The 56549-nt window shown below is 65.4% G+C and carries 52 protein-coding genes and 1 pseudogene (1 of these 53 running past the window's edge); 33 read left to right on the plus strand and 20 right to left on the minus strand.

Annotation, left to right across the window (positions count from 1 at the left end; all coding sequences use genetic code 11):
- The 4 genes from glmS to panE all read left to right on the plus strand — a co-directional run.
- Positions 1-1658 (plus strand): glutamine--fructose-6-phosphate transaminase (isomerizing) (glmS, locus tag PMI42_RS00605; protein WP_008129558.1); only part of this gene is annotated, 1658 nt, incomplete at its 5' end.
- Between the two features lie 89 nt (positions 1659-1747).
- Positions 1748-2518 (plus strand): DUF502 domain-containing protein, encoded by a 771-nt coding sequence (locus tag PMI42_RS00610; protein ID WP_008129560.1) that lies wholly within the window; start codon positions 1748-1750, stop codon positions 2516-2518.
- Positions 2519-2623: 105 nt separating this feature from the next.
- Positions 2624-3481: an NAD(P)-dependent oxidoreductase gene (locus PMI42_RS00615; RefSeq protein WP_008129561.1), complete on the plus strand. Its 858-nt coding sequence runs from the start codon at positions 2624-2626 to the stop codon at positions 3479-3481.
- 224 nt (positions 3482-3705) lie between these two features.
- On the plus strand, positions 3706-4635 hold the full coding sequence (panE, locus tag PMI42_RS00620) for a 2-dehydropantoate 2-reductase (RefSeq protein ID WP_008129562.1): 930 nt from the start codon (positions 3706-3708) through the stop codon (positions 4633-4635).
- Here the strand turns inward: panE and recG are convergent.
- From recG to PMI42_RS00635, 3 genes are all read right to left on the minus strand, one after another.
- Positions 4632-6740, minus strand: a complete 2109-nt coding sequence (gene recG, locus PMI42_RS00625) for an ATP-dependent DNA helicase RecG (RefSeq protein WP_008129563.1) — start codon at positions 6738-6740, stop codon at positions 4632-4634. The genes panE and recG overlap by 4 nt on opposite strands.
- Positions 6741-6857: 117 nt before the next feature.
- The gene (prfH, locus tag PMI42_RS00630) at positions 6858-7481 is read right to left on the minus strand and encodes a peptide chain release factor H (protein ID WP_008129564.1); all 624 of its coding nucleotides are present in this window, start codon (positions 7479-7481) and stop codon (positions 6858-6860) included.
- The gene (locus PMI42_RS00635) at positions 7478-8671 is read right to left on the minus strand and encodes an RNA ligase RtcB family protein (RefSeq protein WP_008129565.1); all 1194 of its coding nucleotides are present in this window, start codon (positions 8669-8671) and stop codon (positions 7478-7480) included. The genes prfH and PMI42_RS00635 overlap by 4 nt, the downstream gene beginning before the upstream one ends.
- 400 nt (positions 8672-9071) lie before the next feature.
- On the opposite strand from PMI42_RS00635, the gene PMI42_RS00640 reads away from it, so the two are divergent.
- The 4 genes from PMI42_RS00640 to PMI42_RS00655 all read left to right on the plus strand — a co-directional run bounded on the left by PMI42_RS00640 (position 9072) and on the right by PMI42_RS00655 (position 14332).
- Positions 9072-9362 (plus strand): FAD assembly factor SdhE, encoded by a 291-nt coding sequence (locus PMI42_RS00640; RefSeq protein ID WP_008129567.1) that lies wholly within the window; start codon positions 9072-9074, stop codon positions 9360-9362.
- Positions 9359-12877, plus strand: coding sequence for a transcription-repair coupling factor (mfd, locus tag PMI42_RS00645; RefSeq protein ID WP_008129569.1), 3519 nt, complete (start codon positions 9359-9361; stop codon positions 12875-12877). Before PMI42_RS00640 ends, mfd begins: the two co-directional genes overlap by 4 nt.
- Before the next feature lie 239 nt (positions 12878-13116).
- Entirely contained in the window at positions 13117-13905 is a 789-nt protein-coding gene (locus PMI42_RS00650; protein ID WP_008129571.1) for a carboxymuconolactone decarboxylase family protein, read from the plus strand.
- 34 nt (positions 13906-13939) lie between these two features.
- Positions 13940-14332, plus strand: coding sequence for a putative quinol monooxygenase (locus PMI42_RS00655; RefSeq protein ID WP_008129573.1), 393 nt, complete (start codon positions 13940-13942; stop codon positions 14330-14332).
- 4 nt (positions 14333-14336) lie between these two features.
- Here PMI42_RS00655 and PMI42_RS00660 read toward each other — a convergent pair whose 3' ends face one another.
- Entirely contained in the window at positions 14337-15230 is an 894-nt protein-coding gene (locus tag PMI42_RS00660) for a LysR family transcriptional regulator (RefSeq protein ID WP_008129575.1), read from the minus strand.
- A 283-nt stretch (positions 15231-15513) separates the two neighbouring features.
- Between PMI42_RS00660 and PMI42_RS00665 the strand changes: the two genes are divergently transcribed.
- Genes PMI42_RS00665 through PMI42_RS00675 form a run of 3 tightly spaced genes read left to right on the plus strand, consistent with a single transcriptional unit; the run spans position 15514 to position 17742 of the window.
- Positions 15514-15909 carry a (R)-mandelonitrile lyase gene (locus PMI42_RS00665; RefSeq protein ID WP_008129576.1) on the plus strand — a complete coding sequence of 132 codons (396 nt, stop codon included), beginning with the start codon at positions 15514-15516 and terminating at the stop codon, positions 15907-15909.
- A gap of 40 nt (positions 15910-15949) precedes the next feature.
- Positions 15950-16945, plus strand: a complete 996-nt coding sequence (locus PMI42_RS00670; RefSeq protein ID WP_008129578.1) for an aldo/keto reductase — start codon at positions 15950-15952, stop codon at positions 16943-16945.
- Positions 16946-16977: 32 nt separating this feature from the next.
- The gene (locus tag PMI42_RS00675) at positions 16978-17742 is read left to right on the plus strand and encodes an SDR family NAD(P)-dependent oxidoreductase (protein WP_008129580.1); all 765 of its coding nucleotides are present in this window, start codon (positions 16978-16980) and stop codon (positions 17740-17742) included.
- A gap of 42 nt (positions 17743-17784) precedes the next feature.
- Here the strand turns inward: PMI42_RS00675 and PMI42_RS00680 are convergent, their stop codons facing one another.
- The 4 genes from PMI42_RS00680 to PMI42_RS00695 all read right to left on the minus strand — a co-directional run bounded on the left by PMI42_RS00680 (position 17785) and on the right by PMI42_RS00695 (position 22895).
- On the minus strand, positions 17785-18186 hold the full coding sequence (locus PMI42_RS00680) for a Rossmann-fold NAD(P)-binding domain-containing protein (RefSeq protein WP_008129582.1): 402 nt from the start codon (positions 18184-18186) through the stop codon (positions 17785-17787).
- Positions 18187-18228: 42 nt separating this feature from the next.
- Positions 18229-19452, minus strand: a complete 1224-nt coding sequence (locus PMI42_RS00685) for a hypothetical protein (RefSeq protein ID WP_008129585.1) — start codon at positions 19450-19452, stop codon at positions 18229-18231.
- An 85-nt stretch (positions 19453-19537) separates the two neighbouring features.
- Positions 19538-21040 carry a class I adenylate-forming enzyme family protein gene (locus tag PMI42_RS00690; protein WP_035964149.1) on the minus strand — a complete coding sequence of 501 codons (1503 nt, stop codon included), beginning with the start codon at positions 21038-21040 and terminating at the stop codon, positions 19538-19540.
- Between the two features lie 4 nt (positions 21041-21044).
- Positions 21045-22895: an extracellular solute-binding protein gene (locus PMI42_RS00695; RefSeq protein WP_008129588.1), complete on the minus strand. Its 1851-nt coding sequence runs from the start codon at positions 22893-22895 to the stop codon at positions 21045-21047.
- Positions 22896-23155: 260 nt separating this feature from the next.
- Here PMI42_RS00695 and PMI42_RS00700 point away from each other — a divergent pair, with 260 nt between their 5' ends.
- Positions 23156-23983, plus strand: a complete 828-nt coding sequence (locus PMI42_RS00700) for an invasion associated locus B family protein (RefSeq protein WP_008129590.1) — start codon at positions 23156-23158, stop codon at positions 23981-23983.
- A 127-nt stretch (positions 23984-24110) separates the two neighbouring features.
- Here the strand turns inward: PMI42_RS00700 and hspQ are convergent, their stop codons facing one another.
- On the minus strand, positions 24111-24443 hold the full coding sequence (hspQ, locus tag PMI42_RS00705) for a heat shock protein HspQ (RefSeq protein ID WP_008129592.1): 333 nt from the start codon (positions 24441-24443) through the stop codon (positions 24111-24113).
- A gap of 106 nt (positions 24444-24549) precedes the next feature.
- Between hspQ and PMI42_RS00710 the strand changes: the two genes are divergently transcribed.
- Positions 24550-25503, plus strand: coding sequence for an AEC family transporter (locus PMI42_RS00710; protein WP_008129594.1), 954 nt, complete (start codon positions 24550-24552; stop codon positions 25501-25503).
- Positions 25504-25521: 18 nt separating this feature from the next.
- On the opposite strand, the gene PMI42_RS00715 is transcribed toward PMI42_RS00710, so the two are convergent.
- The gene (locus tag PMI42_RS00715) at positions 25522-26454 is read right to left on the minus strand and encodes a GntR family transcriptional regulator (protein WP_008129596.1); all 933 of its coding nucleotides are present in this window, start codon (positions 26452-26454) and stop codon (positions 25522-25524) included.
- 248 nt (positions 26455-26702) lie between these two features.
- Between PMI42_RS00715 and PMI42_RS00720 the strand changes: the two are divergent.
- From PMI42_RS00720 to PMI42_RS00745, 6 genes and pseudogenes are all read left to right on the plus strand, one after another.
- Positions 26703-27454 (plus strand): annotated as a pseudogene (locus PMI42_RS00720) (ABC transporter substrate-binding protein).
- Between the two features lie 12 nt (positions 27455-27466).
- A complete protein-coding gene (locus tag PMI42_RS00725) occupies positions 27467-28192 on the plus strand; it encodes an amino acid ABC transporter permease (RefSeq protein ID WP_008129600.1) in 726 nt (241 codons plus the stop codon).
- A gap of 4 nt (positions 28193-28196) precedes the next feature.
- Positions 28197-28931 (plus strand): amino acid ABC transporter ATP-binding protein, encoded by a 735-nt coding sequence (locus PMI42_RS00730; RefSeq protein ID WP_008129603.1) that lies wholly within the window; start codon positions 28197-28199, stop codon positions 28929-28931.
- Positions 28932-28954: 23 nt separating this feature from the next.
- Positions 28955-30112, plus strand: a complete 1158-nt coding sequence (locus PMI42_RS00735) for a M20 family metallopeptidase (protein ID WP_008129606.1) — start codon at positions 28955-28957, stop codon at positions 30110-30112.
- A gap of 12 nt (positions 30113-30124) precedes the next feature.
- Positions 30125-31225, plus strand: coding sequence for a mandelate racemase/muconate lactonizing enzyme family protein (locus PMI42_RS00740; RefSeq protein WP_008129609.1), 1101 nt, complete (start codon positions 30125-30127; stop codon positions 31223-31225).
- A complete protein-coding gene (locus tag PMI42_RS00745; RefSeq protein WP_008129610.1) occupies positions 31218-32390 on the plus strand; it encodes a M24 family metallopeptidase in 1173 nt (390 codons plus the stop codon). Before PMI42_RS00740 ends, PMI42_RS00745 begins: the two co-directional genes overlap by 8 nt.
- A gap of 88 nt (positions 32391-32478) precedes the next feature.
- On the opposite strand, the gene PMI42_RS00750 is transcribed toward PMI42_RS00745, so the two are convergent.
- Entirely contained in the window at positions 32479-33663 is a 1185-nt protein-coding gene (locus tag PMI42_RS00750) for a UbiH/UbiF family hydroxylase (protein ID WP_008129611.1), read from the minus strand.
- Between the two features lie 88 nt (positions 33664-33751).
- Here PMI42_RS00750 and pcsA point away from each other — a divergent pair, with 88 nt between their 5' ends.
- The 3 genes from pcsA to PMI42_RS00765 all read left to right on the plus strand — a co-directional run bounded on the left by pcsA (position 33752) and on the right by PMI42_RS00765 (position 36308).
- Positions 33752-34519, plus strand: a complete 768-nt coding sequence (gene pcsA, locus PMI42_RS00755; protein WP_035964154.1) for a phosphatidylcholine synthase — start codon at positions 33752-33754, stop codon at positions 34517-34519.
- Positions 34516-35241 carry a TerC family protein gene (locus tag PMI42_RS00760; RefSeq protein ID WP_008129613.1) on the plus strand — a complete coding sequence of 242 codons (726 nt, stop codon included), beginning with the start codon at positions 34516-34518 and terminating at the stop codon, positions 35239-35241. The genes pcsA and PMI42_RS00760 overlap by 4 nt, the downstream gene beginning before the upstream one ends.
- A 92-nt stretch (positions 35242-35333) precedes the next feature.
- Positions 35334-36308, plus strand: coding sequence for a quinone oxidoreductase family protein (locus tag PMI42_RS00765; RefSeq protein WP_008129615.1), 975 nt, complete (start codon positions 35334-35336; stop codon positions 36306-36308).
- Positions 36309-36428: 120 nt separating this feature from the next.
- Here PMI42_RS00765 and PMI42_RS00770 read toward each other — a convergent pair whose 3' ends face one another.
- Both PMI42_RS00770 and PMI42_RS00775 read right to left on the minus strand, forming a co-directional pair.
- Entirely contained in the window at positions 36429-37619 is a 1191-nt protein-coding gene (locus PMI42_RS00770; protein ID WP_008129616.1) for an acetylornithine transaminase, read from the minus strand.
- 286 nt (positions 37620-37905) lie between these two features.
- The gene (locus PMI42_RS00775; RefSeq protein ID WP_162137394.1) at positions 37906-39063 is read right to left on the minus strand and encodes a tetratricopeptide repeat protein; all 1158 of its coding nucleotides are present in this window, start codon (positions 39061-39063) and stop codon (positions 37906-37908) included.
- Positions 39064-39187: 124 nt separating this feature from the next.
- Between PMI42_RS00775 and PMI42_RS00780 the strand changes: the two genes are divergently transcribed.
- The 3 genes from PMI42_RS00780 to PMI42_RS00790 all read left to right on the plus strand — a co-directional run bounded on the left by PMI42_RS00780 (position 39188) and on the right by PMI42_RS00790 (position 41053).
- Positions 39188-40135 carry a hypothetical protein gene (locus PMI42_RS00780; RefSeq protein WP_008129621.1) on the plus strand — a complete coding sequence of 316 codons (948 nt, stop codon included), beginning with the start codon at positions 39188-39190 and terminating at the stop codon, positions 40133-40135.
- A 158-nt stretch (positions 40136-40293) separates the two neighbouring features.
- A complete protein-coding gene (locus tag PMI42_RS00785) occupies positions 40294-40725 on the plus strand; it encodes a MerR family transcriptional regulator (RefSeq protein WP_035964156.1) in 432 nt (143 codons plus the stop codon).
- A complete protein-coding gene (locus PMI42_RS00790) occupies positions 40658-41053 on the plus strand; it encodes a carboxymuconolactone decarboxylase family protein (protein ID WP_008129622.1) in 396 nt (131 codons plus the stop codon). Before PMI42_RS00785 ends, PMI42_RS00790 begins: the two co-directional genes overlap by 68 nt.
- Positions 41054-41152: 99 nt before the next feature.
- On the opposite strand, the gene rimO is transcribed toward PMI42_RS00790, so the two are convergent.
- On the minus strand, positions 41153-42472 hold the full coding sequence (rimO, locus tag PMI42_RS00795) for a 30S ribosomal protein S12 methylthiotransferase RimO (RefSeq protein WP_008129624.1): 1320 nt from the start codon (positions 42470-42472) through the stop codon (positions 41153-41155).
- Positions 42473-42744: 272 nt separating this feature from the next.
- Between rimO and PMI42_RS00800 the strand changes: the two genes are divergently transcribed.
- From PMI42_RS00800 to PMI42_RS39870, 6 genes are all read left to right on the plus strand, one after another.
- Positions 42745-43308, plus strand: coding sequence for a hypothetical protein (locus tag PMI42_RS00800; RefSeq protein WP_008129627.1), 564 nt, complete (start codon positions 42745-42747; stop codon positions 43306-43308).
- A 122-nt stretch (positions 43309-43430) separates the two neighbouring features.
- Positions 43431-44021, plus strand: a complete 591-nt coding sequence (locus PMI42_RS00805; protein WP_008129628.1) for an ANTAR domain-containing response regulator — start codon at positions 43431-43433, stop codon at positions 44019-44021.
- A complete protein-coding gene (locus tag PMI42_RS00810; protein ID WP_008129630.1) occupies positions 44018-45181 on the plus strand; it encodes a CmpA/NrtA family ABC transporter substrate-binding protein in 1164 nt (387 codons plus the stop codon). Before PMI42_RS00805 ends, PMI42_RS00810 begins: the two co-directional genes overlap by 4 nt.
- A 335-nt stretch (positions 45182-45516) precedes the next feature.
- Positions 45517-47298 (plus strand): NirA family protein, encoded by a 1782-nt coding sequence (locus PMI42_RS00815; protein ID WP_008129631.1) that lies wholly within the window; start codon positions 45517-45519, stop codon positions 47296-47298.
- Entirely contained in the window at positions 47295-48902 is a 1608-nt protein-coding gene (locus tag PMI42_RS00820) for a sulfite reductase subunit alpha (RefSeq protein ID WP_008129633.1), read from the plus strand. The genes PMI42_RS00815 and PMI42_RS00820 overlap by 4 nt, the downstream gene beginning before the upstream one ends.
- Before the next feature lie 213 nt (positions 48903-49115).
- On the plus strand, positions 49116-49268 hold the full coding sequence (locus PMI42_RS39870; protein WP_008129634.1) for a hypothetical protein: 153 nt from the start codon (positions 49116-49118) through the stop codon (positions 49266-49268).
- Positions 49269-49388: 120 nt separating this feature from the next.
- On the opposite strand, the gene PMI42_RS00825 is transcribed toward PMI42_RS39870, so the two are convergent.
- The 3 genes from PMI42_RS00825 to pxpB are packed head-to-tail and all read right to left on the minus strand — an operon-like array spanning position 49389 to position 51954.
- Positions 49389-50159, minus strand: coding sequence for a LamB/YcsF family protein (locus PMI42_RS00825; RefSeq protein WP_008129635.1), 771 nt, complete (start codon positions 50157-50159; stop codon positions 49389-49391).
- Positions 50160-50188: 29 nt separating this feature from the next.
- Positions 50189-51226 (minus strand): 5-oxoprolinase subunit C family protein, encoded by a 1038-nt coding sequence (locus PMI42_RS00830; RefSeq protein ID WP_008129636.1) that lies wholly within the window; start codon positions 51224-51226, stop codon positions 50189-50191.
- The gene (pxpB, locus tag PMI42_RS00835) at positions 51223-51954 is read right to left on the minus strand and encodes a 5-oxoprolinase subunit PxpB (protein WP_008129638.1); all 732 of its coding nucleotides are present in this window, start codon (positions 51952-51954) and stop codon (positions 51223-51225) included. Before pxpB ends, PMI42_RS00830 begins: the two co-directional genes overlap by 4 nt.
- A 255-nt stretch (positions 51955-52209) precedes the next feature.
- Here pxpB and PMI42_RS00840 point away from each other — a divergent pair, with 255 nt between their 5' ends.
- Together PMI42_RS00840 and PMI42_RS00845 are read left to right on the plus strand one after the other, a co-directional pair.
- On the plus strand, positions 52210-52908 hold the full coding sequence (locus PMI42_RS00840; protein ID WP_008129640.1) for a ribonuclease activity regulator RraA: 699 nt from the start codon (positions 52210-52212) through the stop codon (positions 52906-52908).
- Positions 52909-52932: 24 nt separating this feature from the next.
- Entirely contained in the window at positions 52933-53337 is a 405-nt protein-coding gene (locus PMI42_RS00845) for a (R)-mandelonitrile lyase (protein ID WP_008129642.1), read from the plus strand.
- A 138-nt stretch (positions 53338-53475) separates the two neighbouring features.
- Here PMI42_RS00845 and PMI42_RS00850 read toward each other — a convergent pair whose 3' ends face one another.
- The 3 genes from PMI42_RS00850 to PMI42_RS00860 all read right to left on the minus strand — a co-directional run.
- On the minus strand, positions 53476-53826 hold the full coding sequence (locus PMI42_RS00850; protein ID WP_008129644.1) for a hypothetical protein: 351 nt from the start codon (positions 53824-53826) through the stop codon (positions 53476-53478).
- Positions 53827-53965: 139 nt separating this feature from the next.
- Complete coding sequence (locus PMI42_RS00855) at positions 53966-55753, minus strand: glycosyltransferase family protein (RefSeq protein WP_008129645.1); 1788 nt, start codon at positions 55751-55753, stop codon at positions 53966-53968.
- Positions 55754-55900: 147 nt separating this feature from the next.
- Positions 55901-56549, minus strand: partial view of a DUF2147 domain-containing protein gene (locus PMI42_RS00860; protein WP_008129648.1) — the 3' portion only. It continues 230 nt past the right edge of the window; only the last 649 of its 879 coding nucleotides appear in the window; its start codon lies off the right edge, out of view; it ends in the stop codon at positions 55901-55903.

Raw genomic sequence — 56549 nt, forward strand, 5'->3', positions numbered from 1 at the left:
GGCTCGAGGGGGAGCCGCTGAAGGGCACGACCGGAATCGGTCACACCCGCTGGGCCACCCACGGCAAGCCGACCGTCAACAACGCCCATCCGCACGCGACCGAGCGCGTCGCCGTGGTCCACAACGGCATCATCGAGAATTTCCGCGAGCTGCGCGAGGAGCTCGAGAAGAAGGGCACGGTGTTCCACACCGAGACCGACACCGAGATCGTGCTGCATCTCGTCGACGATCTGCTGACGCGCGGCAACAAGCCCGTGGAAGCGGTGAAGCTGGCGCTGGGACGGCTGCGCGGCGCTTTCGCGCTCGGTTTCATCTTCGCCGGCGACGACGACCTCATGATCGGCGCCCGCAACGGCCCGCCGCTTGCGATCGGCTATGGCGACGGTGAGATGTATCTCGGCTCCGACGCCATCGCGCTCGGCCCGTTCACCGACACGATCAGCTATCTCGAAGACGGCGACTGGGTCGTCTTGACCCACAAGAGCGCTTCGATCTTCGACAAGGACGGCCACGCCGTCCAGCGCGAGAAGATCAAGCACGCCGCCTCGACCTCGCTGGTCGACAAGGCCAATTATCGCCACTTCATGGCGAAGGAAATCCACGAGCAGCCGGAGGTGGTCGGCCACACGCTGGCGCGCTATGTCGACATGGCGACCGAGCGCGTCTCGCTGCCGGTCAAGCTGCCGTTCGACTTCAAGAACATCCAGCGCATCAACATCACGGCCTGCGGCACCGCAAGCTATGCCGGCTTCGTCGCAAAATACTGGTTCGAGCGTTTTGCGCGCGTGCCGGTCGAGGTCGATGTCGCCTCCGAATTCCGCTACCGCGAGGCGCCCTTGCGCAAGGGCGATCTGGCCATCTTCATCTCGCAGTCCGGCGAGACCGCCGACACGCTGGCGGCGCTGCGTTACGCCAAGGCCGAAGGCGTCCACACGGTGGCCGTCGTCAACGTGCCGACCTCGACCATCGCGCGCGAGAGCGAGACCGTGCTGCAAACACTGGCTGGCCCTGAGATCGGCGTCGCCTCGACCAAGGCCTTCACCTGCCAACTCATGGTGCTCGCGAACCTCGCGATCGCGGCCGGCAAGGCCCGCGGCGAACTCTCCGACGAGGACGAGACCAAGCTGGTCCACGGCCTTGTCGAGATCCCGCGCCTGATGTCGGATGCGCTCACCACCGAGCTCCAGATCGAGAAGCTGGCGCGCGAGATCGCCAAATCGCGCGACGTGCTCTATCTCGGCCGCGGCACCAGCTTCCCGCTGGCGCTCGAAGGCGCCCTGAAGCTGAAGGAAATCTCCTACATCCACGCCGAAGGCTATGCCGCCGGCGAACTCAAGCACGGCCCGATTGCGCTGATCGACGAGACCATGCCGGTCGTCGTCATCGCGCCGTACGACCGCGTGTTCGAGAAGACCGTGTCGAACATGCAGGAGGTCGCGGCCCGCGGCGGCAAGATCATCCTGATGACCGACGCCAAAGGCGCGGAGGAGGCGACGGTGGAGTCCCTCGTCACCATCGTCATGCCGGACATGGCGGCGGCGTTCACGCCGATGGTCTATGCAGTGCCGGTGCAGCTGCTCGCCTATCACACGGCTGTCATCATGGGCACCGATGTCGACCAGCCGCGCAACCTCGCGAAATCGGTGACCGTGGAATAGGCAGAAGGGATCAGGCCGGAACGCTAGGTACTCTTCCAAAACCTGCTAGAAGACCCTAGCTTGAGTGCTGCGACCGACCTGGAACCCGAATGACCACCCGCGACGACGCGCCTGCGCCGCTTGATCCTATCCCGGAACCGCATACCGGCCTGATGGGCCGCTTCCGCAACTATTTCCTGACCGGCCTCGTGGTCACGGGGCCGGTGGCGATCACCTTCTATCTGGTCTGGTGGTTCGTCACCTGGGTCGATGGTGTGGTGCGGCCGTTCATCCCGCAGGCCTATCGGCCGGAAACCTATCTGCCGTACGTCATTCCCGGCTGGGGACTGGTTGTCGCATTTTTCACACTGACGCTGGTCGGCTTTCTCGCCGCCAATCTGATCGGCCGAACGTTGGTCGATGTCGGCGAGACCTTTCTCGGCCGGATCCCGGCGGTGCGCGCCATCTATCGCGGCCTGAAACAGGTGTTCGAGACGCTGTTCTCGGGCAAGGGCTCGAGCTTCCGCAAAGTCGGCCTGGTCGAGTTTCCCTCGCCGGGCATGTGGTCGATCGTGCTGATCTCGCAATCGCCGAACGAGGAGGTCGCGCGCAGCCTGCCGGGGCAGGAGGAGCATGTCTCCGTGTTCCTGCCGTGCTCGCCGAACCCGACCACGGGCTTCTTCTTCTATGTACCCAAGAGCAAGATCGTCGAGGTCGACATGAGCACCGAAGACGCCGCGACGCTGATCATGTCGGCCGGCGTGGTGCAGCCGGGCGCCGCGCCCGACCCGAAGAAGGCCGCCGCGCTCGCGGGCATGGCCAATGCCGCGCGCATCGCCAACGCCTCCGCGCTCCAGCCCCAGCCTGCGAAGGTGGAGTAGGGCCATTCCCGTTTCGGATGGCCGCGTTCACGCAAGCCCTTTCGTCCTCTGCTAGTCTCCCGGTTGAATTGAGCGCCTCGCTCGGAATTCGATCTGGAGTGCACGATGTCCAAAACCATTGCGATCCTCGCCCCCGGCGCCATGGGCAGCGCCGTGGCTCGCCGCCTCAGCGAAAACGGCGCGCGCGTGCTGACGTCGTTGAAGGGCCGAAGCGAGGCGACGCAAAAACGCGCGGCGGATGCCGGCATGGTCGGCGCCGAGGACGATGCGATCGCGGACGCCGACATCATCCTCTCGATCGTGCCGCCCGGCGATGCAGTTGCACTCGCCGAACGCCTGGCCGCGCTGATCGTGAGGCGCGCCAAGAAGCCGCTCGTGGTGGATTGCAACGCCGTCAACGTCGATACCGTGCAGCGGATCGAGGAGATCATCGGCTCGGCGCAGTCGCCGTTCGTCGACGGCGGCATCATCGGCTTCCCGCCGCAGCCCGGCGGCAAGAGCCCGGCCTTCTACATGTCCGGCGAGCACGCCGGTGAGGTCGCGGTGCTCAAAGATTTCGGCCTCGACGTGCGCATCGTCGAAGGCCCGGTCGGCGCGGCCTCCGCGCTCAAGATGTCCTATGCCGGCATCGTCAAGGGTCTTGCCGGCATCGGCTCGGCCATGGTGGTCGCGGCGACGAAAGCGGGCGCGGCGGATGCGCTGCGCGACGAGCTGGCGCTGAGCCAGCCCGCGATTCTGGCGCGGCTCGAAGTCGCGCTGCCGGACATGCTTCCAAAAGCCTATCGCTGGGTCGCGGAGATGCGGGAGATTTCCGGCTTCCTCGGCCCCGATCATCCCGCCAGCCAGATCTACGAGGGTTTTGCGCGCTGGTTCGAGCACCTCGCCGAGGACGTGAAAGGCGAGGCGGTGGATGCCGAGCTGATGAAGGCGTTCGCCGCGCGCATCGCGCAGAAGAAGAACTGATGGTCAGGCGACCACTCACCGCGCGCTGAAATCGAGTCTGGCCGCGGGGAAGGGGTAAGCTTCCAAGCAGGGTCCATCCACTCGTCATTCGGGCGCAGCGAAGCAATCCAGAGTCTTGCCACAGAGGGAGTCTGGATTGCTTCGCTGCGCGCGCAATGACGGGGAGGAAGACGTCGCGGGTGCCATCTGTTATTGTTTTCTGCTGAAGCGGAATGGGAGTTCGAATGAGATTTCTCGTGATCGGCGCGGGAGCGCTTGGAGGCTATTACGGCGCTCGTGTGGTCCGGGCCGGTGGCGACGTGACCTTCCTTGTTCGCGCGAAGCGCGCCGAGCAACTGCGCCGGGATGGACTGCAGGTCGTGAGCCCGCATGGCGACTTTGCCGTGCAGCCGAAACTCATCATGGCTGACGATCTCAAGGAGACGTTCGACATCGTGCTCGTCGGCGTGAAATCCTACTCGCTCGACGACGCCATGAATCAGTTTGCGCCGGCGGTCGGGTCAAGTACGATGATCCTGCCGATCCTCAACGGGCTGAAGCATATCGACGCCCTGACCGCGCGGTTCGGCGCCGCGCGCGTCCTCGGCGGGCTCGCGAACGTCAGCGCCGGGCTCGACGCGGATGGTCGTGTCGTTCAGTTCATGGCCAATCAGACCATTGTCTTCGGCGAGATCGAGGGCTCGCTGAGCGAACGTGCGCTCGCGCTGGAGACACTACTCCATGTCCCCGGCATCGACGTGCGCGCCAGCGAAACGATCATGCAGGACATGTGGGAAAAGTTCGTCCAGCTCTCAACGCTGGCCGGCATCACTTGCCTGATGCGCGCAAGCATCGGGGACATCCTGGCCGTGCCGAACGGTGAACAGTCGATCTTCCGCCTGTTCGCGGAATGCTGCGCCGTTGCGACGGCGTCGGGGTTCGAACCGCGCGCTCCGTTCATCGAGTTCGACCGAAAACTCTTCACGACCCTGGACTCGCCGCTCAAGGCCTCGATGCTGCGCGATATCGAGCGCAGTTCGATCACGGAGGCGGAGCATATCCTCGGCGACATGGCCAATCGGGCCCGTACGCTCGGCATCGAGACGCCGCTGCTGGACCTTGCCCGCGCACATGTGGCGGCCTATGAGGTCGGGCGCCGAAGAGCGGCAGGCTAGCCCGCGCCGATCAGCGGGATCGCCTCGTCCCGCTCGTAGAGATACAAGAGGCAGCGCAATGCCTCGCCGCGCTCGCCTTTGAGCTTCGGATCGTCCTTGAGGATGCGCAGCGCTTCGTCGCGGGCCTGGGTGATGAGCTGGCCGTGCACCTCGGAGCGCGCGATGCGGTAGCCGGGCAGGCCGCTCTGGCGCACGCCGAGCACGTCACCTTCGCCGCGCAGCTTCAAATCTTCCTCGGCGATGCGAAAGCCGTCGGTGGTCTCGCGGATCACCTTCAGCCGTGCCTTCGACATCTCGCCGAGCGGCTCGGAATAGAGCAGCAGGCAGGTCGAGGCTTCCGAGCCGCGCCCGATGCGGCCGCGCAGCTGGTGCAACTGGGCGAGGCCGAAGCGCTCGGCGTTCTCGATCACCATGATGGTCGCCGCCGGCACGTCGACGCCGACCTCGACCACGGTGGTTGCGACCAGCAGCCCGATCTCGTGTGCCGCGAACTGGCCCATCACGCGATCCTTCTCGGTGCCCTTCATCTGGCCGTGGACGAGGCCGACGCGGTCGCCGAAACGTTTTTGCAGGCTCTCGAAACGCTTGGTCGCGTTGGTGAGGTGTTCGGTGCCCTCGGCCTCGGATTCCTCGACCAGCGGACAGATCCAGTAGACCAGCTTGCCGGATTCGAGAGCGCGGCCGATGCTGTCTGTGACCTCGCCGAGGCGGCTCATCGAGATGGTGCGGGTCTCGATCGGCTGGCGGCCGGCGGGCTTTTCGCGCAGCTCGGAGATGTCCATGTCGCCGAAATAGGTCAGCACCAGTGTGCGCGGGATCGGCGTTGCGCTGAGGACGAGAACGTCGACGGCTTCGCCCTTCGACGTCAGCGCGAGGCGCTCGCGCACGCCAAAACGATGCTGCTCGTCGACGACGGCCAGCGCGAGATCGTGGAAGATCACGTCGTCCTGGATCAGCGCATGGGTGCCGACGAGCAGATCGATCTCGCCGGCTTCCAGTTGCGCGAGCAGCTCGCGCCGCTCCTTGCCCCTCTCGCGGCCGGTGAGGATTGCGACCCGCACCCCCGCACGTTCGGCGAGCGGCGCGATGGTCTTGATGTGCTGGCGCGCCAGGATTTCGGTCGGCGCCATCAATGCGGCCTGCTTGCCGACTTCGGCAACGGCCGCGGCGGCCAGCAGTGCCACCACGGTCTTGCCGGAGCCGACGTCGCCCTGGAGAAGCCTCAACATGCGCACCGGCTGTTGCAGATCGTTCGCGATCGCCGCGGCGGCCTCGCGCTGGGAAATCGTCAACGCATAGGGCAGGGCGTCGATGATCTTGTTGCGCAGGTGCCCGTCGCCGGCATTGCGGACGCCGGCCGGGCGGCGCAATTGGGCGCGGATCAGGGCGAGCGCAAGCTGGCCGGCGAGCAGCTCGTCGAAGGCGAGGCGGGACCAGAACGGCTTTTCCGGCAATATGTCCGTGAGCTCGACCGGCTGATGCACGCGGGTCAGCGCTTCCACAATTGGCGGGAAGCCGCAGCGGCGCATCACCTCCGGGCTGATCCATTCCGGCAACGCCGGGAGCTTTTGCAGCGCCTGCGCGACCGCGCGGCGGAGCGAGCCGAGCGCGAGGCCGGTGGTCAGCGGATAGACAGGATCGATCCCGGAGAGTTTTGAGATCGCCTCTTCGTCGAGCACCCGGTCCGGATGCACGATCTGCGGGATGCCGTCATACATCTGCAGCGTGCCGGAGACGTAGCGCTTCTCGCCGACAGGCAGCAGCTTTTCGACATAGCCGGGCTTGGCCCGGAAGAACGTCAGCACGACATCGCCGGTGTCGTCGCTGGCATAGACCAGATAGGGCGCGCGGGCGTTGCGCGGCGGAGGCGGGCGGTGGCGATCGACGGTGACCTCCAGCGTCACCATGGTTCCCTGGTCCGCGTCGCGGATCTTCGGCCGCGCCCGGCGGTCGATGACCTGGCTCGGCAGATGCAGCAGCAGGTCGACCAGCCGCGGCGTCTCGCTGCGGCTGAGCAGGTACTGCAACAGCTTGTCCTGCTTCGGGCCGACGCCGGGCAGGGTGGTCACGGCAGCAAACAGCGGATTGAGCAGGCTGGGGCGCATCGGGAAAGCTAAGACCGTTTTTTGCCGTCATGCGCGGCTTTGAGCGAGACGTCCACGCTTTTCTTCCGTGACCGCGCCACGGCTCGGCCGAGGAACTCCGGCCGCGGCTCAGCCATACTATACTGCTCGAAACTCCGCGCCCTTGAAGCGCTTGACCGGCCGGCCGCGCTCGAGCTGACCGTGTGCTGCATGGGCCTCGCTCCGGGCGGCGATCGCCGCCAATTCGCCTTGCAGGTTCAGCAGTGCCGCCAGCCGGTCCAGCGCCAGCGCCCTGTTGCGATGCTGTGAGCGCTGGTCCCGTGCCACGACCGACAGGCCGCTTGGAACGTGGACGGCCCGCACGGCGCTCTCGGTCTTGTTCTGATGTTGACCACCCGGGCCGCCGGCCCGGAAGGCTTCGAAGCGCACGTCCTGGGCGCTTATGGCCTTCGGCGGATCAGGCAGCGGCGGAAGCTCGAACACGCCGATGAACCAGTTCTTCCGCTTGTGATGCGGTCTGAGCGGACTCTGCGCCGTCCATTGGATCGCACCGATCCATGGATGTGCAAAGCTGGCTGCGCCATCGCCGTGGATGACGACCAGCGCCGATGCCGGGCCGTGCGTATCCGGATTCGGCCCCTCCAGGGAATCGGTATCGAACCCGAGCGCGGTCGCTTCGGCGACGATGACTGCGATGGTATTTGCGACCGCGATCCGACATTCCGCCGGCCCGCGCCCGCTGGTGAGCAGAAGTCGGATCATCGGCGATCCTCCTTCCAGCTCTTTTCGCGCCTGATGCCAGCCGTCGCGGCACTGGACTGCGCCTTCTTGAACGTCAGCAGCGGTCGGAAGGTTGCCACCACGCGCACCAGGCCGAACTCCACGAGGTCGGCGATAACGCGTTCGATGCTCTTGTAAGCGTCGGGCGCTTCCTCGGCGAGCAGGCCGCGATCGCCGCAGACAACGATGCCGCCAAAGGGATTGCGCTCCAGCCTTGCGATGTCGGACTTCTTGACTCGCACCCGACCATGCATCGATGCACGATCGTATTTGCGGCCCGCGCCATGCGCGAGCGAGGCAAGCGCTTCGGTCCGCATGTCGGCCAGCGGCTCGACCAGATACGACAGCGTTCCGCGCGATCCCGGCACCGGCACCAGGCCGCGATCGGCGGCGGCCGCCCCCTTGCGATGCAGCGCCATGACGCCGCCGTCCGTCTTGAGCTGACACTCGACCATGTTGTGCGGAAGATCGTTGACGGGACGCAAGTCGGACCGCGCCGCTGCGCCCGTCCGCTCCGCGATGATGCGACGATTGAGCTTTGCCCATCGAACCGCGTGATCGTGCGCCGCCATGTAGGCGTTGCCTTCGTCGCTCCCGATGGAAAGGGTGTCTTGTCCATTGCTCAAAGCCCGCTCCAGAATTGAGGAGCCAAGGCCTCTCGAACCGGAATGGATCAGGACATAGGCAAGGTTCCGATCGAGACCTGCTCGTGCTGCCACCTCCGGCGCGAGGATCTGGTCGATAGCCTGAATCTCGCAGAAGTGGTTGCCGCCGCCGATGCTGCCGAGCGCGGCATCAAAGGCGGTGGTGCCAAGCTTCGCGCCCGCGAGCACGCTTGCCGCGTCGCCCTCCCAGGGCTGGTCGAGCGCGTGCATGCGCTCGGCCAGTTGATCAAGCCGCAGCTTGCGCGCTGCGATGTCCAGCTCGAACAGTGCCATGCCGCAGCCGATGTCGGAGCCGACCAATTGCGGAAAAATCCGGTTCGCCAGAATGGCGCAGCCGACCGGCCCGAATTTGCCGGGATGGAGATCCGGCATAGCGGCCACCGCCCGGACTCCGGGTAGCCCAGCGACATGTTCGAGTTGCAGCGTTGCGTTGCCTTCGATCCACGATTTGGACGAGGCGAAGATGTGGATCGGCGCGCGGCCGTCCACGTTGGCAGAGGTGCCCATTGAAAGCTTTCAGCAGATAGGAATCATCGACACGCGCAGCTGTGCGATGCGCGTGGTTTCCCTGACGGCGCGGCCAACGCGCGCGCTGTTAGGCGATGCCCTCGACGGGGCGGCGAGACATGATCGTCATCGAGCCTTCTCCCTGGTGATCGCGCCAAAAGGGGCGCCAGATCGGAGGGGACACATAACGGTGAAATTGAAAAGCCGCAAGTCGCAGCTGATGCGCGCCGGTCGGGTGGCAATCCCCGTTGCCGGCGGGCGTCTGTTTCGGGCCTGCAAGCCACACCCGGCATTTTTGCACGCATTGACGTCCCGAATGCTGCTGACTTTTCAAGGTGCAAGGCCTATATCACCCCCGCCCGGCACGTCCGGGCTTTCGGCGTTTGACTGGATCTGAGCCATGACGGGAACGACACGATCGAGCAACGGGCTGGACGATCGCCGCAAGCGGCTTCTGTTCCGCTGCTGGCACCGCGGCACGCGCGAGATGGACCTGATCCTCGGCCGCTTCGCGGATGCCGAGATCGGCAATCTGTCCGATACGGAGCTGACCGAGCTCGAGACCCTGCTCGAAGAGTCCGATCCCGACCTCTACGCCGCCATCACCGGCGACAAGGTGCTGCCGGCTGATGTCGCCGGCGCGCTGTTTGCCCGCATCAAGGCGTTCCCGATCACGGACGGCGATCTATGAAGCAGGGGATGAAGTCGCCGGCCGAGCTGCTCACGCCCGGCCGCGCGCTGACGCTTGCCAATGTCGCCGAGGGCGCCGAGGGCCTCGTCATCTCGGATCTGGCGCGCGCCATCGCGGCGCGGCCGAAGAAGCCGGCCGTCAGCCTCGCCGTGGTGTGCCGCGATGGCGCGCGGATGCAGCAGCTCGAACGCGCGCTGCAATTCTTCGCGCCCGATCTGCCGGTGCTGACCTTCCCGGCTTGGGACTGCCAGCCCTATGACCGCGTCTCGCCGCATGGCGGCATTCTCGCCCAGCGCCTGACGACGCTGGCGCGGCTCGCGCCGCTGACCGGCAGCGACAAGCCGCTGATCGTGCTGACCACGGTGAACGCGATCGTGCAGCGCGTGCCCGCGCGCGAGCTCGTCGCGGCGCAGGCGCTGTCGGTCGCGCCCGGCAACGTCGTGCCGATGGACACCATCATCGCCTGGCTCGAGCACAACGGCTACAACCGCTCCTCGACCGTGCGCGAGCCCGGCGAATATGCCGTGCGCGGCGGCATTCTGGACCTGTTTCCGGCCGGCCTCGAGCAGCCGGTGCGTTTCGACTTCTTCGGCGACAGTTTGGAATCGATCCGCACCTTCGACGCCGAGACCCAGCGCACGCTGCTCGACATGCGCGCGCTCGACCTCGTCCCGGTCTCGGAATTCCAGCTCGTCACGGACACCATCCGCCGTTTCCGCATGGGCTATGTCGCCGAGTTCGGCGCGCCCGAGCGCGACGATGCGCTCTACGAGGCCGTCAGCGAAGGCCGCCGTCATCCCGGCATGGAGCACTGGCTGCCGCTGTTCCAGGACCGGATGGACACCCTGTTCGACTATCTGCAAGGCGCAGCCGTCGCGATCGAGCCGCAGGCCGAGGATGCCGTCCGCGAGCGCTTCAAGCAGATCCAGGACTATTACGAGGCCCGCCGCGATGCGATGGAGCATCCCGGCGGCGGCGCCATCTACAAGCCGCTGCCGCCGGATCGGCTGTATTTTACCGAAGACGAGTGGACCAGGCGCCTCGGCGACATCCCCCTGGCGCGCCTGACGCAGTTCTCCGTGCCGGCCGACGGCACCAGCGTCGTCGACGCAGGCGCACGCAAGGGCCGCGATTTTGCGCCGGAGCGCAACGACAGCACCGTCAACGTGTTCGAGTCCGTGGTCAGCCACGTCATGGCGCTGCATGCCCAGCGCAAGAAGGTCGTGATCGCGCTGTGGAGCGAAGGCTCGCGCGATCGCATGACCTCGATGCTGCGCGACCACAAGCTGGCCCACACCACCAGCGTCAACGCCTGGCGGACTGTGCAGGCGACCCCGCGCAACGAGACCATGCTCGCCGTGCTCGGCCTGGAGGCCGGTTTCGAGACCGACGAGATCGCGCTCATCAGCGAGCAGGACATTCTGGGCGATCGCCTGGTGCGGACGCGCAAGGCGAGCCGCAAGCTCGACAATTTCATCTCGGAGATCACGAGCCTCACCGCGGGCGATATCGTCGTCCACGCCGATCACGGCATCGGGCGCTTTGTCGGCCTGCAGACGCTCGACGTCGCCGGCGCGCCGCATGACTGCCTCGAGCTGCATTATGCCGCTGACGCAAAGCTGTTCCTCCCGGTCGAGAACATCGAGCTTTTGTCGCGCTACGGCTCCGACCAGACCACGGTCGAGCTGGATCGTCTGGGTGGCTCCGGCTGGCAGACCCGCAAGGCAAAACTCAAGAACCGCATCCGCGAGATCGCGGGCGAGCTGATCAAGATCGCCGCCGCGAGGCATCTGCACGAGGCGCCAAAGCTGCCGGTGCAGCAGGGCCTTTACGACGAGTTCTGTGCACGCTTCCCCTATGACGAGACCGAGGACCAGTTAGGGGCGATCGAATCCACGCTGAAGGACCTCGAGCTCGGTCGTCCCATGGACCGGCTGATCTGCGGCGACGTCGGCTTCGGCAAGACCGAGGTGGCGTTGCGCGCGGCGTTCGCCGTCGCGCTCGAAGGCAAGCAGGTCGCTGTCGTGGTGCCGACCACGCTGCTGGCGCGCCAGCACGCCAGAACCTTCACCGAGCGCTTCAAGGGCTTTCCGGTCAACGTGGCGCAGGCCTCGCGCCTGATCCCGACCAAGGAGCTGAACCTGGTCAAGAAGGGCATCGCCGATGGCTCCGTCGACATCGTCGTCGGCACCCACGCGCTGCTCGGCAAGGCCATCAAATTCCGCGATCTCGGCCTCGTCATCGTCGACGAGGAGCAGCATTTCGGCGTCACCCACAAGGAGCGGCTGAAGGCGCTGCGCGCCGAGGTGCATGTGCTGACGCTGTCGGCAACGCCGATCCCGCGCACGCTGCAACTGGCGCTGACCGGCGTCCGCGAGCTCTCGATCATCGCTTCGCCCCCGGTCGATCGTCTTGCGGTCCGCACCTTCGTTGCCCCGCACGATCCGCTGATGATCCGCGAAGCGCTGCTGCGCGAGCGCTATCGCGGCGGCCAGGCGTTCTACGTGGTGCCGCGCATCGACGATCTTGCCGAGGTCAAGGATTTCCTCGACAAGAACGTGCCGGAGATGAAGGTCGCGGTCGCGCACGGGCAGATGCCGCCCGCCGTGATCGAGGACATCATGACCGCGTTCTATGACGGCAAGTTCGACATCCTGCTGTCGACCACCATTGTGGAATCCGGCCTCGACATCCCCAACGCCAACACGCTGATCGTGCACCGCGCCGACATGTTCGGCCTCGCCCAGCTCTACCAGCTGCGCGGCCGCGTCGGCCGCTCCAAGCTGCGCGCCTATGCGCTGTTCACGCTGCCGGCGCAGCAGAAGATCACGGCGCAGGCGGAGCGCCGGCTTACCGTGCTGCAATCGCTGGAGACGCTGGGCGCAGGCTTCCAGCTCGCCTCGCACGATCTCGACATCCGCGGCGCCGGCAACCTGCTCGGCGAAGAGCAATCCGGCCACATCAAGGAGGTCGGCTTCGAGCTCTACCAGTCGATGCTGGAGGAGGCGATCGTCAACCTCAAGGCCGGCGTGTCCGAGCCCGCCGCCGACCGCTGGTCGCCGTCGATCACCATCGGCATGCCCGTGCTGATTCCGGAAGACTATGTCGGCGATCTCTCGGTGCGGCTGTCGCTGTACCGACGGCTCGCCGATCTCGACACCGAGGAGGAGATCGAGAACTTCGGCGCCGAGATGCGCGATCGGTTCGGCGTCTTGCCGGATGAGGTGCGCTACCTCTTCAAGGTGGCCGCGATCAAGGCGTTTTGCCGCAAGGCCAATGTCGGCAAGATCGACGCCGGTCCAAAGGGGGCCGTCATCGCTTTCCGCGACAATTCCTTCGCCTATCCCGACCGCCTGGTCAGCTTCATCCGCAGCTACGGCCAGGCCGCCAAGGTGCGGCCCGACATGAAGGTGGTGTTCCTTCAGGATTGGGAGACGCCGGAAGAGCGCCTTGCGGGCACGACGGAGATCATGCGGCAGCTGGCGCAGCTCGCAACGAGCAAGAAGGCGGCGTAGCCTGGGTTAAGCTTATCGCGTCCCGGACAAGCGCCGCGAAGCGGCGCACAGATCCGGTACCCCCGTTCTTTCCTTGGCGCGGGGGACGGGCCAATTCATAAGCCTGCTCGATAAGCCCATACCAATTATGTCATCTAATCGCACGGCGTCCCATCGCCTATAACGAGCTTGCAAGGGCGATCATGCCCCGCCGGCGCGCGAGTGTCCGGGACGCAACCGCGGTGCACAGGAGATTCGTTATGAAGCTGCAAGCCGCGGTTGTCGCATTGCTTGCGCTGATGGCCATGCCGTCGGCCCGCACGGAGGAGAGTGTCGCCATGACCGGATCAAAGCCCGCGCTGACGTCTGCGGACGTTCGGAAGGTTGCCCCTGTACTGGAGGCCTACACGCAAAACCGTCTGCTCGGCGACGTGTGGAAACGGCCCGGCCTTGCGCCACGCGACCGCAGCATCGTGACATTGGCTGCACTGATCGCACGCAATCAGCCGATCGAGATGCCGTATCATTTCAATCTCGCGCTCGATAACGGTGTCAAGCCACGCGAGATCTCGGAGATCATCACCCATCTTGCCTTCTACGCCGGCTGGGCCAATGCGATGTCGGCCGTCGCTGTCGCCAGGGACGTCTTTGCCGCCCGCAACATCGGCGCCGGGGAGCTTCCGGCCGTCTCGGTGACGCCGTTGCCGCTCGACGAGGCCGCCGAGGCGCAGCGTGCCGCGTTCGTCCAGGAGCAGTTCGGCGCGTCCTTTCCGGGCGTCGTGCAGTACACCACCGACGTGTTGTTTCGCGACCTGTGGCTGCGTCCGGACCTTGCGCCCAGGGATCGCAGTCTCGTCACCGTCAGCGCGCTGATCGCCAACGGGCAGATGGCCCAGCTCACGCCGCACCTCAACCGGGCGATGGATAACGGCCTGACCCAGACGGAGGCGTCGGAAGCGATCACGCAATTGGCGTTCTATGTCGGCTGGCCTAACGTGTTTTCGGCGATGCCCGTCGCCAAGGATGTGTTCGCGAAGCGGCCACGTTAGCCGCGTTCGCGCGGCCATCGGGGAGGAGGCTGACTTGACTATCGCGCAACTTCTTCTGATCGGCGCATCCGTGCTGCCGGCAGTCATTTCCGGAGCTGCTGCCGGCACCGATCTGCGGTCGCTCTACGTGCAGGAAGCGGAGATCGAGGTCGATCCCGCGCAGCTTGAGTCCTACAAGGCCGCGGTGGCCGAGCACATCGAGACCGCCACGCGCGTCGAGCCCGGTGTCGTCGCGCTCTATGCCGTCTCCGAAAACGACGATCCCGCACGGGTCAGGGTGTTCGAGATCTACCGGGATCAGGATGCCTACCGGTCTCACCTGGAGACCATCCACTTCAAGACATACAAGGCGACCGTGGAGAAAATGGTCCGGTCGCTCAAGTTGATCCGGACCACGCCCATCGCCTTTGGCGCGCTGCCGAAGTGACAGCTCAGTCCCTGTGGCGGAGCGCCTCGACAAGGAGTGCAAAGGCCGCGGAGGGTTGCCGCCGGCTTGGGTAGTAGAGGTGGTAGCCGGGGTAGGGAGGGCACCAGTCCTCGAGCACCCGCCTGAGGCGCCCCTTGTTGATGTGGGGTTGCACCAGGCCCTCCGGCAGATAGGCCAGCCCGAGGCCTGCAAGCGCGGCCTGGAGCATCTGGGTCGTGGTGTTGAAGAACAATTGACCGTCGACCCGAACCTTGAGCTCCCGCGAACCTTTTTCGAATTCCCAGGAGTACAATCCGCCATGGGTCGGCAGGCGCAGATTGATGCAATTGTGCTCGACCAGTTGCGACGGCTTCTTCGGCTCTGACCGGCTGCGGAAATAAGAGGGAGCGCCGACGACGGCCATGCGCGAGTCGGGGCCGATCCGCACCGCAATCATGTCCTTCGCGACCTGCTCGCCATCCCGCACGCCGGCATCGAAACGCTGCGCGACGATATCCGTCAGTCCGTAATCGCTGACGATCTCGAGCTTGATGTCGGGATAGTCGCGCAACATCTTTGCAAGCTTCGGCAGAAGCACGGCGTCGGTGGCATATTCGGTTGCGGTGATGCGGATGGTCCCGGAGGGCTTTTCCCGAAGCTCGGTCAAGGCCGCGAGCTCGGACTCGATCTCCGCGATCCGTGGACCCACGTTGCGCAACAGGCGTTCGCCGGCGGCCGTGGGCGACACGCTGCGCGTGGTGCGCGTCAGCAGGCGCAGCTTCAGCCGGGCCTCGAGCTCCTTGATGGTGTAGCTGAGCGCGGATTGTGAAATGCCGAGCTTGGCCGCGGCTCTGGTGAAGCTGCCTTCGCGGGCGACGATCAGGAAGGCCGAGAGGTCGTCGAGATTTCCGCGTTGCATTTATCGATCCTGTTTATAAGCCCATGCCGATTATAGTGGCTAGTCCGCATAGCCGCACGCATTAGATTTGCCGCAGTCCCGCAAGGTAAGGCGAGCTCGGCATATGGATCGATCGGACGGTGGCTTCCGGCAAGGCGAGAGCAGCGCTGTGGACGCCTCGGGTGCACTGACGCGCCGGCGCATGCTGTCAGGCGCTGCCGGATTGGCCATGCTGGCATCGTCGCCTGCGGGCTTTGTGAGGGCTTCGCAAAACACTGGCCCGACAATCGGAAGGTTTGGAACAATGGACATCAAACGCAACGGCTCACGCCCCTCCGGCAAGGGCCCCGAAGCATGGTTCTCCGGCACGGTCCGTGTCGATCCGCTCTTTCAGGTCGGTGACCCCGCGCACCTGAGCGGCGGTCAAGTGACTTTCGAACCCGGGGCCCGGACCATGTGGCACACGCATCCGCTCGGCCAGACCCTGATCGTCACGTCGGGCCTCGGCTGGGTGCAAAGCGAGGGTGGGCCGATCGAGGAAATCCGCCCCGGCGACGTCGTCTGGTTTCCGCCCGGCGAGAAGCACTGGCACGGCGCCACCGCGACGACGGCGATGACGCATATCGCCATCACGGAATCGCTCGATGGCAAGAATGTCGACTGGATGGAAAAGGTCAGCGACGCACAGTACCGCAAGTGATGTTGCGCCCTGGCGTGGTGAAACGACCGGGAGATTGAACATGCAGATGCGCAAGCTTGGCGACAGCGGCCTCGCGGTCTCGGCGATCGGCCTCGGCTGCATGGGCCTGAACTATCATCGTGGCCCGGCGCCGGAGCGGCACGAGATGATCGCGCTAATCCGCGCAGCGGTGGAGCGCGGCGTCACCTTCTTCGACACCGCCGAGGTCTACGGCCCGTTCACCAACGAGGAACTGGTGGGCGAGGCGCTGGAGCCGTTCCGGAACGACGTCGTCATCGCCACCAAGTTCGGCCACGATCTCGGGCCGGCCGACGCGCGGCGTTCCGGCGGGCTCGACAGCCGCCCCGAACGCATCCGGCAGGCGGCCGAGGGTTCCTTGAAACGGTTGCGGATCGAGACGATCGACCTGTTCTACCAGCACCGCGTCGATCCGAACGTTCCGATCGAGGACGTCGCGGGCGCGGTCAAGGATCTGATCGCCGCGGGCAAGGTCAGGCATTTCGGCCTCAGCGAGGCCGGCGTCTCCACCATCCGCCGCGCGCATGCAGTCCAGCCCGTCGCCGCGATCCAGAGCGAATATTCGCTCTGGTGGCGACAGCCCGAGACGGAGGTGTTGCCGGCTTGCGAGGAGCTGGGGATCGGCTTCGTTCCCTTCAGTCCGCTGGGGAGGGGCTTCCTTACCGGCAAGATCGACGAGACCACCAGCTTTGGCGGCAATGACAACCGCGCCGGCCTGCCGCGCTTTACGCCAGAGGCGCGCAAGGCGAACCGGCCGGTCGTCGACCTGCTGGCCCGGATCGGCGCCGACAAGCGTGCCACGCCGGCGCAGATCGCGTTGGCCTGGCTGCTGGCGCAGAAGCCGTGGATCGTCCCGATCCCCGGCACGACCAAGCCCGGCCGCCTCGACGAAAACATCGCCGCGGCTGCGGTCACGCTGACACCCGACGAGCTCAGGCACATCGACGCCTTGGTCGCGCAGATCACCATCACGGGCGACCGTTACCCGCAGGCGGAAGCCGCGCGCACGCAGCGCTGACGGCGCCCCGACAATCGACAGGAGAAATATCCATGAACATTTCATTCGAGGGACAGGTCGCGCTGGTAACCGGCGCGGCGTCGGGGCTCGGCCTTGCCACGGCAAAGGCTTTCGCGGAATCCGGGGCGTCCGTCGCGCTGGCGGACTGGAACGAGGACGCGGTGCGAGCTGCGGCAGGCGAACTCGCCAGCCGGGGTCACAAGGCCGTCGCCATCCGCTGCGACGTCTCCAATGACGCGCAGGTCGAGGCCATGGTCGCGAAGACGGTCGCCGCCTTCGGCAGGCTCGATGTCGCCTATAACAACGCGGGCGTCCAGAATGTTCTCGCAGAGACCGCCGACACGACTCGCGAGGATTACGACCGCGTCATGGGGATCAATCTCCGCGGCGAGTGGAGCTGCATGAAATTCGAACTGCAACACATGCGCAAACAGGGACGCGGCGCAATCGTCAATTGCTCGTCTCTCGGGGGACTTGTGGGAGGCGCCGAGCGCGGCATCTATCACGCCGCCAAGCACGGCGTTCTTGGCTTCACCAAGAGTGCGGCGCTCGAATATGCGGCACGCGGCATCCGCATCAATGCGATATGTCCCGGGCTCATCTGGACGCCGATGGCAGACCAGATGGTTGCCGGCGGCCAGGGCGATGCGCTCAAGGCCATGGAGAAGAGCGTGCCGATGGGACGCGTCGGCCGTCCCGAGGAGATCGCGACTGCGGTACTCTGGCTCTGCAGCGACGCAGCCAGCTATGTGACCGGCCAGTCCATCTCGGTGGATGGTGGCTTCATCATGCGTTGAAGGGGACGGGCGCTCGCGAAGATCCGCGAGCGCGGCGTGACCTCAGAAGGAGCCGTCCGTCGACCTGGAGAGGTCCGCGTAGGCCCGCGCTTCCTCGAGGCGGGCTTCGAGGGCCGGCTGGACCACGGCAAGCGCGTCGCTGCCGGCCACGAACTGCCTGGGTGGATTGTCCATCCCGGCGATCTTGACCAGGGCATGGGCCAGCCTGGCCGGGTCACCCTGCTGGGCGCCGTAGTAGCCCGACCACATGGTTTCGGCGCTGCCTTCCGCCGCGTAGTCCTCGATGGAGCTCCGGGCATATTTGTCGTTGTGAGCTTCCAGAAGGTCCGTCCGGAAGAAGCCGGGTTCGACCGACGTGATCTTGATGCCGAACGGCTCGATCTCGTGGGCCACCGACGCCGATACCAGCCGCCGGCAAACGCCGCCCGCGCTCGCCGCACTCATTGCCGCGCTGCGTTACAAGCCGTAAGCGCGGGCGTCGTGTGGCTACGACGCCGCCCGCGACGCGTCGGCCGACAGCCGCGCCAGCAGTGACCGCGCCGTATCCGACGGCGACAGCGAATCCACGCTGACGACGGGATCGCTGCGCATCTCGTGCTTGCCGTTCGAAGTATGCCGCATCACTGCTGACAGCCGGCGGGCGATCATGTGCGCGGTGCGGAAGTCGGTCTCGGCGAACACGACGATGACCGAGCCGTCCTTCTGCGCCGCGCCAAAATCCATCTGCCGCATCAGGCGGCTCAAAATACGCGCGGCGTCCAGCTGGGCGCGGGGATTGTTGGGATCGAAGGCGAAGCGCGCCACCGACAGGCCGCCGCCGCGGGCCAATGTCTGCTCGACCGCCCTGGCGAAATCGCGGGCAAAGGCTTCCGTCGTCAGCAGGCCGCTGCGCGGATCGAGCCAGCCGCCGGCATCGATCGAGCGCAGCGTGCGGCTCAATTGCGCTTCCGTCGCGTGCTGGCGGATCAAGGGCAGCGCGTTGGCGGCAACCTTCGCCGGCTCGCCCGGGATCAGCTCGAGATTGGGCAAATCGTAGGTCTGCGTCAGCTGGTGCGCGGTGACGACCACGGGCAGGGTGCGGAAGCGGGTGTCCTCGGCAAGCACCGTGAGGAAGGCATCCGTCACGCGCGCCGTGAACCCCTCGGCCAGCACGACGCCGTCGATGTCGCGGGTGTTGAGGTGCTTGGCTGCGGCCTCGATCGAGAGCGCGCCGATGACGCCGACGCGCTCACCGAGCGCGACGGAGAGTGCGGGATAGGCCGCGCCGCGGCCGATCAGCAGCACGGTGGCATCGCGCGACGGATCGCTCTCAGGCAGAGCGACCTTCACCTCGGGCAGCCGGCGCAGCACGGTCGCATGAAGGGTGCGGACGCGCAGCGCGGCGCGCAGCCGCGCGCCCAGGCGATCGGGCGGGCCGCCGCGCGAGGCGAAGGGCAGGGCGTTGGGCGGCAGCGTGCCCGGCGCATCCAGGGCGACGAAGGGAAGGTAGGGCGATTGGTCGGCGATCTTGCGGGCGAGCAGCGCCAGATGCGGCTCATGTCCGCTGGTCATCGCGGCGAGGACCGCGGCCGGCTGCACCTGCTCGACCGCGCGCGATGCACTGGCCCAGTCGGTGTCGACCACGGGGAAGAGACGGGCCTCGTCCAGCGCCGCGACGATTGCGGGTCGCTCGGCATTGGACACAAAGAGGATCGGGCCCGCCTGGGACATTAAGGAACTCTGATCACGCAAAGGGTGCTGCGCAATCTAGTTTGGCCGCCTTAATGCAGCGTCAACGATGGCAGCGAAAGTGCCTTCAGGCCGCTCCGGAGCGGTCGCGAAAAGCCTCGACCATCAGGGGGTTAAGCCCGAGCTCGTTGAGCGCCTCGCGGGCGCGCGCATTGTCCTGGGCGCGGCCGGCGAGCCGGTGACCGGAGAGGCGGTCGGGCAATGCAGTGAGCAGGGCGCCCTGGCCGAGCCGGCGCGCCCATTCCTGGAGGTCGTTCGAGAGGAAGCGGTAGCCGCCCACGGCCATGATCCCGGAGGGCGGCGCGGTGATGCAGATCGCGCCGCTCGGACGATCGAGCCGCGCCGCATAGCCGGTGTCGACATAGTCGCGGGGCGGCTGCGCGATCAGGGTGTCGCCGACCGGCTGCGGCGGGGCGTAGGCTGCGATCGGCACCATCGCGCCGCGCAGGCCGAGCGTGCCTTTCGGCGTCAGCAGGATCTCGCCGGCAATGGAGGAGCCGGACTGCTCGCGCGGGGCACCGTGCGGCCCGGGCATGACAGGCACGGGCATGCCGTCCTCGCCGCGGCGGGCGCCGAACAGACCGGCCTCGCCGAACAGGTAGACGTCGGTGAGCGGCGCATGTGGCGCGGTCCAGGCCTCGCTCGCGGCGACCTGCTCGGGCGCGCGCCACAGGCCGACGACGTTGCGCAAGGTCGGCATCCGCGCCGCCAGGCCGGCATCGCCGAGCCGCAATGCGAGCTGCGCGGGCGCGATCAGCACCTCGCATTCATGCTCGTTGATCTGCTGCTCCAGCACGTCGTTCTCGAACGGATGATGCAGCGCCAGCGCGCCGCCCGACAGCAGCCAGACCGCGAGCGAGGAGGCGAGGCCGGCGAATGACATCGGCGTGAACGCCGCCATCACGGTCGCGCCCTGCTTGATGTCGGCTTCGAGCGACATCGCCAGCCCGCCGGCGATCAGGCTGAAATGCGGCCGCGGCACCGGGCGAAAGCCTTCCGCGGTGACGTCGAAGGAGATCATCGCCGCCTTGCGGCCGTCCTGGATCACGGCGCGCGTGGTGCCGGGCGGGCGGGCCAGCACGTCATCGAGCGAGGCCATCCCCTCAGGCAAATCGGTGCCGAAGCCGCAGACGTGACGGATCGAGAAGGCTTCCGCCGCGGCATGCATCGCAAGGTCGGCATAGCTGACGCCATCGACCTTGCTCATCGTGACGATGGCGCGCGCCGCGGTGCGGTTGAGCGCGGCGGTCAGTTCCGCGTGGCGCCACAGCAGCGGCAGCACGGCGACGACGAGCCCGGCGCGATGGGCGGCAAGCACGGTCAGCACGAACTCGACCGTGTTGGGCAACTGGATGGCGATGACCGAATTGGCCGGCAGGCCCGATTCGACGAAATAGGCCGACAGCGCCTCGATGGCGGTATCGGCCTCGGCATAGCTCAGCCGCCGCGGCTGGTGCCCGGTCACGCGCGCCTTGTTGAGGGGATCGAGCAATGCGGCCGCATGCGGCTGGCGTATCAGCGTGCGCTGGAACAGCGTGTCGAGCGTCGGCGATATTGCTGGCTGGTTCACGGCGTCACTTTGCTTGACTGGGCTCACCCTTCGACCACCAGCTCTCCGGCAGGTAGCCGGACAACGCGGTAGCCTTTGGTCGTTCTATCCGATTCCAGCGCGCGATCCATTGCTCGGATACGTTAAAGAGGGGGATTGTGTAGAAGCCCGCGATCAGGGCGCGGTCGAGCGCGCGCACCGCCGAGACGAAGGCCGTATGTTCACGGGCCTCCAGCAGGGCGCCGATCATGGCATCGACCGCCGGATCCCGGGCGCCCATGTAGTTGCGGGTCCCCGGATTGTCGGCGGCAGCGCTGCCCCAATAGAAATACTGCTCGTTGCCGGGCGATAGCGACTGGTCCCAGCGGTTCTGGATCATGTCGAACTCGTAGGCGAGCCGGCGCTGGTCGAACTGGACGGGATCGACCGCGCGCACGCTCGGCTCGATGCCGGCGCGCTTGAGGTCGCGCTGGAAGGCGAGCGCGATGCGTTCCTGGTCGCGGGTGGTGACCAGGATCTCGAAGGTGAAGGGCGCCTTGGTGGTACGGTTGCGCAGCACGGTGCCGTCGAGATCGTAGCCGGCCTCCGACAACAGTTTCAGCGCGGCGCGCAGCGTGGTGCGGTCGCGCCCCGAACCGTCGGTGACCGGCAGGCGATAGCTGCCGTCCATGATGTCGGCCGGAATGCGTGCGGCGAACGGCTCGAGCAGCTCGTGTTCGCGCGCATCCGCGGGCTTGCCATAGGCCGACAGGTCCGAGCCTGCAAAATAGCCTGCGACGCGCGAATAGAGCCCGAAGAAATAGTTGCGGTTGATCAGCTCGAAATCGAACAGCAGCGTCAGCGCCTGGCGCACGCGAATGTCGGCGAAGACAGGACGGCGGGTGTTGAACACCAGGAATTCGGAAGGTTGCGGCGTGCCGGGCTTGACGGTGTCGCGGATCACGTCGCCGCTTCTGGCGGCGGGAAAATCGTAGCCGTCGTGCCAGCGCAGCGGCTCGGTCTCGATGCGGAAATCGTAGAGGCCGCGCTTGAAGGCCTCGAACTGGCCGTTGGCCTCGCGAAAATAATCGAGCCTGATCTCGTCGAAATTGTAGAGCCCGCGATTGATGGCGAGGTCGCGGCCCCAATAGTCGGGATTGCGCGTGAGCGTCACGCTGGCGCCGGGCTTCACCGCCGTGACCCGGTACGGGCCGGAGCCGACCGGCCCCGTCAGCGTCGTCTCCTCGAAGGCCGCGACGTCGACCGCGTGCTTGGGCAGGATCGGCATCAGGCCGAGGATCAGCGGCAATTCCCGGTCATTGGCACCGGCAAGATCAAAGCGGACGGTGAGGGGATCGGGCGCCGCGGCCTTGACGACCTTGGCGTAATATTGCCGATGGTTGGGACGGCCGTGATCGCGCAGCAACTGCCAGGAGAACAGCACGTCCTCGGCCTGCACCGGCTTGCCGTCGGAGAAGCGGGCACGGGGATCGAGGCGGAACGTGACGAAAGTCCGTTCGTCGTCGGTCTCGACGGTCCTGGCGAGCAGGCCGTAGAGCGTGAACGGCTCGTCATAGCCGCGTGCGAGCAGGCTTTCGACGACATAGCCCCGCATCTGCTGCACGGCCAATCCCTTCACGATGAAGGGATTGAGGCTGTCGAAGGTGCCGAGAATGCCCCAGGTCACCCGGCCGCCCTTGGGGGCTTCGGGGTTGGTGTAGGGCATGTGGGTGAAATCGGCGGGCATCGCCGGCCTGCCGTGCATGGCGATGGCATGGGCCTCGTCGGCCCGCGCGCTGCTTGCCGACAGTCCGGCGGTCACGGCCAGGACAAGGGCGGAGGCGAGGATGCAAAGGCGGATGCCGGGGCCCTCGATCAGGCGCTGGAACATGAACATCGGCACACGTTGATTCGAGGACCGGCGGGCCTGAATCCTATCACAGGGAATTTCACCGGGCGCAGGCGAGAGCGCGGTCAAAGATGGTTGTCGGCATTGATCTTTTCGTCGGCCACGTTAAGAAGGCACGCAATCGCGCAAGAGCGCCGAGCCCGTCACTTATCCGCCTCATTTGACGGGGAGAGAGCCGCGCCCAAGGCGGCCAGGTTCGGCGCTTCGGAGCGGTTCGGGCACTTCCCGTTCAGAAAGGGTTTTCCGCAATGAATTTCCGTTACTTGGCCGCGTCCGTCCGGCCGCGCGGGCAACTTCTCGCCCTGTTGACGGCGACGGCGTTGGCCGTCCCGTTTGCCGCCGAGGCCCAGACCCCGGCGCCGGCCCCGGGCGCACCGACGCCGCCCAAGGCGGCCCCGAAAGCGGCTCCGAAGGCCGCCCCCAAGGCTCCGGCGCCCGCCCAGGCGCAGCCGGCCCAGCAGCAGGCTCCCGCGCAGGGCGCTCCGGCGCAGCAGCAGGGTGCGGCTCAGCCGGCGGATCAGCAGATCCAGCTGATCTACGCCCCCTGGACCAAGTTTTGCCTCAAGGGCCAGGACGCCAATGCCAAGCAGGTCTGCTTCACCGGCAAGGACGGCCGCATCGAGTCCGGCCAGCCGGTCATCGCCGCCGTCATCATCGAGCCGGAAGGCGAGCCGAAGAAGATCCTGCGCGTGACGCTGCCGCTCGGCATGCAGCTCGTGCACGGCACCCGCATTATCGTGGACAACAACGCGCCGCTTCAGAGCCCGTATGTGATCTGCTTCCAGAACGGCTGCATGTCGGACTACGAGGCCACGCCCGAGCTCATCGGCAACATGAAGAAGGGACAGAATCTCGTCGTCCAGGCGATCAACGCCAACGGCGCTCCACTGACCCTGCCGCTGCCGCTCGCCGGTGAATTCCAGAAGGCCTATGACGGTCCGCCGACCGATCCGAAGGTCTTTGAGGAAAACCAGAAGAAGCTCCAGGAAGAGCTTCAGAAGAAGGCCGACGAGCAGCGCAAGAAGCTCGAGCAGGGTGGCGGCGTCCCCGGCGCGCCTCCGGCTCAGCAGAAGTAATCGGACGACCGACGTCCAGACATGAAAAAGGCGCTCGTTTCGAGCGCCTTTTTTGCTGTCTTGTGTGTGGGCGCGATACCGGTTCGCGCCAAGAAAACGCGTCAGGAAAACGCGTCGAAACCAGAGGCTAGTTCAGCGAGGGATTGCGCGGACGATAGCCGCCGGCCTTGTCCTTGATGAAGATCTCGGCGACCTGGGAATGCCGGACCGGCTCGCCGGACTCGTCGGGCAACAGGTTCTGCTCGGAGACATAGGCGACGTATTCCGACTCGGCGTTCTCCGCGAGCAGATGGTAGAACGGCTGGTCCTTGTGGGGCCGCACTTCCTCGGGGATCGACAGCCACCACTCCTCGGTGTTGTTGAATTCCGGATCGATGTCGAAGATCACGCCCCGGAACGAGAAGATCCGGTGGCGCACGACCTGTCCGATCTGGAATTTGGCGGTCCGCGCTTTAATCATTCCCCGTCGATAGACCAGGATTGTGGCCGATGCTAGTGGCCTGATCTGGAATTAACGTCTGCGCTCGGGGCAGATAGCCCTCAAGCCTTCAGAAAACACTTCAGCAATGGTTGACATCCTCAATCTGGCGTTACCTTATTTCGGCTTGATCTTCGTCGGTTTCGCCTGCGGCAAGGCCAAGTCCCTGCCGGAATCGGGCCTCGCCTGGATGAACTTCTTCCTGCTCTACGTGTCGCTGCCGGCACTGCTGTTTGCGATCATGTCGAAGACGCCGTTTGAGGAGCTGAACAACCCGCCGTTCCTGGTGGCGACCACGCTGTCGACGGTTGCGGCGTTCACCCTGGCCCTGGTCGTCGGCAAGGTGCTGGGGCGGCTGACGCTGCGCGAGGCGACGCTCGCCGGCCTCTCCGGCGGCTACGGCAATATCGGCTACATGGGCCCGGGTCTGGCGCTCGCCGTGCTCGGAACCAAGGCCTCGGCGCCGACCGCGCTGATCTTCTGCTGCGACAGCATCTTCCTGTTCACCATCGTGCCGCTGCTGATCGAGCTTTCCGACCGCGACCATCCCTCGATCGTGCATGCCTTCGGCGTCGTGCTGAAGCAGATCGTGCTCAATCCGCTGATCATGTCGGCCTGTTTTGGCGCGGCCGTGGCGGCGCTCCACATAGAGATGCCGGTCGCGCTCGACCGCACCATCACCTTCCTTCAGAACGCAGCCGCCCCGACCGCGCTGTTCGTGCTCGGCGTGACCGTGGCGCTTCGCCCGTTCGACCGGGTGCCGTGGGAGGTGCCGGGCGTGGTTGCGGTGAAGCTGTTGATCCACCCGCTCATGGCGTTCGGCCTGATGCTGGCGTTCGGCCCGTTCGCGCAGCCCTGGGCCGCCACCGCCGTGCTGATGGCCTCGTTGCCGCCGGCGCTCAACGTGTTCGTGATCGCCCGGCAGAACGACGCCTGGATCGAATCCGCTTCCGTTGCCGTGCTGCTCGGCACCTTTGCGTCCGTGGTCACGCTGACCAGCGTGATGTGGGCGATCCAGAGCGGCCGGCTGGCGTTTCCGTGACCGAAGCGGCCAGGCCGTTCAACGGGAGCTGACTGGCGCCGGATCCGGGGATCCCGTTTTTCCCGGTGCTGCCGTCCGGGCGGCGAGAAACGCCTGTTCCAGGTGTGCGCGCATGCGGGTCGAGGCCAGCGGAGCGTTGCCCTCGGCAATGGCTTCGATGATCGCAAGGTGCTCGCGGCACCATTCGCGGACGCGCCGGCTGTCGAAATAGCTGCCGAACTCGAGCAGGCGCCGCAGCCGGTTCTGGTATTGGATGGCCTGGGCAAAAAAGGCGTTGCCGCAGAACTCGGCGCACATCTCGTGGAATGCCGCATCCGTCTCGAACAATTGCGTGCTGGAGACGGATGAGATGTCGGGATGAGAGACCAGATAAAGGTGCTGCAGGCGCATGCGTTCGATGGCGGCGAGATCCGGCTTGAACGTCGGCAGCAAAAAAGCCGAGGGCTCGATCGTCAGACGAAACTCGTAGCTGGCGCGCAGCGAGACGAGGGAGTCGAGCGTCGGCAGGAATGCCCAGCCATGCCCTTGCTTGCGTGCGATCAGGCCGTCTTCGGCAAGACGGGAGAGGGTGCGCGCCAGCGCGACGCGGTCCACATCATAGCGGCGCGCGATGTCGCTTTGGGTGATGGAATTGGGAATGCGATTCTCGAGCCGGTCGCGAACCAGCCTTGCATAGAGCTTCTCTTCGGTCGTCGACGGCACCTCGATCTCGATGCGATGCAGTGAATCGAACGGCTTGCGCAGGAAGAAACCGTGGTTCTTCCGCGTCTCGACGATGCCGCGATCGGCCAGCAGATCCAGCGCCGACCTGATCGGGGTCCGCGAGACCCCGATCAGGTCGGCGAGCTGCTGCTCGCGCAAATGATGGCCGGGCTCCAGCCTGGCGTCCCTGATGACGTCCAGAATCTGGTTGGCGAGGCGAAAGCGGGTTTGCTGGGTTGACCGCGCCATGGCGGGAGGCTCTGGGATCCTTCAAAAGTACGAATGGCGACTTGCGAACAATGGCTTCGGGCCGCGATCCTGGCCCAACCCGCGCTGATTAAAGCTTAGCCAGCAACTGCTTGCTGATCAGGCTTGACCTCAAAGGCGGCAGGGATTGTATATTATCCAACAATAAAACAATCAAGCCACAGGGGTTACCCATGTCTCGTTTGCGCCTTGCCTGCGGAATCCTGTCGCTTTGCCTGTCCGGGTCGGTGATGGCTGCGGACCTCTCGTCGGCCACGCTGGTCGAGAAGGGCGCGCTGACCTACGGCGTCGCCGGCACCTTCGCGCCGTTCGAGTTTCAGAAGGACGGCAAGCTCTCCGGCTTCGACATCGACATGATCGGTCTGCTGAGCAAGAAGCTTGGCGTCGAGGCCAAGCCCATGAACATGGAGTTCAAGGGGCTGATCGTCCGCTGCAAGGCGGCCGCGCCGACATCATCAACTCGGCCATGTATATCAACGAGCAGCGCGCGGCCCAGGTCGACTTCGTGCCCTATCTCAAGATCGGCACGCTCGTTCTGGTGCAGGCGGGCAATCCCGCCAAGATCACCGGCCGCGACGATTCCCTGTGCGGCAAGACCATCGCCGTCACGCTTGGCGGCATCCAGGAAACCTATGCGCGGCAGGACGACAAGCGCTGCCGCGACAAGGGCCTTGCCGCCATCAACGTGATGACGCTGCCGACCGCGCAGGATTCGGCGCTGACGCTCCGGCAGGGGCGGGCCGATGCGCTGTTCAATGCCACGCCCGGCGTCGTCGAGCTGATGGACAAGGTGCCGGGCGTCTACGCCGTGGCGGGCGCGGAGTTCGAAGCCAACACGCAGATCGGCATGGCCGTGCGCAAGGGCGACACGGCGATGAAATCCGCGGTGGAGGCGGCGCTGAAGGAGATCGTCGCCGACGGCTCCTACAAGAAGCTGATCGAAACCTGGAAGTTTCCTGCCTCGGTGTCGCTGTTCGAGTAAGGGAGCCTGCCGGTGTCCATCGAGCTCGTCCTGAAATACCTGACCTCGCCGAACTTCCTGCGCGGCGCGGAGATGACGCTGCTCCTGACGATCGCCTCGCTGATCTTCGGCGTCCTGATCGGTCTCGCACTCGCCTTGATCCAGGAGAGCCAGACCCGGATCGGCACCGTCGTGACGCTGACTTATCTCTGGCTGTTCCGCGGCACGCCCGTGCTGTTCCAGATCATCTTTATCTACAACGTGCTGCCGTCGTTCGGCATCCGCCTGTCGGCCTTCGTGTGCGCGGTGCTGGCGTTGTCGCTGAACGAGGGCGCCTACATGGCGGAGATCCTGCGTTCGGGACTTCAGGCCGTGAAGAAGGGGCAACGCACTGCCGGTCTCGCGCTCGGCATGACCCGAACCGAGATGATGCGCTATGTCGTGATTCCCCAGGCCGCGCGGATCGTGCTGCCGCCGATCGGCAACCAGATGATCGGCATGCTCAAGCTCAGCGCGCTGGTTTCGGTGATTGCCGTGGAGGAGCTGCTGCTGGTCGCGAACCAGACGGCGAGCGCCGACTTCCGCTATTTCGAGGCGCTGACCGCCGCCGGCATCTATTATCTCGCGATGACCACGGCCTTCATGGGCCTGCAAATCCTGCTGGAGACCGTGCTCGATCCCAAGAAGCGGCAGCGGATGCGGCGACTTTCCTTGACCGAGCGGATGCTGGGAACATCGAAAGCGCTGGCGGTGCGATAGCGGGATGGCGCACCTTCTCGAAATCGTCGGCATCAACAAGAGCTTTGGCGCGACGCAGGTCCTGAAGACCTGCACGCTCGCGGTCGATCCGTCGGAGACGCTGGTCGTGATCGGCCCGTCAGGGTCCGGCAAGTCGACGCTGCTGCGCTGCGTCAACCTGCTGGAGACGGTCGACAGCGGTGACATCTTCTTCGCGGGCGAGAACATCACGCGGGCCCGCCGCACCGCGCATCTGCTGCGCCGGCAGATCGGCATGGTGTTCCAGAACTTCGAATTGTTCGCCCATCTTTCGGCGGCCGAGAACGTCATGCTGGCGCCGGTGAAGATTCTCGGAATGAGCCGTGCCGACGCCCATGACATCGCGGTCGATCTCCTGCGCAAGGTGCAGATTCCCGAGAAGGCCGACGCCTTCCCGGACGAGTTGTCCGGCGGGCAGCAGCAGCGCGTCGCCATCGCGCGTGCGCTCGCGATGCGGCCGAAGCTGATGCTGTATGATGAGCCGACCTCCGCGCTCGATCCGGAAATGATCCGCGAAGTGCTGGATGTCATGGCGGCCCTCAGCGCCGAGGGCATGACGAGCATCGTCGTCACCCACGAGATGGGGTTTGCCAAACGCGCCGCCGACCGGATCGTGTTCATGGAAAGCGGCGAGATCATCGAGAGCGCTCCGAGCGACCAGTTCTTCGGCGGCACGGTCAACGACCGGGCGCGCCGCTTTCTCGATCAGATCCTTCACTGACCCCCGATATCCGGAGCCCCTCGATGCCCAGTTCTCCCGATGTCGCCCGCATGAAGCGCGAGCTCGCAGAGCTCATTGCGATCGACACGCAAAATCCGCCCGGCCACGAAGCCCCGGCGGCGCAATATCTGCGCGACCTGCTGGCCGCCGGCGGCTTCGACGTCGCGTTGCAGGCGTACAAGCCCGGACGCGTCAACGTCGTGGCGCGGCTCCAGAACGGCGCCGGCCCGGTGTTCGCCTTCAACACCCATATGGATGTCGTGCCCGCCGGCGAAGGCTGGTCCTCCGATCCCTTTGGCCTGACCGAGAAGGACGGTCGGCTCTATGGCCGCGGCGCCTGCGACTGCAAGGGACCGCTGGCGGCGATGCTGGAGGCGATGCGGATGCTGGCGGCCGACCGCACGGCATGGTCGGGCACGCTGCTGGGTGTCTTCGTCGCGGACGAGGAGATCGCCAGCGAAGGCGCCAAATTCTATGCTGCCGGCCATCCCGGGATCGACGCCGCCGTGGTCGGCGAGCCGACCTCGAATGCCGTCTTCTCCGCGCACAAGGGCAGCCTGCGGCCTGTCGTGCGGGTGTTCGGCGTCTCCGCGCATTCCGGAACGCCGCATCTCGGCGAGAACGCGATCTACCGGGCCGGCGAATTGCTGTGCCTTGTCGCCGAGCATCACGACACGGTTGTCCGTCACCGCAGCCATCCCCTGGTCGGAGCAGCCAGTCTCACGGTCACTAGGATCAACGGCGGCCATGCCGACAACGTGCTGCCCGGCGCCTGCGATCTTCTGCTCGACCGGCGGATGGTGCCCGGAGAGGATGAGGCGGCCGTCAAGCGGGAGATCGAAGCGCTTCTCGTGGTCGCGCGAGAACGCTTCGGCCTGCGCGCCGAAATCGTCGACTACAAGGCGACGACCGGAGGAGCGACGGAGACGGCGCAGGAGAGCGCGATCGTGCAGGCGAGCCTTGCCGCCAGCCGTGCACACGGCGTGACGAAGCCGGGTCCGTTCGGCTTCCAGGGCGCTTGCGACCTCGTGCACTTCGCGGGCGTCGGCGCGCAGGGAGTGGTCATCGGCCCGGGCGATCTTGCCGTTGCCCACAAGCCCGACGAGTTCGTGCCGGCCGACGAATTCATCACGTCCAGCCTGATCTATCGCGACGTGGCCAAAGCCATGCTGCGCAACTAGGACCCGAGCGTCTTGCGCGTTTCACTGCACCTCGCAGATCTGCATTACGGTGGTGGGCTTGTCCTGCACACGGCCTCGTCCGGCAGCATTCCGTCCCTGGCGGAAGTCTATCTGCGGCTCGATGACGGCGAGACCGTCGGCGTCGGCGAGGTGAGGGCCAACATCGCCTACCTCAACGGCTATGACGAGCGGACCGTGGTGGACGCAATCATCGCCGCCGTTCGCGACGTCGACTGGCGGCGCGATCCCATCGATCTGATCGCGATGATGACGCTCTGGGAGGCGCCATACATCGCGCCGGTCCGCACGCTGATCGATTGCGCCTTGCATGATCTCGTCGCACGCCGGGAGCGCAAGACCGTGGCCGCATGGCTCGGCGCGCCGAATGGGGATGTGAGCAGCAGGACCAACCAGACCCTGTTCTGGTCCTCGCACGAAGACTTCCTTGTCAAGGCACAGGCCTATGTCGACCGCGGTTACAGGGATCTCAAGGTGCGCATCGCCGTTGGAGATTTTGCCGAGGATCTGCGCCGCATCGCGGCTTTGCGCCAGCGCCTTGGCGGACGGGTGAAGATCGCGGCGGACGCAAACGGACGCTGGACGGCCGATGAGGCGCTGGCCAGGCTCGAGGCGCTCGCCGCGTACGATCTTGCTTATGTCGAGCAGCCGGTGCCGCCCGGCGACTGGGCAAGCATCGATGAGCTCGCGCGGAAAAGCCCTGTTCCCGTGATGCTCGACGAGAGCATCGCCACGGCGGACGATATCGCACGGGTATGTGCCTATCGCGGGCGGGTCTTTGCCCATCTCAAGCTCGTGAAACTCGGCGGCATCGCGCCGACCATCGCGGCGGCGCGAAATCTGTCCGAGGCCGGGGTACCCTTCATGATCGGCCAGATGAACGAGGGGGCCGCGGCCACCGCGGCGGCGCTGCACGTCGCCTGCGCGACCGCGCCTGAATTCGCCGAGCTCTACGGAGCCGACGGGCTCGTCAATGATCCGGTTTCAGGCATTTCCTACACCGACGGGGCGGTCCGCGCAGAGCGCGCCCCAGGCCTCGGCGTCAAGTTCGACGCCGCCACCACCAAGCTCATCGGAGACTACAGATATGACTAGCGACAACGTTCAGCAGGGGTCTGAATCAGCGTTCCCGAAGCAGGAATATGATGGCCGGGTCGCGCGGGCCCGCGCGCTGCTGGCCAAGGCCGGCATCGACGTCATGGTCGTGACCGGGCCCGAGAACATCTTCTACCTCACGGGGCAGCAGACGCCCGGCTATTACACCTTTCAGGCGCTGGTCCTGCCGGTCGAGGGCGAGCCCGCCTTCGTCGTCCGTCAGCTCGAATACTTCAACTTCATCGCGAACACGTTCATCGCCAACGCACAAGTCTACCAGGACGGCGATCTGCCGGTGAACTTCCTGGTCAATGTCATCAAGGATCGCGGCTGGGCGTCGAAGCGCATCGCGATCGACAAGCGCGGCTGGTTCTTGCCCGTCGCGACCTATGAAGCGCTCCAGGACAAGCTTGGGATCCTGCACGATGGCGCCGGCATCATCGAGCAGCTTCGTATCGTGAAGTCGGCGGCCGAGCTGGAAAAGATCGCCACGGCCGCATCCTATGTCGAGGCCGGCATGCGCGCGGGCCTTGCAGCCGTGAAGCCCGGCGCGAGCGAGAACGATCTCGTCTCCGCGATGGTGGGCACCTCGATCGCCGCGGGCTCGGAATATGTCGGCATGGAGCCGCTGGTCTCGGTCGGCCGCCGCTCCGGCGTGCCCCATGGCACCTGGCGGCGCGGGCAGATCGGCGCCAACGATCCTGCGTTCCTGGAAATGGCCGCCAGCCACGACCGCTACCACGCGGCGCTGATGCGCAGCGCCTGGGTCGGCGCCATGCCGCAGCGCGCGATCGACATGGAGAAGACCTGTCAGGACGGGCTTGCCGCGGCGCTCGAGGCGATCAAGCCCGGCGCGCCTTGCGAAGCGCCACATCTGGCCTGTCAGCGGATCATCGATCGCGCCGGTTATACCGAGAACTTCAAGAAGCGCGTCGGCTACAGCATCGGGATCGCTTTTGCGCCGGATTGGGGTGAGGGCGGCGTGCTCAGCCTTTACACCGGCGTGACCACCGAATTGCGCCCGGGCATGACGTTCCACCTTCCGGTTGCGATGCGAGATTTCGGCCAATTCACCGTCGGCGTCAGCGAGACCGTGATCGTCACCGAAACCGGCTGCCGGCCGCTCAGCACCATCGATCGCTCGATTTCGCGCGTCGCCGGCTGACGTCGGCTTGACCTGCGGCGGAGCAGAGAAAAAAGTAGTCTAGGCAGTGACTTAGATTGGGGCCGTGTTCTGATCTGCTGCCGCCGGGCTATTTGCGCCAGGTCGGCGTCAGCCCCTCACGCATTGCAAAACGCCGGAGCGGGCCGATGGCGCCGAGCAGGTGCATGCCGACGGCGCGGACCGGCTGGAGCGGCAGGAAATCGTTGATCAGCGAGCGGTTGGCGATGTCGATCGCAAAGGTGCGGCTCAAAATGTCCGGGCGGCGCGCCCGGTCGTAGCGCTTGAGCACCTCGTCCGCGCCGGGGTCCTGGCTTGATGCGATGGCCTCGCCGGCGAGGCGGGCGATGTCGGCGGCGTCGCGCAGGCCGAGGTTGAGGCCCTGGGCGCCGATTGGGGGAACCACATGGGCGGCTTCGCCGACCAGCGCGATGCGGTCGCGGCCGAAGGATTTGGGACGCTCGATCGCGAGCGGGAACAGGTTGCGTCCGGGCTCGACCGTCATGCGTCCGAGGATCGAATGGGACTGCTTCTCGATCGCAGCGGACAGCTCCTCGTCGCTCAAGCCGCGCAGCCGCTCGGCTTCCGCGGGTGCCGAGACCCAGACCACGCTGGAGCGGTCGCCGGGCAGTGGCACGAACACGCAGGGACCATGCGGCGTGTGGAACTCGGTCGAGACGTTGCGATGCGGCCGCGCATGGCCGACGTTGAAGGTCAGCGCGGTCTGCGTCAGTTCGCGCCGGGCGACCTCGATGCCGGCAGCCTCCCGGCACAGCGAATGCCGGCCGTCGGCACCGACCACGAGCCGGGCCGAGAGGAATTGCGCGGAGGCGGTACGGATCGCGACATCGTCGGCTTCGATCAGGACGTTCTCGGCCTCGTCGTCGAAACGGACGATCCCGGGCAGCTCAGCCGCGCGCGCTTCCAGTGCCAGCATCAGCGAGCGGTTGTCGATGTTGTAGCCGAAGGCGTCGAGCCCGATTTCATGACAGGCGAACCGCACCTCGGGGCTGCGGAACAGCCGGCCGGTGTCGTCGACGAGCCGCATGACCTCCAGCGCGGCCGCCCTGTCCTTGCAGCGCGGCCAGACGTCGAGGCTCTCCAGCAGATCGACGGAGGCGCCCAGCAGCGCGGTGGTGCGATTGTCGGCATAGGGCAGCCGGCGCGCCACCAGCGCGGTCCGTGCACCCGCCTGCGCCAGCGCGATGGCGGCGCTGAGGCCGGCCGGTCCGCCGCCGATCACGGCTGCGTCAAAATGTGTCGATGCCTCTGTCATGGAACGACATTTGACACGGCCTGCGGCAAATTCAAGCCCACCTATTTTTCCTTAGGTTTTATGGCGAATTGCGCGACCGGCCGCCGCAATGGCTTATGTGCAAATCGATACCGTTCTGATAGCAGGAGCCATGGATATTCAGCAGGATTCCCTGAAGCCGAGACCGGCGATCCGCGTCGCGGCCTTCTCGGTGCACATCTTCACCGCTTTCGGCGCGGCCATCGCGCTGCTGGCGATGCTGGAGGCCGTGCGCGAGCACTGGGCAGCGATGTTCGGGTGGCTGGGCATCGCGCTGATCATCGACGCGATCGACGGCCCGATCGCACGCCGGCTCGACGTCAAGAACGTGCAGCCGAACTGGTCCGGCGACGTGCTCGATCTCGTGGTCGATTTCGTCACCTATGTGTTCGTGCCCGCCTATGCGATCGTGGCCAGCGGCCTGCTGCTGCCGGTAGCGGCTCCCTTGCTCGGCGTCGCCATCATCGTCACCAGCGCGCTATATTTCGCCGATTTGCGCATGAAGGCCGACGACAATCATTTTCGCGGCTTTCCGGCGCTGTGGAATGCGGCGGCGTTCTATCTGTTCCTGCTGCATTGGCCGCCGCTGTGGTCGACGCTGCTGGTTGCAAGCCTGGTGGTGCTGACCTTCGTGCCGTTTCACGTGCTGCACCCGGTTCGCGTCGTGCGTCTGCGTTGGCTTACGATGTCGCTGATCGTGATGTGGGGGCTGCTGGCGTTCTATGCGTTGAGGATGGATTTCCACGCCGGCAGTGGCGTGACGCTCGCGCTGTGCGCGATCGCGCTCTGGATCAGCTTCAGCGACGCCTTGATCCGCTTGGCGAGGTCCTTCGCATGATGCATCTGATCACCAGCCCCGAAGCCTGGGCCGCACTGCTCACCTTGACCTCGCTCGAGATCGTGCTCGGCATCGACAACGTCATCTTCCTGTCGGTGATCGTCTCGCGCATCCCCGAGAAGCAGGCGCACCGCGCCCGCCAGATCGGGCTCGCTCTGGCGCTGATCTTCCGCATCATCCTGCTCAGCCTGCTGGTCTGGCTGATCGGCCTGACCGCGCCGGTGTTCTCGTTCGCGGGTTACGACTTCTCCTGGCGCGACCTGATCCTGATCGGCGGCGGCCTGTTCCTGATCGCGAAGGCAACGCACGAGATTCATGCCGAGGTCGAGGCCGACGACGGCGAGGGCGATGAGAAGCCCGGCCGCAACGCCTTCTTCTGGGTGATCGTCCAGATAATTGTGATCGACATCGTGTTCTCGCTGGATTCGATCATCACCGCGATCGGCATGGCGCAGGACATCGAGATCATGATCGCGGCGGTCGTGATCGCCTGCCTGATCATGTACATTTCGTCCGGGCCGGTGTCGCGATTCGTCGCGGAACATCCGACCACGAAGATGCTGGCGCTGGCGTTCCTGGTGCTGATCGGCGTCGCGCTGGTGGCGGACGGATTCCAATTCCACATTCCGCGCGGCTACATCTATTTCGCAATTGCGTTCTCTGCGGCGGTCGAGTTCTTCAACGTGCTGGCCAAGCGCAACCGCAGGAAAGCCGGGAAATAGTCGCGTTTGGACCGTTCCATTCCGCGTCGAGTTGACAACGTGGTCGTGATGTCTTTCGCTTGCCGTCAAGACGACCGAGAGGAGGTCAGGCGATGACCAAAGCCGTCCGTGTGCACAAGGTCGGAGGCCCCGAGGCCCTGGTCTATGAGAGCGTCGACGTCCCGGCGCCCGGCCCGGGCGAAGTGCGGATCCGCCAGCATGCGGTCGGGTTGAACTTCATCGACGTCTATTACCGCACCGGCCTCTACAAGGCGCCGGAGCTGCCCTTCATCGCCGGCAACGAGGCCTCGGGCGAGGTCGTCGCCGTTGGGCCCGGCGTGACGAACTTCCATCCGGGCGACCGTGTCGCCTATTACCATAATCTCGGCGCCTATACCGGCGAGCGCAACATCCCCTGGGAGAAGCTGGTCAAGCTGCCTGACCACATCACGCATGAGCAGGGCGCCGTGCTGATGCTGAAGGGGCTCACCGTCTGGTATCTCCTGCACAAGACCTTCAAGGTCGAGCCGCATCACCGCGTGCTGATCCATGCCGCGGCCGGCGGCATCGGCCTGCTCGCCTGCCAATGGGCGAGGGCGATGGGCGCACACGTCATCGGCACCGTCGGCTCGCGCGAGAAGGCCGAGCTTGCGGAGGCCAATGGCTGCGACCACGTCATCCTCTACAACGAGGAAGATTTCGTCGCACGCGTGAAGCAGATCAGCCGCAACGAGGGCTGCGATGTCGTCTATGACGGCGTCGGCAAGGCGACCTTTCCGGGCTCGCTGTCGTGCCTGAAGCCGCGCGGCATGTTTGTTTCCTTCGGCAACGCCTCCGGCCCGGTGCCGCCGTTCTCCATCGCCGAGCTCAACAATCACGGCTCGCTGTTCGCGACGCGGCCAAAGCTCAACGACTATATCGGCAAGCGCTCCGAGCTTCTGGAAGGCGCCGACACGCTGTTTGCCGCCGTCATCAGCGGCAAGCTTCACGTGCCCATCAACCACGCCTACGCGCTGAAAGATGCCGCCAAGGCGCATATCGATCTGGAAAGCCGCAAGACGACAGGGGCTTCGATTTTGAAGCCGTAGGTCTGCCGTCATCGGCGGTTTAGGAGGGTGGGCAAAGGCACAAAGCGCCGTGCCCACCACCTCGTAACGACGGTTATGAAGGTGGGCACGCTACGCTTTGCCCACCCTACGAGACCGTCCTCACGCCACGCGTCGTGCCGCGCCGGCCTTGGTCAAGATCTCGTCGAGACAATCGATCATCTCGGCGATCTCCGCTTTCGTGACATTCAGCGCCGGCATGAAGCGCAAGCTGTCGACCTGCGGCGCGTTCAGGAGCACGCCGGCCTCGAACGCCTGTGCGACGATGCCAGGTGCGATCGGCAGCTTGAGGTCGAGCGCGAGCAGCAGCCCGCGCCCCCGCACGCCGCCGAGGCCATGCCGTGCCGAGACTTTCTGCAACTCGCTTTCGAGCAGCAGGCCGGTCTCGGCGACCTGTTTCAGGAAGTCGGGCTTGCTGACCTCGTCAAGCACGGCGAGGCCCACCGCGCACATGATCGGGTTGCCGTTGAACGTGCCGCCCTGGTCGCCGTGCTCGAAGCAAGAGGCGCGTTCGGTCGCGAGCAGCGCCGCGAGCGGTACGCCGCCGCCGATGCCCTTGCCGAGCGTCATGATGTCAGGGGCGATGCCGGTGTGCTCGTAGTGGAACAGTTTTCCGGTCCGGCCCATGCCGGTCTGGATTTCGTCAAAAATGAGCAGCAGGCCGTGCGCTTCGGTGAGCGCGCGCAGCTCCTTCAGGAACTGGTCGGTCGCGGGCCACACGCCCGATTCACCCTGGATCGGCTCGAGCATCACCGCGACGGTGTTGGCGTTGATCAGCTTCTCCACCGAAGCGATGTCGTTCAGCTTCGCCTTCTTGAAGCCGGCGACCTTCGGCTCGAACAGCGGTTCGAATGCCTTCTTGCCCGAGGCCGACATCGTCGCCAGCGTCCGGCCGTGGAAGCCGCCCTCGAAACTGATGATCTCGAACGCACCGTTCCTGTGCAGGCTGCCAAATTTGCGCGCGAGCTTGATCGCGCCCTCGTTGGCTTCCGCGCCGGAATTGGCGAAGAACACCTGGTCGAACGCGCTGTTTGCAACGAGCGCCTCGGCAAGCTTCAGGCTCGGCTCGTTGTAGAACGCCGGGCTCGGCGTCAAGAGCCGCTTGGACTGCGCGGTAAGCGCGCCGGCGATGGCAGGCGGGGAGTGGCCGAGGCAGTTCACGGCCCAACCCTGCACGAAGTCGAGATAGCGCTTGCGGCAGTCGTCCCAGAGGTAGGAGCCGGCGCCGCGGACGAACACGGTCTTGGGCCGTGCGGTGATGTCCATCAGCGCGTCATACGGATGCGTGGTCATGTCGTACTCCTCTGGAGGCGGGTGGAAATAGGACGCAAAAGCAGAAAGGCCGCACCTTGCGGTGCGGCCTTCTCGAAAACTTCAGCTGAATTCAGTGGTTCAGCGGCGGCGTCGTCGGACATGGCGCACCCTCTCGTCGTCGCGGCTGCGACGGCGGAGCATTTCGGTGCGCTGATGGGTCCGGGCGTTGATCATGGGGCGCGGCAATACATGCGAATGGCACGGCTTGTCAAGTCGGTGTTTTGCACGATACCCCCCGAGCGTGCATCGGTCATGCCGGGGCTCTTCACTCGACCCCGTAATGCGCGAACACGTCGGCGATGCCCGTGTTGATCGCCTTGGCGGCCGCGATGTCGCGTTCGGCGCCTTCGTTGTCACCCTTCTTGCGCTTCGCAAGCCCGCGGCCGTAGAGCGAACCTTCGAGCTGCGGCTTTGCGGCCAGCGCGGCGTCGTAGTCGGCGATCGCCGCGTCGAGATTGCCGAGCTTCAGATAGGCGAGGGCGCGGCTGTCCAGGGTGTCGGGATCGTTGGGCGCCATCCGCAGCGACTGCTCGCAATCGGCCAGCGCCTCCTGCAGGCGGCCGACGATCGCGCGGGTGAAGCAGCGCGAATTGAACACGCCGGGATAGCTCGCATTGGCCTTGATCGAGCGGTTGTAATCCTCGAGCGCCAGCGCATAATCGTGCGTATCGAAATACATGTTCGCGCGCGCATAGAAGTCGCGGTCGTTGTTTGGACTGAGCTGAAGCGATCTGCCGAAATCGGCCAGCGCACGGGCGCGATCGCCGCGGTCGCGGTAGACGCGCGCGCGGTTGCCATAGGCCGGGCCGTAGTTCGGGTCGAGCTTGATCGACAGATCGAAATCGGCCAGTGCGCGATCGTCCTCGTGATGATCGCGGTAGGCGGTGCCGCGATTGAAATAGGCCAGGGCAAATTTCGGATTGAGCTTGATGGCCTGATCGTAGTCGGCCATCGCACGCGCGTAGTCGTTCTTGTGGATGAGGGAATTGCCGCGATTGTTGTAGTAGAGCGGGTCGCGGGCGTTCAGCCGGATCGCGCGCGTGTAGTCGGTGATGGCGTGATCGGTGTCGCCGAGATCGTCATAGGCGATGCCGCGATTGTACCAGAGGTCGGGATGTCCGGGATCGAGATCGATGGCACGGTTGAAGTCCGCCAGGGCGCGCTCGGCGTCGCCCTTTCGCCGGAACATCTCGCCGCGATTGGCGAGCGCATGCACATCGTCAGGATCGGCCTTGAGCACGGCCGAGCATCCGGCGATGCGCTGGTCCTCGCTGCCGCCGTCATCGTCATCGTAGCACCATTGGCGTGCCTGCGCCGCCGACGGCGATCGCGCGACCGCGGGGGCGGACAGCGCAAGCACGGCCATGGCGAGGCCGATCGCGGAGAGCTTGAACCAAAATCCTGATGTTTCATCGTGTTTCATGATGTGCCGTATCGAAACCATTGCGCCTCTAGCGCGTTTGTGATCGAAGAACGCGACTTGGTTCGAACCAAACTGATCGCCGCCCAGACCAAGAAGGCGGGACCAACCAGATAGTTTAAAAGCCTTGTCCGACACCCCTTACCCGATCGATCTCGACAGCATTCGCGGCGCATTTCCGCCGGGCATCGAGGCGCCGTCGCTGCTGGTGGATTTTGCCGACTGGCTGAACGGGCGCCCCTGGGGCAGCGTCGGCTGCTTCTCCCTGCAAGGCCAGTTCTCCGACCAGGCGCCGATCTTCGACGGCAGTCCCTTGCGCGACAGGTTTTCGCTGTTCATGCGCCTGCCTGACGGCTCGGCCGTCGGCGGCTGGTATGGCGCGGGTCTTGACCGCGACAATCCGCCGATCATCGGGCTGGGGTCGGAAGGCGACTACGAGCTGCTGGCGCCGAGCCTCGACGGGCTGCTCGCAAAACTGACGTCGCAGCAATTCGGCAAGGCCTGGAGCGATCTCAAGCCGCACGATGAGGTCGAGTGCCAGACGGTCGAGCTCGCGCAATGGCTCGCCGGCCGGCCGAGCGGCGAGACGGCGGCGCCGGAAGACGGCGTGATGGAGCTGCCCGATTTTCGCGGCTTCGTCGAGAAATGGAGCCGGGACCGCGAGGACTATTGGGCCAATCATCGCCTGATGGCCGAACTCGGCTGGCGGTTGGCCGCGCATCTGCCGAAGGGCAAGAATGCCTGGGACAAGACCCATTTCGAGGTCGCGATCGTCGGCAAGCAATACGAGGCGCGCGTGCTCTCGCGCGGCCCGCAGCCATTCGCGGAAGCCGCCTCGATCGAATCCCTGCTGCGCGATCTGCGCGAGGAGATGCGCAAGGCGCAGCCCGAGCTCGGGCTGTGGTACGCGATGAAATTCGGCCTCTATGCCGACGGCCGCGTCATGCCGAATTTCGAATACGATCTGCGCCCGACCATCGACGGCGAGCCCGCCAAGCTGACCGAAGCGCAAGCCGATCTCACTCGTGCCCCGCGCCCGGGGCGCTGGGTGCCGAAATGGCTGGCGGCATCCTGAAGCTCGGAATTCCGCGCTGCTGCCGCCGAGCCGACGCGCAGGAAATCTTCTGCTGTCGTGCCATCTTGACCCCGCGGGAACGGCACTTTCGATCCCCCTTGACTTAGAGCGCGCTCGAAGGGGTATCTGTATGTGCGTCAGTACGAGAACGGGCACACATGAAGATCGGCGACCTCGCAAAACGAACCGGCTTGTCGACCCACACGTTGCGTTACTATGAGCGCATCGGGCTGCTGCCATACGCGGACCGGGATCGCTCCGGCCAGCGTGATTATGACGCTTCGATCCTCACATGGATCGCATTCCTCGATCGGCTCAAGACCACGGGAATGCCGATCCGGGACATGTTGCGTTATGCGGCGCTTCGTGATGAAGGCGATACCACCGGGCCAGCCCGGCGGCAGATGCTGGAAATCCACCGGGAACAGGTCCGCACGCGGATTGCCGAGCTCCAGGAATGCCTGCTCGTCCTCGATACCAAGATCGCCGGTTACGCCGGCGACGAACAGAGGATGAAGGAAAATGACGCACGTCCAAACACAAGCCGAAAGCCGCTTCGATCGCGGCCAGCGGGCCCTGTCACGCATTGACGGCAGCGCCGGCGAAAAAGTCATCGCTTCGCTCGCCGACATCGCTCCGGATTTCGCACGTTACGTCATCGAGTTTCCCTTCGGCGACATCTATTGCCGCCCGGGCCTCGGCGTGCGCGAGCGAGAAATCGCGACGATCGCCGCACTGACGGCGCTCGGAAATGCCGCGCCTCAGCTCAAAGTGCATATCGAAGCGGGACTGAATGTCGGGCTCTCGCGCGACGAGATTGTGGAGATCATCATGCAGATGGCCGTCTATGCGGGCTTCCCGGCGGCGCTGAACGGGCTGTTCGCGGCCAAGGAGGTGTTTTCCGCGCGGCCGGCCTGACGGCATCCACGTCGTCATTGCGAGCGTGGCGAAACAATCCAGAATCCCTCCTGAAAGAAAGGCTGGATTGCTTCGCTACGCTCGCAATGGCGGAGCGCGTCAGAACCCGGCGACGCTGCCGTGCAGGTCATAGTGGTCGGCGCGCTCGATCTTGGCGGTGACGATCTCGCCGACGCGCAACGGGCGGCGGCTCGAAAGGTACACCGCGCCGTCAATCTCCGGCGCATCGGCCTTGGAGCGGCCCTTGGCCACCGTCGGGCCAACCTCGTCGACGATGATCTGCTGGCGGGTGCCGACCTTGCGTTTCAGCCGGCGCGCGGAGATCTTCTGCTGGCGGGCCATCAGCGCATTGTAGCGCTCCTGCTTGACCTCTTCCGGTACCGGATTCTCGATCGCGTTCGAGGTGGCGCCGGCGACGGGCTCATACTTGAAGCAGCCGAGACGATCGATCTCGGCTTCATCCAGCCAGTCGAGCAGATAGGCGAAGTCCGCATCGGTCTCGCCGGGGAAGCCGACGATGAAGGTCGAGCGCAAAGCGAGATCGGGACATTCCTCGCGCCAGCGCTTGATCCGCGCCAGCGTCTTGTCCTGCGCCGCCGGGCGCTTCATCGCCTTCAGCACGCCGGGGCTCGCATGCTGGAACGGGATGTCGAGATAGGGCAGCACCTTGCCTTGCGTCATCAGCGCGATGACCTCGTCGACATGCGGGTAGGGGTAGACATATTGCAGCCGGACCCAGGCCCCCAACTCGCCGAGCTCGCGCGCGAGGTCGAGGAATCTGGCGCGGACCTGGCGATCCTTCCACGGGCTCTCGGCATATTTGAGATCGACGCCGTAGGCCGAGGTGTCCTGCGAGATCACCAGCAGTTCCTTGACGCCGGCGCCGACCAGCCGCTCGGCCTCGCGCAGCACGTCGTTAGCCGGGCGCGAGACGAGATCGCCGCGCAGCTTCGGGATGATGCAGAAGGTGCAGCGATTGTTGCAGCCCTCGGAGATCTTCAAGTAAGCGTAGTGGCGCGGCGTCAGCTTGATGCCCTGCGGCGGCACCAGGTCGAGATGCGGATTGTGGGCGGGCGGCAGCGCGCGATGCACGGCGTCGAGCACGCTCTCATATTGCTGCGGGCCGGTGATGGAGAGCACGCCGGGATAGGCCTGCTCGATCTGCTCGGGTTCGGCACCCATGCAACCCGTCACGATCACCTTGCCGTTCTCGGCCATGGCCTCGCCGATCGCCGACAGCGACTCCTGCTTGGCGCTGTCGAGGAAGCCGCAGGTGTTGACGATGACGATGTCGGCCCCGTCATGCTTGCGGGCGAGCTCATAGCCTTCCGCGCGCAGACGCGTGATGATGCGCTCGGAATCCACCAAAGCCTTGGGGCACCCGAGCGATGTGAATGAAACACGCGGCGCTCTTTCCATAATCGCCTGGAACCTGCATCTGAATTGTTCGGATATGTGATCCAACTAATTGAACCCACGGTGAAATTCAATGACTAACGTGCTCAGTACGATGACAAAGCGCGGTATTTGCACGTATTGGGAGGGAATCGGCCCGTAAGCAGGGCGGTTCGGACCGACTGAGGCTCCCTTGAAGCTCGTTTGAGCGATGGAGGGGCCAGGATGAATTGCTCGAACATGCAATTCTCAATTGTTAATCTGTTTCTTGCTCGATTTCATGGAGCTTGACTGCGATGCGCCGTTTCATCTTCGGCCTGGCTTTCGTGACCCTTTCCTGCGGCGCGATGCTTCCGGCGCGAGCTGAAGTCGACAAGATCATCCGTGTCTGCGATCGGCAGGAGCGATTGTGTCCGGAATTCAGGCCACGCGTGAAAGCACCCGATGGGTGGACGAGGGACGAGGCCGCGAGTCTCAAGTACGGCGCCTCGATGTTCGTGCCCAACGGGAAGGGGTTCGGTAAAGCCGAAGTTATCATGTATGCTGAAGGCCGCTATAACAAGGATCGGATCGAACTGGCTCAATGGGTTGCAACCAGCGATCGGGATTGGGCGGCGACGTCCGGCAAGAATGCCAAGATCACCACGCTTCCCTCGGTCAACCCCAAGGTCGTCATCAACCGCTACGATAATCCTTCGCTGAAAGACCAGCCGATCGAAGTGATCGCGCATTACGCCGATCTCGACAAGGACGGCAATTCCTACGTCGTGCGGCTGGCGGTCTCCGGCCTCAACGAGACAGCGGTGCTCGCTGCCGTGCCACTTCTCGACAAGATGATCGTTGGCGCGAAGATTCCGTGAGGGCAGAAGCCCAGATGATCTGCCTGATTGACAGGCCCGAGCTAGTCCCAATTGCCCATAATTACAACCCTTTGCATCGCCCCCCGGCATGCTATGGATGAAGCGCCTGACGTGAGTGGGACATGAGCGCCGAACAGTCGCCCAAAATCGTGATTGTCGACGAAAGCCCGATCCGGGCTGCAATCCTCGAGGAAGGGTTGCGGGAGGCCGGATTCACGCAGATCGTCCATATCAGCGAAATGCAGAGCCTGCTCGCCCGTATTTATGCGGTCGACCCCGATATCATCCTGATCGACCTGGAAAACCCCAGCCGCGACGTGCTGGAGGCGATGTTCCAGGTCAGTCGCGCCGTACGCCGGCCGATCGCGATGTTCGTCGACCAGAGCGATTCATCCTCGATCCAGGCCTCGGTCGAGGCGGGGGTCTCCGCCTACATCGTCGACGGGTTGAAGAAGGAGCGCATCAAGCCGATCCTCGACCTCTGTGTGTCCCGCTTCAATGCCTTCGCAAAACTCCAGGAGGAGCTGGAGCGGACCAAGTCGCAGCTCGAGGATCGCAAGATCATCGAGAAGGCCAAGGGCATCCTGATGAAGGTCAAGGGCCTCAACGAGGACGAGGCCTATGTGCTGCTGCGCTCCACCGCGATGCGCGAGAAGAAGAAAATCGGCGAGATCGCCCAGTCGATCATCACCGCGTCGGAGATGTTGAAATGACCGCCCCCCTCCGCATCGGGTTCATTCCGCTGGTCGATGCCGCCGCCCTGATCGTCGCCGTCGACAAGGGTTTCACCGCCGCCGAAGGCCTCGACGTCGAACTGGTGCGCGAGGTCTCCTGGTCCAACGTCCGCGACAAGCTCAATATCGGCCTGTTCGACGCCGCGCATCTGCTGGCGCCCGTGGCGATCGCGTCCTCGCTCGGGCTCGGCCACGTCAAGGTGCCGATCGCCGCGCCCTTCAATCTCGGCGTCAACGGCAATGCGATCACGGTGTCGCCGGCACTCCATGCCGCGTTGATGGAGGAGATCGATGGCGACCGCTTTGATCCGCTCGTCACGGCGAAGGCGCTGGCGAAGGTCGTCGCGAAGCGCCGCAAGGCCGGCGCCGATCCGCTGACCTTCGGCATGACCTTCCCGTTCTCCACCCACAATTACCAGCTTCGGTTCTGGATGGCCGCGGCCGGCGTCGATCCGGATGAGGACGTGCGCCTCGTGGTGCTGCCGCCGCCTTACATGGTCGACAGCCTCGCCAACGGCCACGTCGATGCGTTCTGCGTCGGCGCGCCCTGGAACTCGGTCGCGGTCGATCTCGGCATCGGCCACATCCTGCATTTCGTCTCCGACATCCTCGTGCGCGCGGCGGAGAAGGTGCTGGCCGTCCGCCAGGTCTGGGCCGACAAGAATCCGGATGTGGTCGCAAGCCTGGTGCGCGCGGCGGTGAAGGGCGCCGCATTCATCGAGGACCCCGTGAACCTGGCCGAGGCCGCGCGGGTCCTGGCGCAGCCGGAACGGATCGGCGTGGATGCCGAAGTCATCCAGCGCACCCTGACCGGGCGCCTGAAGATTTCCCCCGACGGCACCTTCCGCGAAAGCGGCCGCTATCTGTTGGTCGGACGTGAAGGGGCAGGGCGGCCGGACCCGGTCCAGGCTGCCTGGCTCTATGCCCAGATGGTGCGCTGGGGGCAGACCGCGCTGACGCCTGACGGCGTCAAGACGGCGATGGCCGTGTTCAGGCCGGATCTCTACGACGCGGCCCTCGGCCGCCCGGCGCCGGCCGAGGCGCCCGCGGCGTTCGTTGCATTCGCCGGTCCAGCCTTCGATCCCGGAAACATCAGGGGCCATCTGGAGGCCTTCGAGGTCGGGCGCTGGAAGGCCTGATTCGGTCCTGCACCGTTTTTGAGCGGTAAGGATCAGCGGCTAAATTTTGGGCCGACTGCTCGAATTTCATGAGAGTTCCAGCCCCGGGATTTTCCGTGGCCCTCCATAATCAACTGAAATCGCTGCAATTTTCATTTCTTCAAAGCTGGCACGCAACTTGTATGTTGCAGTGCGGCCAGCTTGTCACAGGTGCCTGCTGAGCCAAGTCCCACAGCAACGAAGCTGATTGGACCGTCGGGTGGCGAAGCAGGCTCCAGAGCCAGCTGAGTTTCCCGCGGGTCGCGCAATTTTCCGTCGATGCCACCCAGGTGGCCGCAGGAGCTTCGTTACCGACCATGAAAATCGATACGCTCTCAGTCGACTTTTCCGACGAGCAGAAACGCTATCTCGAAGGCTTTACGACCGGCTTGCAGATCAGCCGGGTCGGGCGCGGCCTCGGTGGTGGGGCCGGCAAGGCCAATGCCGAGCCGACCGGCCCTGACGCCGTGCACATCAAGGCGCAGGACAAGGTCATCGCGCTGGGCAAGAAGCTCGCCGACCAGGAGAAGTTCAAGCGCGACGAGCATCCCTTCGATGCCTATCCGCGCCTCCGCCAACAGGCACTCGACAACGCGCCGCCGAGCCCGGCGGACAATTTCCGCTGGCGCTATTACGGCATCTTCTACGTCGCGCCGACGCAGGATTCCTACATGTGCCGGCTGCGCATCCCGAACGGCATCATGAAGCACTGGCAGCTGTCCGGCCTTGCCGATCTCGCCGACGATCTCTGCGGTCCCTACAGCCACGCCACAACCCGCGCCAATCTCCAGTTGCGTGAGATCCCGCCGAAGAACGCGATCAAGCTGATCGAGGGCATCCAGGATCTCGGCCTGTGCTCGCGCGGCTCCGGCGCCGATAACATCCGCAACGTGACGGGAACGCCGACGGCCGGCATCGATCCGCAGGAGCTGATCGACACGCGCCCCTTCGCGCGCGAGTGGCACTACCACATCCTCAACGACCGCTCGCTCTATGGCCTGCCGCGCAAGTTCAACGTCGCCTTCGACGGCGCCGGCAGGGTCGCGGTGCTGGAGGAGACCAACGACATCGCCTTCACCGCCTATGAGGTGAAGGACGGTTTCGGCGTCGAGCCCGGCATCTGGTTCCGCCTCGGTCTCGGCGGCATCACCGGGCACAAGGATTTTGCAAAATACTCCGGCATCATCGTCAAGCCGGAGCAGGCAACCGCCGTCGCCGACGCCATCGTACGCGTCTTCATCGAGCACGGCGATCGCACCAACCGCAACAAGGCGCGGCTGAAATACGTGCTCGACGCGATGGGCCATGACGGCTTCCTCAAGCTGGTCGAGGAGCGGTTGAAGACGCCGTTCACCCGCGTGCCCGAAGAGGCGTTTCTCCCGCGGCCCGCGGCCGACCGGATGGCGCATATCGGCGTGCACAAGCAGAAGCAGGACGGCCTCAACTGGATCGGCGTGTCGCTGACGCTCGGCAAGATCAGCTGTGATCAGATGCGGGGTCTCGCCAAGGTGTCGCGGGACCTCGGCGACGGCGATATCCGTCTGACGGTCTGGCAGAACCTGCTGATATCAGGGGTGCGCGACGAGAATGTCGAGCTCGCCATCGCCGCGATCAAGGCGATTGGCCTGGCGGTCGAGGCCTCGCATATCCGCGCGGGGCTGATTGCCTGCACCGGCAATGCCGGCTGCCGGTTTGCGGCGTCCAACACCAAGCGCAATGCCGCCGAGATCGGCGATTGGTGCGAGCCGCGCGTGGCCATGGATAAGCCGGTCAACATCCACGTCACCGGCTGCCACCATTCCTGCGCGCAGCATTACATCAGCGACATCGGGCTGATCGGGGCGCGCGTGCCGATCAACGACGAAGACACGGTGGAGGGCTATCATCTCTTCACCGGCGGCGGCTTCGGTCCCGACGCCGATGTCGGGCAGGAGGTCTACCACGACCTCAAGGCCGAGGACGCGCCGAAGACGGTCGAGGGTCTGCTCAAGGCCTATATCGCCCACCGCACCTCGCCCGACGAAACCTTCCTGTCCTTTGCGCGCCGCCATGATGGCGAGACGCTGCGCAAGCTTGCTGACGCCGAGGTGTCCTCATGAACCAGATCAGCCCTCCGCCCAAACTCGACATCATTCCCGCCAGCGCGCCGTTCTCCGACGCGCAGCGCTCCTGGCTCAACGGCTTCTTTGCCGGGCTGCTGTCGCCGGATGTGGCAACGCCCTTGTCGGCGGAGCAGGGCGCCGCCGTCATGCAGGCCGGTGACGGCGATGACGGCGAAGCGCCGTGGCACGACCAGACCATGCCGATCGCCGACCGGATGAAGCTTGCCGAGGGCCGTCCCGTCCGCCGCAAGATGATGGCGGCGATGGCGCAGCAGGATTGCGGCCAGTGCGGCTACAATTGCCACGACTATTCGGAGGCGATCGCGGGCAAGAGCGAAGCGCGGCTCAACCTCTGCGTCCCCGGCGGCAAGGAAACCGCCCGCATGCTGAAATCGCTGTACGAGGAGCTGGACAAGGCGCCCGCGGCGAAAGCGTCCGAGAAGGCGGATGCGGTGGCAGCGCCCGCCGTGACCGTGACGATATCGGAGCCGGGCCGTTCGCGCGACAATCCGATCGAGGCGACCTTCCTGTCGCGGCGCCTCCTCAACAAGGGAAAGTCGGAGAAGGAGACCTATCACGTCGAGTTCGATCTGTCGGCGAGCAAGCTCGACTATATCGTCGGCGACAGTTTTGGCGTGTTCGCGCGCAACGATGTCGGCCTCGTCGACCAGGTCATCGCGCTGCTCGGCGCCTCCCATACGACCAAGGTCAACGGCAAGACGCTGCGCGAGGTGCTGATCGACGACGTCTCGCTGTCGCCGGCCCCGGACTCGCTGTTCGAGCTGCTCTCCTTCATCACCGGCGGCGCACTGCGCGAAAAGGCAAGGGCGCTGGCGCAGGGCGAGGATCCCGATGGCGATGCCGCCACGCTCGACGTGATGGCGGCGCTGCAGAAGTTTTCCGGCACGCGGCCGCATCCCGAGGCTTTCGTCGAGGCACTGGAGCCGCTCCAGCCGCGGCTCTACTCGATCTCGTCCTCGCACAATGCGACGCCGGGAAAACTGTCGCTGACGGTGGATTCCGTCCGCTACCTCATCGGCAAGCGCAAGCGCATCGGCGTCGCCTCGACCTTCCTCGGCGAGCGCATCGCCGAGGGCGAGAAGCTCAAGGTCTATGTGCAGAAGGCGCATAATTTCGGCCTGCCGCAGGACCCGAAGACATCGGTCATCATGATCGGCCCCGGCACCGGCATCGCGCCATTCCGCGCCTTCCTGCTCGATCGCAAGGCGACCGGCGCGCCCGGCAAGAACTGGCTGTTCTTCGGCCATCAGCGCAGCGATTGCGATTTCTTCTACCAGGAAGAGCTCAACGCGATGAAGACCTCGGGCCAGCTGACGCGTCTGTCGCTGGCCTGGTCGCGCGACGGCGAGAAAAAGTTCTACGTGCAGGACCGCATGCGCGAGGTCGGCCGCGAATTGTGGACCTGGCTCGCCGACGGCGCGCATCTCTACATCTGCGGCGATGCCAAGCGCATGGCCAAGGACGTCGAGCGTGCGCTGGTCGATATCGTCGCCCAGTTCGGCGCGCGTTCGACCGATGAGGCCGTCAGTTTCGTCGCCGAGCTCAAGAAGACCGGCCGCTTCCAGGCTGACGTCTACTGAGCTCCGAATCCGGCTGTCATCCCGCCGTCATCCGGGCCGGTTCCAGCTGGCTCGGATCTTAACGAATAAGATTCTCGGAACCCGCGGGTGAGGAGAATTTGCACCTGCGACGGGGCGCCTCCGGAGAACCCTCATCGCTATTTCTGCGGCCGTCTTGCCTCCCGCTCCGGTTGATCCTTCATACTCCCGCAAATGGGGCGTTGGAGATCGACCATGCGCGAACTATCGGCGGAAGCCAGGCTGCACTTCTATGCGCGCTCGCTCTCGCGTCGGACCGGGGCGAGCGTGCACCATGTCGCGCTTTACAGCGCCTTTGCGGTCATCGCCGCCATCGTGTTCGGCACGCTGTCGGTGCATCCGTTCTAGCGAATTGCTCGGTCTCGTAGGGTGGGCAAAGCGAAGCGTGCCCACCACCTGTCTCAACCATGCAGAGATCGTGGGCACGGCGCTGCGCGCCTTTGCCCACCCTACGGCATCTGATGTGCCTCACGCGCCGCGCTTGAACGGCGCGACCTCGATCCCCGCATTCTTCAAGGCCTGACGCAAGGTCCGCGCGATCTCGACGGCACCGTGCGTGTCGCCGTGGATGCACACCGTATCCGTGCGCATCTTGATCACCTTGCCCGTCACCGAAACCACCGCGCCGTCCTGCACCATGCGCACCACGCGATCGGCGATCGCCTTGGCATCGTGCAGCACCGCGCCCGGCTTCTTGCGCGAGACGAGGTTGCCGTCGTCCTCATAGGCGCGGTCGGCGAACACCTCGTGCACCATCGGCAGGTTGGCGTCCTCGCCGGCCTTCACCAGCTTCGAATTGGCGAGCACGACGAAGATCAGGCTGGGATCGACCGCCTTGATGCCGGCGGCGATCGCCTTGGCGGTCATGTCGTCCTCGCAGGCGACGTTGGAGAGCGCGCCATGCGCCTTCACATGCGTGACCTTGTGGCCCGCCGCGGTCGCGATCGCCTGCAACGCGCCGATCTGGTAGGCGACGAGGTTCTCGATCTCGGAGGCCTTCAGCCCCGCAATCGGATGCCGGCCAAAGCCGTGCAGGTCGCGGTAGCCGGGATGCGCGCCGACCGAGACGCCGCGTGCTTTCGCGAGCTCGACCGTCCGTCGCATGATGTCGGGGTCGCCGGCATGAAAACCGCAGGCGACGTTGACCGAGCTTGCCAGCTCGATCATCTCGGCGTCGTTGCCCATCTCCCAGGCGCCAAAACCTTCGCCGAGGTCGCAATTGAGATCGATCGTCTTCATGGTTGCTCTCCGCCTGGTCTTGTTGCCGCTCAGGGCTCCGCCGTGACCTGCCATGTTCCGGAATCGACGGCGCTCACCGCATAGCCGGCGACGTTGGCATCGCTGAGCGCTTCGATGTTGAGCTCGACGGTGTCGGAGGAGCGCAGGCGATCGGGCAGGTTCTTGATCGCTTGCGCAAACTTGCGCGCCTCGTCCTGCGCTTCGGCCATGGTGACGGCCTTGAAACGGAACGCCGTTCCGGCCGTAGTCTGTGCGAGCCGGCCGACATCAGCCGTGATCACGGTTGCGATCTTCGGGTAGCCGCCGGTGGTACCGCGATCCATCATCAATGCAATCGGCGAACCGTCGCCGGGCACCTGGATGCTGCCGATGACCGTGCCGTCGGAGACGATGTTGTGGCCGTGCAGATGCTTGATGGCTGGGCCCTCGAGCCGATAACCCATGCGGTCGGAGGTTGCCGAGATCTTCCACTCGCTGTCGAGGAATAGCGCCTTGTTGGCATCGTCGAACTCGTCGTCCTGCGGGCCCAGCAGCACGCGGATCGGACTGCTCACGAGCTTCGGCAATTCGATGCGCAGCTCCGGCGCGCCGCTTGCGGCATCGACGGTGAATTCGTCGCCCGCCTGAAGCGGGCGTGGGTAGGGGCTGCCGAGCCCGGCGCGGGCATTCACCGCGAGGCTGCCGAACACCAGCTCGCCACGGATAGCCCCTTCGATGGCGAGATACGTGAACGCGCCGCCGCGGGCAAAGCCCAGCGTCAGCGTCTCGCCGTCCTTCAGCGTCACCGACGTATCGATTGCCACCGGCTTCCCGGCGACGTCAGCATTGCGCGGCGCGCCCGATATCGCAACGCGCACGGCGCCATCCTTGGCGGTGAAGGTGGCGCCGAACGGGCCGATCTCGACCGCGGCTGCGAACGGCTCGTTGCCGACCAGCGTGTTCGCCGCTGCCAGCGACAGCCGGTCCATGGCACCGCTGACGGTCAGGCCGTAGCGCTGCGCGCCGTGGCGGCCGCCATCCTGGACGGAGCTTGCCGGACCGATGCTGGCGATCACGAGCTTGCTCATGCAACCACCTGCTCGGCGATGATCTCGCCGGCCTCGGCGGCGCGGTCCAGTTCCTCGAACGTCTTGTGGTCGATGGCGAAAAACGTCACGCGGTCACCGGGTTCGGTGAGGAATGTCGGAGTCCGGTGGAGCTGATAGGTCCGCACAGGCGTGCGGCCGAGCAGGTGCCAGCCGCTCGGAGCCGCCAGGCACTGGATGCCGGCCTGGATGCCGCCGATCGAGATCGTGCCTGCGGGCGTGTACAGCCGCGGGCTCTGGCGGCGCGACATGTGCAGCGATTTGTCGAGGCCGCTGAGATACGACCAGCCCGGCGTGAAGCCGATCATGGCAACGCGATAATCGCCGCCGGAATGGCGCGCGACGATGTCCTCGGGCGTGGTGTTGAGCGCCTTGGCGACATCCTCGAGGTCGATGCCGTGCTCGCCGCCATAGGCGACGGGAATGCGCCAGCGCCGCGCTTTCGTGGCCGGCGGCAGCGGCTGGGTGGCGATCGGAAGCAGCTTTTCGCCGAGCGTGTCGAAGCCGATCTTGCCGGGATCGTAATGCACCAGCAGCGAGCGATAGGTCGGTACCGTCTCGGTGACACCGTCGATGGGGCTTGCCGCGAGCGCCTTGTCGAGCGCCAGCACGCGCTCGTTGGCGGCGTCGTCGATGGTGCGGCTGAACTCGACCGTGACGGCACTGTCGCCACTGGGCAGAAGGCGGGGCGGGGGAAGCGTCGCGGCCATTGAGCTGTCGGGCTGTCGAAATCGGGCTTCAAAGGAAACGCGGGCTCAGCCTTGAGTTCCGCTTGTCCCTGCTTCGCGTAAATGCGCCCGCAAGTCCAATAAATTAATGCAGGGGTGCGCGATAAAGCCTTGTTATCGCGTCGCATAACAGCCCTGCGGCCCTGCGTTTCCGCTGGCCTTTTGGCCCTTGACGCAAGGGCTGCGGCTCGCAAGATGCGCGCGTTGTTTCCCGCACCTCGGAGCTCGTTCTCGTCCATGTCGCTGTCCCCCGAAGCCCGCAAGACCCTCGCCGGCATCACCACTGCCACCATCACCACGGTCCTGCTGAAGAAGGGCCTGCGCAATGTCTGGATGCGCGGCGCGCGACCGCTGCGTCCGGGCCTGCCGCGCCTGGTGGGGCCGGCCTTCACGCTGCGCTTCGTGCCCGCCCGCGAGGATCTGGCGACGCCGGAATCCTGGTCGTCGCCGATCTCGACCCGCACCGCGATCGAGGCGATGCCGGACGGCTGCATCGCCGTGGTCGACGCCATGGGCATCACCGATGCCGGCATCTTCGGCGACATCCTCTGCGCCCGCATGATGAAGCGCGGCGTCACCGCGCTCGTCACCGATGGCGTGGTGCGTGATGTCGAGGGCGTGCTCGGCACCAATCTCCCGGTCTGGTGCGACGGCTATGCCGCGCCGCCGTCGGTCGCGGGCCTCACCTTCGTCGGCTGGGGCGAGCCGATCGGCTGCGGCGGCGTCGCCGTATTCCCGAACGACATCGTCGTCGCCGACCAGGACGGCTGCGTGCTGATCCCGCAGGCGATGCTCGATCACGTGCTCAACGAAGGTGTCGAGCAGGAGCGCATGGAAGCCTGGATCGTCAACGAGGTGAACAACGGCGCGGTGCTGCCGGGCCTCTATCCCATGAACGCCGAAACCAAGGCGCGCTACGCCGCCAGCAAGAAGTAACAGGTAAGGAAACGAGGTACTCCCATGGATATCACGCTCGCCGGTGCGCGGCCGACCCGCCGCGCGCCGAAGGAACATTTCACCGGCACCGTGCTGCAGGACCCCATCAACATGGCGCCCGCACCGGCGCGGCTGAACGTGTCGCGCGTCTCGTTCGAGCCGGGCGCCCGCACCAACTGGCACCACCATCCGCTCGGACAGACTCTTTACGTGATCTCGGGCGTCGGGCGCGTCCAGACCAAGGGCGGACCGGTCCAGGAAATCCGCCCCGGCGATACCGTCTGGATCCCGCCGAATGAAGTGCACTGGCACGGCGCTTCGCCGGGCAACAGCATGTGCCACATCGCGATGCAGGAAGCGCTCGACGGCGTGTTCTCGACGTGGCTCGATCCGGTGTCGGACGCGGATTACAACGCGCCGCTGGGTTAGTTCTCGTGCCCCGGACGCAGCGCAGCACGAAGTGATGCGCTGCTGAGCCGGGGCCCAGAAACTTCCGCAGAACGAGATCTCCGGGGCCCGGCGCTGCGGATCGTCACGACGTGCCGCACCGCGTCCGGGACACGATAATTACATCCGCTCTGCGGTCCAGGTGCCCTTGCACATCGGTCCGCTCCAGGTGCCGGAGCCCGAGCTGCCGCTGAGCCTGCCGAAGCCGACCGCGCGCTTGATGCCGGTGCTCAGGGTGACGTTGATATTGCCGGCATCGGCGACGCGGCCCGACGCCGTCACCGCGGCGCTGCTCGAAGCGATCTGACCGTTGTTGATGCCGATCGAGACGGTCGCGCCGTTGCCGCAGGTCTCGCTCGACGATGAGATGCGGACATTCCACGCGCCGTCGAAAGTGCTGGCGCTGGCCTGCGCGGCCGGCAGCGCGATGGCGACGATCGTGGCGAAAAGGCACTTGCGAAAACCGTTCATGGCACGCCCCTGTGGTTGAACCTGCGGGGATCGTGCCATGGGCGAGGGGCGGGCGATGTGAGAGGTGTCACGTCCCGAGAGGCCTCTGTGACGTGGCGCACCTTGTGCCGGACTGGGTCGGCTTCGGCGCTGCGTCCGGTCAGGTCTTCATTCGATTGACGAGCCGCGCCAGCAGATGGGCCTTTTGCGGTGCTTGCGGCGGCTCCTGCTCGGCCGCGGGCTCGATCGGGACCACGGCGGCTTGCGCCGTCTCGGCAATCGACAGCCTGCAAAGCCCCAACCCGAGAACGCGCCTGTCATGGCTCAGTCCCTCGGCGTGGGGCGACGACGCGCCGTCGATCTCGAAGACGAAGTCCAGGACAGCTTCGAGATGACCGGGTGCAGGAAGCGCTGCCGAGACCCAGCGCGGTCCACCGCCTTGCGCTTCTGCGGGCGTGAAACTCCATTCGGCGATCGGTCTGCCGCCGCAGCGAACGCGAATATTGACACCCTCATGGTCTTGCCGTGGCAATTGGGCAAAGGCGAAGGCATTGAGGAAAAGCTGCCTGTTCGATTTCGCGGCGAGCTTCACCGACAGTTCAGCGCGGTTGCCGACGCTCCACGTGCCCCACGGTTCGGTTTCCGACCAGCCGTTCCCCATGAAGCCGCGTGAATCCAGCGCGTCGCCGAAATCGATCTCATCGCCGATGCGGTAACCCGGCTCCATGTCGGGAGCGGTCCTAGAAAGTGCGACCATGGTTTCGACGAACCGCCGCAAGCCGGTTTCCTCCGCGAGGCCGGGAGCAAGCTCTTGTGCCGCCGCGGTGAGCTGGTGGGAGTCCCGGAGGCCTTCCAGAATGACGTCGGCCAACGTTTGCGTCGCATCGTCCGCGAACGACAGGCCGACGCCGTAGCCCTCTGCGATCTTGTCGGCCATCCAGGTGCCATCGGGCACGATCACGGGCTTGCCCAGACTGGCGGCCTCAGTGAACACGCCGGAGGTCAGAAATCGATACGGCCGCGCTTCGTAGGCCAACACGACAAGCGTGGATCGTGCGAGAGTCCGAAAATACTCCGTCGTGCTCATTTGCAGCGGAAGAAGCTCGACGAGCGGATCGTCGCCGAGATCGAGAGTGGCGATGGTCTCCGCGATATCGCCGGCAGGCTTGATCAGGAATCTCGTGGCGGGCGCGAGCGCGTGAACACGCCTGATGGTTTCGCGAAGATCGGTCAAGCATCGGCCCGACCGGCTGTTCACGTGAATATAGATCGTCGGGTCGACGACCCCCGGCGACGTCGTGATATCCGGCGGCCTGCCGAAATGGTGCTGCGTCATGAAAGGACGTCGGCGAAGCACGCGAGATACCGAGCGCGCCTTGCCCCACGAGTTCACCAGGAAGAACACACGGTCCCGAGCTCGTGCATTGTCGAGATCCGCGGACGCCAGTCGGTAGAACGCAGCCCGCGGCTTGAAACGTCCGGTGTCCAGGTCCGTCAATTCGTCCCCGATGATGCGGAAAAACACCGCCGGCCGCTTGCCGTCAGGCTGCTCCGAGAGCCATCTGCCGATGCCGCCGATGAGGACCGGATGCCCGCGCGGAAAGTAGATGATGTCGGATGAATCCAGGCCTTCCGCGTTTAGCCAAGCGCCGAATGGAGCGAAGAGACGCGCCGTGTCGGCGAATGTCACCGCGGACAGGACGAAATTGCCGGCGTTGACCTCGAACGCGGGGAGCGTCTCCAGAACGCGGTCCGCCCCGATGTCCGCTGCGAGGCGCTCGTTGGTCGCACGGAGTACCAGAATCCGGGGCGTCAGGCCGATGTCGGCGCTTTCGTTCTTGAAATGCAGGAGTTCATTGAATGAATGGCCTGATACGCCGAAGCTGGCAAAAGCCGGGATGACGATCCTCGGCCCGGCGGGACCTTTTCGAGCGGGTGGCAAGGTCATGACGGGTCCCGACAAACGCGCATGCGCGCTTGTGGACCTGTACGCCAATCCCCCGATCTCAGGAAGTTATTCGTCTGCCTGCCGGGGCATGCGAAGAGTGCTCGCAGGGCTTGAGGACGTGTCGCGGGATGGGGCGGGCGCGCGATCCTAGTTCACCCGCGTCCAGGTCTGGCCGCCGCAGAACATGCCGCCGAAGGCGCAGCCCTGCACGCGCAGGCGATCGGTGCCTTTCAGTGCGATGGTCGAATCGTAGGTCGAGCCGGTGTTGGGATCGAGGATGCGGCCGGACCATTTCTGGTCTTTCTGATCCTTGCCGGGCTTCATGTTGATCAAGACCTGCTCGCCGTTCTGGTTCGATTTGCTGTCGACCGAATAGCCGCAGAGATTGCTGCCACATTGCTCGATGCGGACCTTGCCTTCCTTCTCCTCGGTGAGCCAGACGCCGAGCGGTGAATTGGGATCGCGCGCGGGCGCGGCGGCTGCGGGCGCCGGCGGCGCCACGGCAGCCGCTTGAACGGGGGCGGGGGCCGGCGGCGGAGCGGGAGGCGGCGGCGCCGGGGGCGCGGCGGCCACGGTCGGCGCCGGCGGTGCGACCACGGCGGATGCCGCAGGCGGCTCGATCGCTGCGGGTGCCGGAGGCGGCAGAACCGCGGTTTCGGCCGGTGCGCTGGTCGCGGCAGTCGTCGGAGGCGGAGCCGGCGGGGGCAGTGGCGCGGGAGGCGGCGCTGCGGCAGCGGGAGCGAGTTCTGCGGGAGGCGGTGCCACCACGGGAGCAGGAGCCGGCACGGCTGCCGGC

Origin of the sequence: Bradyrhizobium sp. YR681, assembly GCF_000282615.1 — a bacterium.
Taxonomy (GTDB): Bacteria; Pseudomonadota; Alphaproteobacteria; order Rhizobiales; family Xanthobacteraceae; genus Bradyrhizobium.

Coding starts and splice junctions, on each gene's coding strand:
- PMI42_RS00685 (WP_008129585.1), bottom strand. CDS start 19,452: ATGTCCCAGGCGGGCCCGATCCTCTTTGTGTCCAATGCCGAGCGACCC.
- pxpB (WP_008129638.1), bottom strand. CDS start 51,954: ATGGCCGCGACGCTTCCCCCGCCCCGCCTTCTGCCCAGTGGCGACAGT.
- PMI42_RS00790 (WP_008129622.1), top strand. CDS start 40,658: ATGACGCACGTCCAAACACAAGCCGAAAGCCGCTTCGATCGCGGCCAG.
- PMI42_RS00815 (WP_008129631.1), top strand. CDS start 45,517: ATGAAAATCGATACGCTCTCAGTCGACTTTTCCGACGAGCAGAAACGC.
- PMI42_RS00785 (WP_035964156.1), top strand. CDS start 40,294: ATGAAGATCGGCGACCTCGCAAAACGAACCGGCTTGTCGACCCACACG.
- PMI42_RS00635 (WP_008129565.1), bottom strand. CDS start 8,671: ATGGGCACCTCTGCCAACGTGGACGGCCGCGCGCCGATCCACATCTTC.
- PMI42_RS00650 (WP_008129571.1), top strand. CDS start 13,117: ATGAAGCTGCAAGCCGCGGTTGTCGCATTGCTTGCGCTGATGGCCATG.
- PMI42_RS00695 (WP_008129588.1), bottom strand. CDS start 22,895: ATGTTCATGTTCCAGCGCCTGATCGAGGGCCCCGGCATCCGCCTTTGC.
- PMI42_RS00850 (WP_008129644.1), bottom strand. CDS start 53,826: ATGAACGGTTTTCGCAAGTGCCTTTTCGCCACGATCGTCGCCATCGCG.
- PMI42_RS00840 (WP_008129640.1), top strand. CDS start 52,210: ATGTCGCTGTCCCCCGAAGCCCGCAAGACCCTCGCCGGCATCACCACT.
- PMI42_RS00825 (WP_008129635.1), bottom strand. CDS start 50,159: ATGAAGACGATCGATCTCAATTGCGACCTCGGCGAAGGTTTTGGCGCC.
- PMI42_RS00770 (WP_008129616.1), bottom strand. CDS start 37,619: ATGACCACGCATCCGTATGACGCGCTGATGGACATCACCGCACGGCCC.
- recG (WP_008129563.1), bottom strand. CDS start 6,740: ATGCGCCCCAGCCTGCTCAATCCGCTGTTTGCTGCCGTGACCACCCTG.
- mfd (WP_008129569.1), top strand. CDS start 9,359: ATGAAGCAGGGGATGAAGTCGCCGGCCGAGCTGCTCACGCCCGGCCGC.
- pcsA (WP_035964154.1), top strand. CDS start 33,752: ATGGCTTATGTGCAAATCGATACCGTTCTGATAGCAGGAGCCATGGAT.
- PMI42_RS00855 (WP_008129645.1), bottom strand. CDS start 55,753: ATGACCTTGCCACCCGCTCGAAAAGGTCCCGCCGGGCCGAGGATCGTC.
- rimO (WP_008129624.1), bottom strand. CDS start 42,472: ATGGAAAGAGCGCCGCGTGTTTCATTCACATCGCTCGGGTGCCCCAAG.
- PMI42_RS00765 (WP_008129615.1), top strand. CDS start 35,334: ATGACCAAAGCCGTCCGTGTGCACAAGGTCGGAGGCCCCGAGGCCCTG.
- PMI42_RS00710 (WP_008129594.1), top strand. CDS start 24,550: ATGGTTGACATCCTCAATCTGGCGTTACCTTATTTCGGCTTGATCTTC.
- PMI42_RS00810 (WP_008129630.1), top strand. CDS start 44,018: ATGACCGCCCCCCTCCGCATCGGGTTCATTCCGCTGGTCGATGCCGCC.
- panE (WP_008129562.1), top strand. CDS start 3,706: ATGAGATTTCTCGTGATCGGCGCGGGAGCGCTTGGAGGCTATTACGGC.
- prfH (WP_008129564.1), bottom strand. CDS start 7,481: ATGATCCGACTTCTGCTCACCAGCGGGCGCGGGCCGGCGGAATGTCGG.
- PMI42_RS00775 (WP_162137394.1), bottom strand. CDS start 39,063: ATGAAACACGATGAAACATCAGGATTTTGGTTCAAGCTCTCCGCGATC.
- PMI42_RS00670 (WP_008129578.1), top strand. CDS start 15,950: ATGCAGATGCGCAAGCTTGGCGACAGCGGCCTCGCGGTCTCGGCGATC.
- PMI42_RS00640 (WP_008129567.1), top strand. CDS start 9,072: ATGACGGGAACGACACGATCGAGCAACGGGCTGGACGATCGCCGCAAG.
- hspQ (WP_008129592.1), bottom strand. CDS start 24,443: ATGATTAAAGCGCGGACCGCCAAATTCCAGATCGGACAGGTCGTGCGC.
- PMI42_RS00830 (WP_008129636.1), bottom strand. CDS start 51,226: ATGAGCAAGCTCGTGATCGCCAGCATCGGTCCGGCAAGCTCCGTCCAG.
- PMI42_RS00750 (WP_008129611.1), bottom strand. CDS start 33,663: ATGACAGAGGCATCGACACATTTTGACGCAGCCGTGATCGGCGGCGGA.
- PMI42_RS00730 (WP_008129603.1), top strand. CDS start 28,197: ATGGCGCACCTTCTCGAAATCGTCGGCATCAACAAGAGCTTTGGCGCG.
- PMI42_RS00700 (WP_008129590.1), top strand. CDS start 23,156: ATGAATTTCCGTTACTTGGCCGCGTCCGTCCGGCCGCGCGGGCAACTT.
- PMI42_RS00615 (WP_008129561.1), top strand. CDS start 2,624: ATGTCCAAAACCATTGCGATCCTCGCCCCCGGCGCCATGGGCAGCGCC.
- PMI42_RS00805 (WP_008129628.1), top strand. CDS start 43,431: ATGAGCGCCGAACAGTCGCCCAAAATCGTGATTGTCGACGAAAGCCCG.
- PMI42_RS00610 (WP_008129560.1), top strand. CDS start 1,748: ATGACCACCCGCGACGACGCGCCTGCGCCGCTTGATCCTATCCCGGAA.
- PMI42_RS00735 (WP_008129606.1), top strand. CDS start 28,955: ATGCCCAGTTCTCCCGATGTCGCCCGCATGAAGCGCGAGCTCGCAGAG.
- PMI42_RS00800 (WP_008129627.1), top strand. CDS start 42,745: ATGCGCCGTTTCATCTTCGGCCTGGCTTTCGTGACCCTTTCCTGCGGC.
- PMI42_RS00820 (WP_008129633.1), top strand. CDS start 47,295: ATGAACCAGATCAGCCCTCCGCCCAAACTCGACATCATTCCCGCCAGC.
- PMI42_RS00675 (WP_008129580.1), top strand. CDS start 16,978: ATGAACATTTCATTCGAGGGACAGGTCGCGCTGGTAACCGGCGCGGCG.
- PMI42_RS00760 (WP_008129613.1), top strand. CDS start 34,516: ATGATGCATCTGATCACCAGCCCCGAAGCCTGGGCCGCACTGCTCACC.
- PMI42_RS39870 (WP_008129634.1), top strand. CDS start 49,116: ATGCGCGAACTATCGGCGGAAGCCAGGCTGCACTTCTATGCGCGCTCG.
- PMI42_RS00665 (WP_008129576.1), top strand. CDS start 15,514: ATGGACATCAAACGCAACGGCTCACGCCCCTCCGGCAAGGGCCCCGAA.
- PMI42_RS00845 (WP_008129642.1), top strand. CDS start 52,933: ATGGATATCACGCTCGCCGGTGCGCGGCCGACCCGCCGCGCGCCGAAG.
- PMI42_RS00745 (WP_008129610.1), top strand. CDS start 31,218: ATGACTAGCGACAACGTTCAGCAGGGGTCTGAATCAGCGTTCCCGAAG.
- PMI42_RS00680 (WP_008129582.1), bottom strand. CDS start 18,186: ATGAGTGCGGCGAGCGCGGGCGGCGTTTGCCGGCGGCTGGTATCGGCG.
- PMI42_RS00660 (WP_008129575.1), bottom strand. CDS start 15,230: ATGCAACGCGGAAATCTCGACGACCTCTCGGCCTTCCTGATCGTCGCC.
- PMI42_RS00715 (WP_008129596.1), bottom strand. CDS start 26,454: ATGGCGCGGTCAACCCAGCAAACCCGCTTTCGCCTCGCCAACCAGATT.